Origin of the sequence: Klebsiella sp. 7-CIP_Kleb. (assembly GCF_050378655.1) — a bacterium.
In the GTDB taxonomy this organism is placed as follows: domain Bacteria; phylum Pseudomonadota; class Gammaproteobacteria; order Enterobacterales; family Enterobacteriaceae; genus Klebsiella; species Klebsiella quasipneumoniae.
This window is the reverse complement of record NZ_JBNRLJ010000010.1, coordinates 1-57,671: the sequence shown is the minus strand read 5'-3', so window position 1 is coordinate 57,671 and position 57,671 is coordinate 1. Positions and strand designations below refer to the sequence as shown.

52 protein-coding genes (1 of these 52 running past the window's edge) are annotated in these 57,671 nt (G+C 55.9%); 19 read left to right on the top strand and 33 right to left on the bottom strand.

All coding sequences use genetic code 11. The features are described from left to right. The 6 genes from ACQUTI_RS23490 to dnaA form a co-directional block, all read right to left on the bottom strand. Positions 1-659 carry the 5' portion of a hypothetical protein gene (locus ACQUTI_RS23490; protein WP_122543548.1) on the bottom strand. It extends 424 nt beyond the left edge of the window, so 659 of the gene's 1,083 nt are visible here — the first part of the coding sequence; it begins with the start codon at positions 657-659; the stop codon falls past the left edge of the window. A 150-nt stretch (positions 660-809) separates the two neighbouring features. Further along, positions 810-1,622, bottom strand: coding sequence for a sugar-phosphatase (gene yidA, locus ACQUTI_RS23485; protein WP_004202280.1), 813 nt, complete (start codon positions 1,620-1,622; stop codon positions 810-812). Positions 1,623-1,820: 198 nt separating this feature from the next. Next, the gene (gyrB, locus tag ACQUTI_RS23480; RefSeq protein WP_004202281.1) at positions 1,821-4,235 is read right to left on the bottom strand and encodes a DNA topoisomerase (ATP-hydrolyzing) subunit B; all 2,415 of its coding nucleotides are present in this window, start codon (positions 4,233-4,235) and stop codon (positions 1,821-1,823) included. A 28-nt stretch (positions 4,236-4,263) separates the two neighbouring features. Beyond that, entirely contained in the window at positions 4,264-5,337 is a 1,074-nt protein-coding gene (recF, locus tag ACQUTI_RS23475) for a DNA replication/repair protein RecF (RefSeq protein ID WP_004202283.1), read from the bottom strand. A gap of 148 nt (positions 5,338-5,485) precedes the next feature. Then, on the bottom strand, positions 5,486-6,586 hold the full coding sequence (gene dnaN, locus ACQUTI_RS23470; RefSeq protein ID WP_004145090.1) for a DNA polymerase III subunit beta: 1,101 nt from the start codon (positions 6,584-6,586) through the stop codon (positions 5,486-5,488). A gap of 4 nt (positions 6,587-6,590) precedes the next feature. After that, entirely contained in the window at positions 6,591-7,994 is a 1,404-nt protein-coding gene (gene dnaA, locus ACQUTI_RS23465; RefSeq protein ID WP_017899658.1) for a chromosomal replication initiator protein DnaA, read from the bottom strand. 621 nt (positions 7,995-8,615) lie between these two features. Between dnaA and rpmH the strand changes: the two genes are divergently transcribed. The 10 genes from rpmH to ACQUTI_RS23415 all read left to right on the top strand — a co-directional run bounded on the left by rpmH (position 8,616) and on the right by ACQUTI_RS23415 (position 16,727). Further along, positions 8,616-8,756 (top strand): 50S ribosomal protein L34, encoded by a 141-nt coding sequence (gene rpmH / locus ACQUTI_RS23460; RefSeq protein WP_000831330.1) that lies wholly within the window; start codon positions 8,616-8,618, stop codon positions 8,754-8,756. Between the two features lie 15 nt (positions 8,757-8,771). Beyond that, positions 8,772-9,131 (top strand): ribonuclease P protein component, encoded by a 360-nt coding sequence (gene rnpA / locus ACQUTI_RS23455; protein WP_004151535.1) that lies wholly within the window; start codon positions 8,772-8,774, stop codon positions 9,129-9,131. Further along, positions 9,095-9,352 carry a membrane protein insertion efficiency factor YidD gene (gene yidD / locus ACQUTI_RS23450; RefSeq protein ID WP_004151536.1) on the top strand — a complete coding sequence of 86 codons (258 nt, stop codon included), beginning with the start codon at positions 9,095-9,097 and terminating at the stop codon, positions 9,350-9,352. Before rnpA ends, yidD begins: the two co-directional genes overlap by 37 nt. Before the next feature lie 2 nt (positions 9,353-9,354). Beyond that, entirely contained in the window at positions 9,355-11,001 is a 1,647-nt protein-coding gene (gene yidC / locus ACQUTI_RS23445; protein ID WP_017899657.1) for a membrane protein insertase YidC, read from the top strand. 122 nt (positions 11,002-11,123) lie between these two features. Continuing rightward, positions 11,124-12,488, top strand: coding sequence for a tRNA uridine-5-carboxymethylaminomethyl(34) synthesis GTPase MnmE (mnmE, locus tag ACQUTI_RS23440; protein ID WP_428923381.1), 1,365 nt, complete (start codon positions 11,124-11,126; stop codon positions 12,486-12,488). A gap of 118 nt (positions 12,489-12,606) precedes the next feature. Continuing rightward, the gene (locus ACQUTI_RS23435) at positions 12,607-13,026 is read left to right on the top strand and encodes a GNAT family N-acetyltransferase (RefSeq protein ID WP_064794348.1); all 420 of its coding nucleotides are present in this window, start codon (positions 12,607-12,609) and stop codon (positions 13,024-13,026) included. A 99-nt stretch (positions 13,027-13,125) separates the two neighbouring features. Continuing rightward, a complete protein-coding gene (locus ACQUTI_RS23430) occupies positions 13,126-14,310 on the top strand; it encodes an MFS transporter (protein ID WP_080838386.1) in 1,185 nt (394 codons plus the stop codon). Further along, positions 14,279-15,238 carry an HTH-type transcriptional regulator YidZ gene (yidZ, locus tag ACQUTI_RS23425; RefSeq protein WP_004202291.1) on the top strand — a complete coding sequence of 320 codons (960 nt, stop codon included), beginning with the start codon at positions 14,279-14,281 and terminating at the stop codon, positions 15,236-15,238. The genes ACQUTI_RS23430 and yidZ overlap by 32 nt, the downstream gene beginning before the upstream one ends. Positions 15,239-15,548: 310 nt before the next feature. Then, positions 15,549-16,124, top strand: a complete 576-nt coding sequence (locus ACQUTI_RS23420; protein ID WP_171992550.1) for a 4'-phosphopantetheinyl transferase family protein — start codon at positions 15,549-15,551, stop codon at positions 16,122-16,124. Positions 16,125-16,160: 36 nt separating this feature from the next. Next, on the top strand, positions 16,161-16,727 hold the full coding sequence (locus ACQUTI_RS23415) for an NADPH-dependent FMN reductase (protein ID WP_004202293.1): 567 nt from the start codon (positions 16,161-16,163) through the stop codon (positions 16,725-16,727). Positions 16,728-16,772: 45 nt separating this feature from the next. Here ACQUTI_RS23415 and ACQUTI_RS23410 read toward each other — a convergent pair whose 3' ends face one another. Beyond that, positions 16,773-18,110, bottom strand: a complete 1,338-nt coding sequence (locus ACQUTI_RS23410) for an NCS2 family permease (protein ID WP_004202294.1) — start codon at positions 18,108-18,110, stop codon at positions 16,773-16,775. A 169-nt stretch (positions 18,111-18,279) separates the two neighbouring features. Here ACQUTI_RS23410 and yieH point away from each other — a divergent pair, with 169 nt between their 5' ends. Beyond that, a complete protein-coding gene (gene yieH / locus ACQUTI_RS23405; protein WP_004202295.1) occupies positions 18,280-18,945 on the top strand; it encodes a 6-phosphogluconate phosphatase in 666 nt (221 codons plus the stop codon). Between the two features lie 174 nt (positions 18,946-19,119). On the opposite strand, the gene ACQUTI_RS23400 is transcribed toward yieH, so the two are convergent. From ACQUTI_RS23400 to asnC, 22 genes are all read right to left on the bottom strand, one after another. After that, positions 19,120-20,286, bottom strand: a complete 1,167-nt coding sequence (locus ACQUTI_RS23400; protein WP_254465717.1) for an esterase — start codon at positions 20,284-20,286, stop codon at positions 19,120-19,122. Between the two features lie 38 nt (positions 20,287-20,324). After that, a complete protein-coding gene (locus ACQUTI_RS23395; protein WP_017899655.1) occupies positions 20,325-21,956 on the bottom strand; it encodes a carbohydrate porin in 1,632 nt (543 codons plus the stop codon). Between the two features lie 473 nt (positions 21,957-22,429). Next, positions 22,430-23,155, bottom strand: a complete 726-nt coding sequence (gene phoU / locus ACQUTI_RS23390) for a phosphate signaling complex protein PhoU (RefSeq protein ID WP_004107251.1) — start codon at positions 23,153-23,155, stop codon at positions 22,430-22,432. 50 nt (positions 23,156-23,205) lie between these two features. Then, complete coding sequence (pstB, locus tag ACQUTI_RS23385; protein ID WP_004145006.1) at positions 23,206-23,979, bottom strand: phosphate ABC transporter ATP-binding protein PstB; 774 nt, start codon at positions 23,977-23,979, stop codon at positions 23,206-23,208. A 47-nt stretch (positions 23,980-24,026) separates the two neighbouring features. Continuing rightward, positions 24,027-24,917, bottom strand: a complete 891-nt coding sequence (pstA, locus tag ACQUTI_RS23380) for a phosphate ABC transporter permease PstA (RefSeq protein ID WP_004202301.1) — start codon at positions 24,915-24,917, stop codon at positions 24,027-24,029. Further along, a complete protein-coding gene (gene pstC / locus ACQUTI_RS23375; protein WP_004202302.1) occupies positions 24,917-25,876 on the bottom strand; it encodes a phosphate ABC transporter permease PstC in 960 nt (319 codons plus the stop codon). The genes pstA and pstC overlap by 1 nt, the downstream gene beginning before the upstream one ends. 128 nt (positions 25,877-26,004) lie before the next feature. Beyond that, positions 26,005-27,045, bottom strand: a complete 1,041-nt coding sequence (pstS, locus tag ACQUTI_RS23370; protein ID WP_004150308.1) for a phosphate ABC transporter substrate-binding protein PstS — start codon at positions 27,043-27,045, stop codon at positions 26,005-26,007. Positions 27,046-27,384: 339 nt separating this feature from the next. Next, positions 27,385-29,214: a glutamine--fructose-6-phosphate transaminase (isomerizing) gene (gene glmS / locus ACQUTI_RS23365; protein ID WP_004202303.1), complete on the bottom strand. Its 1,830-nt coding sequence runs from the start codon at positions 29,212-29,214 to the stop codon at positions 27,385-27,387. A 186-nt stretch (positions 29,215-29,400) separates the two neighbouring features. Then, positions 29,401-30,771: a bifunctional UDP-N-acetylglucosamine diphosphorylase/glucosamine-1-phosphate N-acetyltransferase GlmU gene (gene glmU / locus ACQUTI_RS23360; protein WP_080838398.1), complete on the bottom strand. Its 1,371-nt coding sequence runs from the start codon at positions 30,769-30,771 to the stop codon at positions 29,401-29,403. Positions 30,772-31,465: 694 nt separating this feature from the next. Continuing rightward, positions 31,466-31,885: a F0F1 ATP synthase subunit epsilon gene (locus tag ACQUTI_RS23355; RefSeq protein ID WP_001251971.1), complete on the bottom strand. Its 420-nt coding sequence runs from the start codon at positions 31,883-31,885 to the stop codon at positions 31,466-31,468. A 20-nt stretch (positions 31,886-31,905) separates the two neighbouring features. Further along, on the bottom strand, positions 31,906-33,288 hold the full coding sequence (gene atpD / locus ACQUTI_RS23350) for a F0F1 ATP synthase subunit beta (protein WP_004144997.1): 1,383 nt from the start codon (positions 33,286-33,288) through the stop codon (positions 31,906-31,908). A gap of 26 nt (positions 33,289-33,314) precedes the next feature. Then, a complete protein-coding gene (atpG, locus tag ACQUTI_RS23345) occupies positions 33,315-34,178 on the bottom strand; it encodes a F0F1 ATP synthase subunit gamma (protein ID WP_004144996.1) in 864 nt (287 codons plus the stop codon). Positions 34,179-34,228: 50 nt separating this feature from the next. Then, on the bottom strand, positions 34,229-35,770 hold the full coding sequence (atpA, locus tag ACQUTI_RS23340) for a F0F1 ATP synthase subunit alpha (RefSeq protein WP_004144995.1): 1,542 nt from the start codon (positions 35,768-35,770) through the stop codon (positions 34,229-34,231). A 12-nt stretch (positions 35,771-35,782) separates the two neighbouring features. After that, complete coding sequence (gene atpH / locus ACQUTI_RS23335) at positions 35,783-36,316, bottom strand: F0F1 ATP synthase subunit delta (RefSeq protein WP_004202307.1); 534 nt, start codon at positions 36,314-36,316, stop codon at positions 35,783-35,785. Between the two features lie 14 nt (positions 36,317-36,330). After that, positions 36,331-36,801 (bottom strand): F0F1 ATP synthase subunit B, encoded by a 471-nt coding sequence (gene atpF / locus ACQUTI_RS23330; RefSeq protein WP_004107293.1) that lies wholly within the window; start codon positions 36,799-36,801, stop codon positions 36,331-36,333. Positions 36,802-36,851: 50 nt separating this feature from the next. Further along, a complete protein-coding gene (gene atpE / locus ACQUTI_RS23325; RefSeq protein WP_000429386.1) occupies positions 36,852-37,091 on the bottom strand; it encodes a F0F1 ATP synthase subunit C in 240 nt (79 codons plus the stop codon). Positions 37,092-37,139: 48 nt separating this feature from the next. Beyond that, positions 37,140-37,955 carry a F0F1 ATP synthase subunit A gene (atpB, locus tag ACQUTI_RS23320; protein ID WP_004202309.1) on the bottom strand — a complete coding sequence of 272 codons (816 nt, stop codon included), beginning with the start codon at positions 37,953-37,955 and terminating at the stop codon, positions 37,140-37,142. Positions 37,956-37,963: 8 nt separating this feature from the next. Next, entirely contained in the window at positions 37,964-38,344 is a 381-nt protein-coding gene (gene atpI / locus ACQUTI_RS23315) for a F0F1 ATP synthase subunit I (RefSeq protein ID WP_004202310.1), read from the bottom strand. Positions 38,345-38,960: 616 nt separating this feature from the next. After that, positions 38,961-39,584 carry a 16S rRNA (guanine(527)-N(7))-methyltransferase RsmG gene (rsmG, locus tag ACQUTI_RS23310; RefSeq protein ID WP_004202311.1) on the bottom strand — a complete coding sequence of 208 codons (624 nt, stop codon included), beginning with the start codon at positions 39,582-39,584 and terminating at the stop codon, positions 38,961-38,963. Positions 39,585-39,699: 115 nt separating this feature from the next. After that, on the bottom strand, positions 39,700-41,589 hold the full coding sequence (gene mnmG / locus ACQUTI_RS23305) for a tRNA uridine-5-carboxymethylaminomethyl(34) synthesis enzyme MnmG (protein WP_004202313.1): 1,890 nt from the start codon (positions 41,587-41,589) through the stop codon (positions 39,700-39,702). A gap of 381 nt (positions 41,590-41,970) precedes the next feature. Further along, entirely contained in the window at positions 41,971-42,411 is a 441-nt protein-coding gene (gene mioC / locus ACQUTI_RS23300; protein ID WP_017899651.1) for an FMN-binding protein MioC, read from the bottom strand. A gap of 99 nt (positions 42,412-42,510) precedes the next feature. Then, positions 42,511-42,969, bottom strand: coding sequence for a transcriptional regulator AsnC (gene asnC, locus ACQUTI_RS23295; RefSeq protein ID WP_002882510.1), 459 nt, complete (start codon positions 42,967-42,969; stop codon positions 42,511-42,513). Between the two features lie 151 nt (positions 42,970-43,120). On the opposite strand from asnC, the gene asnA reads away from it, so the two are divergent. Further along, entirely contained in the window at positions 43,121-44,113 is a 993-nt protein-coding gene (asnA, locus tag ACQUTI_RS23290) for an aspartate--ammonia ligase (protein WP_004202316.1), read from the top strand. Positions 44,114-44,116: 3 nt separating this feature from the next. On the opposite strand, the gene viaA is transcribed toward asnA, so the two are convergent. Continuing rightward, entirely contained in the window at positions 44,117-45,565 is a 1,449-nt protein-coding gene (gene viaA, locus ACQUTI_RS23285; RefSeq protein ID WP_428923380.1) for an ATPase RavA stimulator ViaA, read from the bottom strand. After that, positions 45,562-47,061: an ATPase RavA gene (gene ravA, locus ACQUTI_RS23280; RefSeq protein WP_004202318.1), complete on the bottom strand. Its 1,500-nt coding sequence runs from the start codon at positions 47,059-47,061 to the stop codon at positions 45,562-45,564. Before ravA ends, viaA begins: the two co-directional genes overlap by 4 nt. Positions 47,062-47,278: 217 nt before the next feature. On the opposite strand from ravA, the gene kup reads away from it, so the two are divergent. The 7 genes from kup to rbsR all read left to right on the top strand — a co-directional run bounded on the left by kup (position 47,279) and on the right by rbsR (position 55,185). After that, on the top strand, positions 47,279-49,147 hold the full coding sequence (kup, locus tag ACQUTI_RS23275) for a low affinity potassium transporter Kup (RefSeq protein ID WP_004202319.1): 1,869 nt from the start codon (positions 47,279-47,281) through the stop codon (positions 49,145-49,147). Positions 49,148-49,332: 185 nt separating this feature from the next. Further along, on the top strand, positions 49,333-49,752 hold the full coding sequence (rbsD, locus tag ACQUTI_RS23270) for a D-ribose pyranase (RefSeq protein ID WP_004202320.1): 420 nt from the start codon (positions 49,333-49,335) through the stop codon (positions 49,750-49,752). A 10-nt stretch (positions 49,753-49,762) separates the two neighbouring features. Beyond that, positions 49,763-51,268, top strand: coding sequence for a ribose ABC transporter ATP-binding protein RbsA (rbsA, locus tag ACQUTI_RS23265; RefSeq protein ID WP_004202321.1), 1,506 nt, complete (start codon positions 49,763-49,765; stop codon positions 51,266-51,268). Positions 51,269-51,273: 5 nt separating this feature from the next. Beyond that, the gene (rbsC, locus tag ACQUTI_RS23260) at positions 51,274-52,239 is read left to right on the top strand and encodes a ribose ABC transporter permease (RefSeq protein ID WP_004202322.1); all 966 of its coding nucleotides are present in this window, start codon (positions 51,274-51,276) and stop codon (positions 52,237-52,239) included. A 27-nt stretch (positions 52,240-52,266) separates the two neighbouring features. Continuing rightward, on the top strand, positions 52,267-53,157 hold the full coding sequence (gene rbsB / locus ACQUTI_RS23255) for a ribose ABC transporter substrate-binding protein RbsB (RefSeq protein WP_004202323.1): 891 nt from the start codon (positions 52,267-52,269) through the stop codon (positions 53,155-53,157). Between the two features lie 102 nt (positions 53,158-53,259). Continuing rightward, complete coding sequence (gene rbsK, locus ACQUTI_RS23250) at positions 53,260-54,189, top strand: ribokinase (RefSeq protein ID WP_004202324.1); 930 nt, start codon at positions 53,260-53,262, stop codon at positions 54,187-54,189. A gap of 3 nt (positions 54,190-54,192) precedes the next feature. Further along, on the top strand, positions 54,193-55,185 hold the full coding sequence (gene rbsR / locus ACQUTI_RS23245) for a ribose operon transcriptional repressor RbsR (RefSeq protein ID WP_004202326.1): 993 nt from the start codon (positions 54,193-54,195) through the stop codon (positions 55,183-55,185). Here the strand turns inward: rbsR and mdtD are convergent. Next, complete coding sequence (gene mdtD, locus ACQUTI_RS23240; RefSeq protein WP_065878514.1) at positions 55,182-56,579, bottom strand: multidrug transporter subunit MdtD; 1,398 nt, start codon at positions 56,577-56,579, stop codon at positions 55,182-55,184. The two genes, rbsR and mdtD, sit on opposite strands and share 4 nt — an antisense overlap. A 12-nt stretch (positions 56,580-56,591) precedes the next feature. After that, the gene (locus ACQUTI_RS23235; protein WP_004202329.1) at positions 56,592-57,293 is read right to left on the bottom strand and encodes a FadR/GntR family transcriptional regulator; all 702 of its coding nucleotides are present in this window, start codon (positions 57,291-57,293) and stop codon (positions 56,592-56,594) included. Between the last annotated feature and the right edge of the window lie 378 nt (positions 57,294-57,671).

Genomic DNA, 57,671 nt, shown 5'->3' with positions numbered 1-57,671 from the left:
CCGACGCCGCCCACCAGCGTGGTGCCCATCCCATAGGTGGTACCTTTAAAATCGAGGCGAAAGTCGAGGTCCTGCATTCCGGGCATGGGCACCACTTTGCCGTTCGGTCCCTTCAGGGCGACGGCAATCTGCGAAATGGAGTGTCCCTCGGTGTGTCCGACGAGACCATAAACATTCATAAACGGCAGCAGCCAGGCATCCAGCTTGAGCGTCTCGGTTTTGCTGCTTTCCCGCGTATGACCGACGCCAATCTGGAAGGCGTTGTCCAGCGAGACCGGCCCATTAGCGAAAATGTTCTTCACGGCGTGTTTGCAAACAGGATCCTTACCGCAATCGATATTGCGGCCGTCCAGCGACAGGCCGGTGAAGCTAATGCTGTCGACATTAATATTCTGCCGCATATCCATATAGTTAATGCTGACGCCAAACGGCTGCGGCAGGACGTAGCCACGTTTTCTGGCCTCATCGCCTAGAAATGGCAATATCGGCGCCGATTCCGCTGTCTCAGTCTCGGTGTCGACCGGCGCCGGCAGATCCGCAGGCTCGGCGCCGTGATAGGCGTACGCCGGCTCAAGCGGCGTCGTTGGTTCCGCGGCCGCGCAAATCTGAACAGAGGCGAATGGCAGCGTAACCAACATCAAATAATGGCGTTTATTCATGAAAAATCTGATGTTAGTTCTGAATTGCAAAAAAAGAGGGCGGGTAGCTTATAGAATCCCCTGTGCGGAATAAGGGATTTAAATGCGGATTAACATCTGTTCATGAAAAAAGAGAAGGCAGGCCCGAAGAACGCCGGGCCTGAAGGAAGCTTACGCTAAAACGTATTTTTCAATAGCGAAGGCGACGCCATCATCGAGGTTCGATTTGGTAATGAAGTTCGCCGCCTCTTTGACCGCCGGAATGGCGTTATCCATCGCCACGCCGACGCCGGCAAATTCAATCATCGCGATATCATTTTCCTGATCGCCAATCGCCATAATCTCTTCTGGTTTGATACCCAGCGCATCGGCCAGCGACTTCACGCCGGTGCCTTTATTGACGCGTTTATCCAGTATTTCGAGGAAGTAAGGCGCGCTTTTCAGCACGGTGTACTTCTCTTTCACTTCCGCCGGGATACGGGCGATGGCCTGGTCGAGGATCGCCGGCTCATCGATCATCATGACTTTCAGCAACTGGATTTCAGGGTCCATCTTTTCCGCTTCGCAGAACACCAGCGGGATGGTTGCCACATAGGATTCATGCACGGTGTAGTAACTGATATCGCGGTTTGCGGTATACAGCGTATTGCGATCGAGCGCGTGGAAGTGGGAGCCGACTTCGCGGGAGAGCTGTTCGAGGAAGCGATAGTCGTCATAGCTCAGCGCGGTTTGCGCCACGGTGCTGCCGTCCCCGGCTTTTTGCACCAGCGCGCCATTGTAGGTAATGCAGTAATCACCCGGCTGCTCCATATGTAGCTCTTTCAGATAGCTGTGAACGCCGGCGTAAGGGCGGCCGGTGGTCAGCACCACGTTGACGCCGCGCTCACGCGCCGCGGCAATGGCGGCTTTCACCGCAGGAGAGATGGTATGGTCTGGCAGCAGCAGCGTGCCGTCCATATCGATTGCAATCAGTTTAATAGCCATAGGATCCCCGGGTAAGATGAGTCTTCCCTCATGCTAACGCGATTCCGCTCAAAAAACAGTAAAAGTGTCGGCCAGAAAGGGGGATGGAACCGCAGCAGAAGATTCCTCTTTTACTGGCAAAGAAAAGCCCGGTCGCGCCATGCGACCGGGCTCAGACATTCCGTTACCCCGGGCAAACTCGCTCCGGGGGAACACGGCTTAGATATCGATATTCGCCGCTTTCAGGGCATTTTCTTCGATAAAGGCGCGACGTGGTTCAACCGCATCACCCATCAGGGTGGTGAACAGCTGATCGGCAGCAATGGCATCCTTGACGGTGACGCGCAGCATGCGGCGGCTGTCCGGATCCATGGTGGTCTCCCACAGCTGATCCGGGTTCATCTCGCCCAGACCTTTATAGCGCTGGATAGAGAGGCCGCGACGGGACTCTTTCACCAGCCAGTCCAGAGCCTGCTCGAAGCTGGCCACCGGCTGACGACGTTCGCCGCGCTCGATGTAAGCATCTTCTTCCATCAGGCCGCGCAGTTTCTCGCCCAGGGTACAGATACGGCGATATTCCGGCCCCATAATGAACTCATTATCCAGCGGATAGTCGGTGTCCACGCCGTGGGTACGAACGCGGATAACCGGTTCAAAATGCTGCAGCTCTTTGTTCTCGTGGAGATCAAATTTCCACTGGCTGCCGTGCTGCTCTTTCTCATTCAGCTCGGATACCAGCGTGTTCACCCAGCGGGTCACCTTCTGTTCGTCAGCCAGATCGGCCTCGGTCAGGGTCGGCTGATAGATAAGCTCTTTCAGCAGCGCTTTCGGGAAGCGGCGCTCCATGCGGCCAATCATTTTCTGGGTGGCGTTAAACTCGGCAACCAGTTTTTCCAGCGGTTCGCCCGCCAGCGCCGGCGCATTGGCGTTAGTATGCAGGGTCGCACCGTCAAGAGCGATAGCGATCTGATACTGATCCATCGCTTCGTCGTCTTTAATGTACTGTTCCTGTTTGCCTTTCTTCACTTTGTACAGCGGCGGCTGGGCAATATAGACGTGGCCGCGCTCGACGATCTCCGGCATCTGACGATAGAAGAAGGTCAACAGCAGGGTACGAATGTGCGAGCCGTCGACGTCCGCATCGGTCATGATGATGATGCTGTGATAGCGCAGTTTGTCCGGGTTGTACTCATCGCGCCCGATGCCGCAGCCCAGAGCGGTGATCAGCGTGGCCACTTCCTGGGAAGAGAGCATTTTATCGAAGCGGGCTTTCTCAACGTTGAGGATTTTACCCTTCAGCGGCAGGATCGCCTGATTCTTGCGGTTACGCCCCTGCTTCGCAGAGCCGCCCGCGGAGTCCCCTTCCACCAGGTACAGTTCGGAGAGCGCCGGGTCGCGTTCCTGGCAGTCCGCCAGTTTGCCCGGCAGGCCAGCCAGATCCAGCGCGCCTTTACGGCGGGTCATCTCACGGGCACGACGCGCGGCTTCGCGCGCACGCGCGGCGTCAATAATTTTGCCGACCACGATTTTCGCATCGGACGGGTTTTCCAGCAGGTATTCGCTCAGCAGTTCGTTCATCTGCTGCTCAACCGCCGATTTCACCTCGGAGGAGACCAGCTTGTCTTTGGTCTGCGAGGAGAATTTCGGATCCGGCACTTTCACCGATACCACGGCGATCAGGCCTTCACGGGCGTCGTCGCCGGTGGCGCTGACTTTCGCTTTTTTACTGTAGCCCTCTTTGTCCATGTAGGCGTTGAGGGTACGGGTCATCGCCGCGCGGAAGCCGGCAAGGTGAGTACCACCGTCACGCTGCGGAATGTTGTTGGTAAAGCAGTAAATGTTTTCCTGGAAGCCATCGTTCCACTGCAGGGCCACTTCCACACCGATACCGTCTTTTTCCGTAGAGAAATAGAAGATATTCGGATGGATCGGCGTTTTGTTCTTGTTGAGATACTCAACGAACGCCTTGATGCCGCCTTCGTAGTGGAAATGATCTTCTTTGCCGTCGCGCTTATCGCGCAGGCGGATAGAGACCCCGGAGTTCAGGAACGACAGTTCGCGCAGGCGTTTCGCCAGGATATCGTATTCAAACTCGGTGACGTTGGTGAAGGTTTCCAGGCTCGGCCAGAAACGCACCATGGTGCCGGTTTTATCGGTCTCGCCGGTCACGGCCAGCGGCGCCTGCGGCACACCGTGCTCATACATTTGTTTGTGCACTTTGTTATCGCGCTGGATAACCAGCTCCAGCTTCTGCGACAGGGCGTTAACCACCGAGACGCCCACGCCGTGCAGGCCGCCGGAGACTTTATAGGAGTTATCGTCAAATTTACCGCCAGCGTGCAGGACGGTCATGATAACTTCCGCTGCGGAGACGCCCTCTTCCGGGTGAATGCCGGTCGGGATGCCGCGGCCGTCATCCTGGACGGAGACGGAGTTATCGCTGTGGATGGTCACCACGATATCTTTGCAGTAACCCGCGAGCGCTTCGTCGATAGCGTTATCCACAACCTCGAATACCATGTGGTGCAGACCGGTGCCGTCATCCGTGTCGCCGATATACATACCCGGGCGCTTACGCACCGCATCCAGCCCTTTCAGGACTTTGATACTGGAGGAGTCATAAGAATTCGACATCAACGTTTCTCGCTCATTTAATCTTGGGTTAATCCGTTATTTTACCTTTTTCCACGCGGAACATCTTCGAATTTTTGTCCGACATGTCCATAACGTGCTCAGCGCTGATCGCGCTGACGAAAACCTGCGACTGCGTCGCTTTCAGGCGACTGGATAACAGACCGCGGCGGGCATCATCGAGTTCCGAGGCAAAATCATCTATCAGGTACAGGCAGCGCCGCCCGCTGACGCGGGTGAGGAACTCGCCCTGCGCCAGACGCAGGGCGCACATCAGCAGCTTAAGCTGCCCGCGCGACAAGGTATCTTCCACCGGCGCCCCGTCGGCACGAATACGGAAATCCGCTTTATGCGGGCCGTGGGCGGTATAGGTTAACATTCTGTCGCGCTCGAAATTCCGCTCCAGCACTTCAGCGTAGTCGGTCTCTTTTTCCCAGCCGCGCTGGAAGGAGAAAGAGAGCGAGAATTCCGGTAAAAATTGCTGACAGGTATCCGCCATGTCTTCGACGATAGCGGCGCTGTATTCGGCACGCCAGCGGCTGATCTGCTCCGCCAGCGGGATTAATTCCAGATCCCATGGCCGCAGCTGGGCATAGCGGCTGACCTGACGCAGCGCGGCGTTGCGCTGCTTGACCAGGCGCTTCAGGTTGCTCCAGGCGGTGAAGAATCCGGCTTCGTTATGAAAGCATCCCCAGTCAAGGAATGCTCTTCTGTATTTGGGGCCGCCGTTGAGTAAAGTAAACCCCTCCGGCGTAATCAGCTGCATCGGCATCAGGTGCGCCAGCTCCGCCACTTTGTGGCCGTCGGTGCCGTCGATACGCACCTTGCTGTCGCCCTGTTTGTCTTTGGTCAGGCCGATGGCGGTTTCCCGCTCTTCGCCCTGTAAACGCCCGTGCAGAACAAACGCATCCTGCTCGTGGCGGATCACCCGGCCAATTTGCAAACTACGAAACGCCCGGCCATGACCGAGCGTATAGATAGCTTCCAGCACGCTGGTTTTGCCGCTGCCGTTGGCGCCAACCAGGAAGTTAAAGCCGGGAGATAAAGCGAGATCCGCATGTTCAATATTGCGGAAGTCTTTGATCAGGAGTCGGGATAGCGACATATCAGCTCGTCATCATTCAAGGGGCGTGGGTGTCGCAGCCAGTTCGTCTACCGCCAGCGCGCAGAAAGCGGAGCGTACACGAAGTACGTGAGCATTTCGAGCACTGCCGGAAGGCGAAATGGCAAGTAAACCAGCCCCTTTGCAGATTCTACAATCGCATTGGCATGACAACGTAGGCGGCGGATTGCGAAGCCGCATCCTCAATCTGCACGCTCGACACCGAATCCGTCAGCAGAATCCGTACATTCTCGCACTTCAGCGCGTTCAGCACATCCAGCACGTAGCTAACGTTGAAGCCAATCTCCATCTCCGTTCCGGCGTAGGTCACGTCCAGAATCTCTTCCGCTTCTTCCTGCTCCGGGTTATTGGCGGTGATTTTCAGCTGATTTTCGCTCACGTACAGCCGCACGCCGCGGAATTTCTCATTGGAGAGAATCGCCGCGCGGGCAAAAGCCTGCTTCAGAATATCGCAGCCCGCTTCGAGGTGTTTATCCGGATTTTTCGGCAATACGCGGCGATAATCCGGGAAACGGCCATCAACCAGCTTCGAAGTGAAGATAAAATCGCCGACGTGGGCGCGGATGTTATTGCTGCCAATCTGCACGCGCAGCGGCGTATCACCGCCGTCGAGCATCCGCATCAGCTCAATCACTCCTTTACGCGGCACGATCACCGAATGGTTCGGCAGCGACGCTTCCAGCGGCATCGAACAGACCGCCAGACGGTGGCCGTCGGTAGCAACGGTGCGCAGTTCGCTGCCTTCGGTTTCGAACAGCATACCGTTTAAGTAGTAACGAACATCCTGGTGCGCCATCGAGAACTGGGTCGCTTCGATCAGACGCTTCATGGTCGCCTGCGGCAGGGTAAATTCCACCTCGCTCTGCCAGTCGTCAAGATTCGGGAAATCGGCAGCGGGCAGGGTCGACAGCGAGAAGCGGCTGCGGCCGGAACGCACCAGCATGCGATCGCCTTCCAGCTGCACCGCGATCTCCGCGCCTTCCGGCAGGCCGCGGCAGATATCAAAGAATTTACGCGCCGGAACGGTGGTGGCGCCCGCTTCGTGCGGCTGAACCAGCGCCACGCGCGCCACCATCTCCATTTCAAGATCGGTACCGGTCAGCGACAGCGCGCCGTCCGCGACCTGAAGCAGCAGGTTACCGAGAATGGGCAGCGTCGGACGACCACCTAACGGACCGCTCACCTGTTGCAGCGGTTTTAATAAATGTTCACGTTCTACGGTAAATTTCATAGCGTCACGAGGATAATGTTCTGATTAAATTGGAAAAATCTTCTTTAATGTCGTGGCTTTCTTCACGCAGCTGCTCAATCTTGCGGCAGGCGTGCAGCACGGTGGTATGGTCGCGGCCGCCAAACGCATCGCCGATTTCCGGCAGGCTGTGGTTGGTCAGCTCTTTGGCCAGCGCCATCGCCATCTGACGAGGACGCGCCACCGAACGGGAGCGGCGTTTGGACAGCAGATCCGCTACCTTAATCTTGTAGTACTCCGCCACCGTCTTTTGAATATTGTCGATGGTGACCAGTTTTTCCTGCAGCGCCAGCAAATCGCGCAGCGCTTCGCGCACGAAATCGATGGTGATCGCCCGGCCGGTGAAGTTGGCGTTGGCGATAACGCGGTTCAGCGCCCCCTCCAGCTCACGCACGTTTGAGCGCAGACGCTTGGCAATAAAGAACGCTACTTCACCCGGCAGGCGGATGTCGTTCTCATCGGCTTTTTTCATCAGGATCGCGACGCGGGTTTCCAGCTCCGGTGGCTCGATCGCCACCGTCAGCCCCCAGCCGAAGCGGGATTTCAGACGATCTTCAACGCCGTTGATCTCTTTGGGATAACGATCCGAGGTCAAAATGATCTGCTGATTACCTTCCAGCAGGGCATTGAAGGTATGGAAAAACTCTTCCTGGGATCGCTCTTTATTGGCGAAGAACTGAATGTCATCGATCAGCAGGGCGTCAACGGATCGGTAGTAGCGCTTAAACTCTTCGATGGCGTTGTTCTGCAGCGCTTTAACCATGTCCTGAACGAAACGCTCCGAGTGCATATAGACCACTTTGGCGTTCGGTTTACGCGCCACGATACCGTTCCCCACCGCGTGCAGCAGGTGGGTTTTGCCCAGACCCGTCCCGCCATAAAGGAACAGGGGGTTGTAGGCGCCGCCCGGGTTATCCGCCACCTGACGCGCCGCCGCGCGGGCCAGCTGGTTAGATTTACCTTCGACGAAGTTATCAAACGTGTGTTTCACGTTAACGTTAGAACGGTAGGTCGGCTCCGCTGGCGCCGGGACATTATCCCAGCCAGGGCGCACGATCGTCGGCGCCACGCGCGCGGTCTGCACCTGCGCCGCCGGGATAGTCGCTGCGGCCGGGCTTACCGCCCCTTTCTGCAGCGAGCTGGCGGGCTTAGCGCCCACCTCAAAACGCAGCTGCGGGGCGTCCGCACCGCAAAAATCATTGAGGAGTCCATTGATATTATTGAGGTATTTGTCCCTTACCCAGTCGAGCACAAAACGGTTTGGCGCATACAGTGCCAGCGTGTTATCGCTCAGTTCCGCCTGCAATGGGCGGATCCACATGCTGAATTCTGTGGCTGGTAACTCATCCTGCAATCGGGCAAGACACTGCTGCCAAAGCGAAAGTGACACGGCGGACTCCACTCGAACATAAAATCGATATCAAAGAAAAACTGAAACAATCGTGATTGTTGGCACACGTCGACAAGACCCTGCATTAGCCGAAAAGCCCCTGCACAAAAGGGGTGACGTGCGAACCGCTATCTGCGGTTATTTCCCGCTGCGGATCCGGGGATCGCGATCGGGACCGGGGATCATAGCCTAAACTGAGAAAGAGATCTTGTGTTTCTCAACAGATTCTTCCCGATTTATCCACAGGAAGGATCGAAACCGGGTAAGTGTAATCGATCCTGGAAGGAGTGAAGCACGATTTCCGCCGCATATTGGAAAAATTAATGAGCTATGCCGCTTTTGGGCGCAAACGATCTAACAAAGATCCTTCAGGATCCTTGCGCTTTACTGGCCAGGCCGTATAATCCCCCACCCGGCGCGTAATGCCCGTTTTCGTCACACGTCTCAGCTTATTTTTTGTGCGACGAGGTGCGAGAAATAAGGAAAGAGAATTGACTCCGGAGTGTACAATTATTACAATCCGGCCTCTTTAATCACCCACGCTGAGGCGTAAGTCGTTCGAAGTTCGTTCGGGTCTACGCAAAAGTCAGTGAATTTATTCAAGTTTAGGTAGAAATCGCCATGAAACGCACTTTTCAACCGTCTGTACTGAAGCGCAACCGTTCTCACGGCTTCCGTGCTCGTATGGCTACTAAAAATGGTCGTCAGGTTCTGGCACGTCGTCGTGCTAAAGGCCGCGCTCGTCTGACCGTTTCCAAGTAATAAAGCTAACCCTGCGTGGTTAAGCTCGCATTTCCCAGGGAGTTACGCTTGTTAACTCCCAGTCATTTCACTTTCGTCTTCCAGCAGCCACAACGGGCTGGCACGCCGCAAATCACCATCCTCGGCCGCCTGAATTCGCTGGGGCATCCCCGCATCGGTCTCACCGTCGCCAAGAAAAACGTGAAACGCGCACATGAACGCAATCGGATTAAACGTCTGACGCGTGAAAGTTTTCGTTTGCGTCAACATGAACTCCCACCTATGGATTTCGTGGTGGTGGCGAAAAGAGGGGTTGCCGACCTCGATAACCGTGCTCTCTCGGAAGCGTTGGAAAAATTATGGCGCCGCCATTGTCGCCTGGCTCGCGGGTCCTGATCGGCCTGATTCGAGTTTATCAGCGCCTGATTAGTCCGCTACTCGGGCCGCATTGTCGTTTCACCCCAACCTGTTCTCAATACGGAATTGAGGCCTTACGCAGGTTTGGAGTGATAAAAGGCAGTTGGTTGACGATGAAACGCGTATTAAAATGCCACCCTTTACACCCTGGTGGTGACGATCCCGTCCCGCCTGGACCATTTGATACCAGAGAACACTAACGATGGATTCGCAACGCAATCTTCTTATCATCGCTTTGTTGTTCGTGTCTTTCATGATCTGGCAAGCCTGGGAGCAGGACAAAAATCCGCAACCCCAGCAGCAGACCACGCAGACTACGACCACAGCAGCGGGTAGCGCCGCCGACCAGGGCGTACCGGCCAGTGGCCAGGGGAAACTGATTACGGTTAAAACCGACGTGCTTGAGCTGACTATCAACACCAACGGTGGCGATATTGAGCAGGCGCTGCTTCTGGCGTATCCAAAAACGCTGAAATCGACCGAACCGTTCCAGTTACTGGAAACCACCCCGCAGTTTGTCTACCAGGCGCAGAGCGGCTTAACCGGCCGTGACGGTCCGGATAACCCGGCAAACGGCCCGCGTCCGCTGTACAGCGTCGATAAAGAGGCGTTTGTGCTGGCCGATGGCCAGGATGAGCTCGTCATCCCGCTGACCTACACCGACAAAGCCGGCAACGTCTTCACCAAAACCTTCACCCTGAAACGCGGTGGCTATGCGGTGAACGTCGGTTATAGCGTGCAGAATGCCAGCGAGAAACCGCTGGAAGTCTCGACCTTCGGTCAGCTGAAGCAGACCGCTGCGCTGCCGTCCAGTCGCGATACGCAGACCGGCGGCCTGTCCACGATGCATACTTTCCGTGGCGCAGCGTTCTCCACCGCGGATTCGAAATACGAAAAATACAAATTCGATACCATTCTGGATAACGAAAACCTGAACGTTAGCACCAAAAACGGTTGGGTTGCCATGCTGCAGCAGTACTTCACCACCGCGTGGGTGCCGCAGAATAACGGGACGAATAACTTCTATACCGCCAACCTCGGCAACGGCATTGTTGCTATCGGCTATAAATCCCAGCCGGTACTGGTACAGCCTGGCCAAACCGACAAACTGCAGAGCACGCTGTGGGTCGGCCCGGCGATTCAGGACAAAATGGCTGCCGTCGCGCCGCACCTGGATCTGACCGTCGACTACGGCTGGCTGTGGTTCATCTCCCAACCGCTGTTCAAGCTGCTGAAGTTCATCCACAGCTTCCTCGGCAACTGGGGCTTCTCGATCATCGTCATCACCTTTATCGTTCGTGGCATCATGTACCCGCTGACCAAAGCGCAGTACACCTCCATGGCGAAGATGCGTATGCTGCAGCCGAAGATTCAGGCCATGCGCGAGCGTCTGGGCGACGATAAACAACGTCAAAGCCAGGAGATGATGGCGCTGTATAAAGCGGAGAAAGTGAACCCGCTGGGCGGCTGCTTCCCGCTGATTATTCAGATGCCGATCTTCCTTGCGCTGTACTACATGCTGAGCGCCTCGGTTGAACTGCGTCATGCGCCGTTTATCCTGTGGATCCACGACCTGTCTGCTCAGGACCCGTACTACATCCTGCCGATCATCATGGGCGCGACGATGTTCTTCATCCAGAAGATGTCGCCGACCACCGTGACTGACCCGATGCAGCAGAAGATCATGACCTTTATGCCGGTCATCTTCACGGTGTTCTTCCTGTGGTTCCCGTCTGGCCTGGTGGTGTACTACATCGTCAGCAACCTGGTGACCATTATTCAGCAGCAGCTGATTTACCGTGGTCTGGAGAAGCGTGGCCTGCATAGCCGCGAGAAGAAGAAATCCTGATACTCTTCATTCTTCAAGGCAACGCATCTGCGACTTGAATGATTTAGAGTAGTTACGGTAACGTTAATGCCAGAGAAGGCGGTCAATGGACCGCCTTTTTTACATCTACATAGAGAGTCACCATGAGCCATAACGACACTATCGTCGCCCAGGCAACCCCACCGGGACGCGGGGGTGTGGGCATCCTGCGCATCTCCGGCCTCAAAGCGCGCGACGTCGCGCAGGCGGTACTCGGCAAGCTGCCGAAACCGCGCTATGCCGACTACCTGCCGTTCAACGACGTTGACGGTACGCCGCTGGATCAGGGGATTGCGCTGTGGTTCCCCGGACCGAACTCCTTTACCGGGGAAGATGTGCTTGAGCTGCAGGGCCACGGCGGCCCGGTCATTCTCGACCTGCTGCTTAAACGTATTCTGACCCTGCCGGGCCTGCGCATCGCCAGGCCGGGCGAATTCTCCGAGCGCGCGTTCCTTAACGACAAGCTCGACCTGGCGCAGGCAGAGGCCATCGCCGACCTTATCGACGCCAGCTCAGAACAGGCGGCGCGCTCGGCGCTGAACTCACTGCAGGGGGCCTTCTCCGCGCGGGTTAACCACCTTGTGGAAGCGCTCACTCACCTGCGCATCTACGTGGAAGCGGCGATTGATTTCCCGGATGAAGAAATTGATTTCCTCTCCGACGGCAAAATTGAAGCCCAGCTGAACGAGGTGATGGCCGACCTCGACGCCGTCCGCGCCGAAGCCCGTCAGGGCAGTCTGCTGCGCGAAGGGATGAAGGTGGTGATCGCCGGGCGGCCAAATGCCGGTAAATCGAGCCTGCTAAACGCCCTGGCGGGCCGCGAAGCAGCGATCGTCACCGACATCGCCGGCACCACCCGCGACGTGCTGCGCGAACATATCCATATCGACGGCATGCCGCTGCATATCATTGATACCGCAGGCCTGCGCGACGCCAATGACGAAGTGGAACGTATCGGCATCGAGCGCGCCTGGCAGGAGATTGCCCAGGCCGATCGGGTGCTGTTTATGGTCGATGGCACCACCACCAGCGCCGTTGATCCGGCGGAGATCTGGCCAGATTTTATCGAGCGCCTGCCCGCTAAACTGCCGATTACCGTGGTGCGTAATAAAGCCGATGTCACCGGCGAAGCGCTGGGTATCAGCGAAGTAAATGGCCACTCACTGATCCGCCTGTCGGCACGCACTGGCGAAGGCGTCGAGGTGCTGCGTAACCACCTCAAGCAGAGCATGGGCTTCGATACCAATATGGAAGGCAGCTTCCTCGCCCGCCGTCGCCATCTGCAGGCGCTGGAAGAGGCGGCGGACCATCTGCAGCAGGGCAAAGCCCAGCTGCTGGGCGCCTGGGCCGGCGAGCTGCTGGCGGAAGAGCTGCGTCTCGCGCAGCAGGCGCTGAGCGAGATCACCGGGGAGTTCACCTCCGATGACCTGCTGGGCCGCATCTTCTCCAGCTTCTGTATCGGCAAATAACGTTTAGTCCGTAAATGTTCACTCACCCGCATTAACGCCGCGTTAATGCGGGTTTTTTCTTGCCCTTTGCGGCGCAACGTTCTCTACTTTTATCTCCCCTTAACCACGAGACTAAAGCATGACCGTTGAATATACCGTGATCGAGAAGGTGCCCTCCGCCGAAGCGTTTTGCCACCTGCGAGAGGTAGCGGGTATGTCGCCGCGCCCCCTGGAAGGCGCCAGAGCCGGGCTGCCGCGCAGCTGTTATGGCGTACATATCCTCTGGCAGGAGACGCCGATCGCCATGGGCCGCATCGTTGGCGACGGCGCGATTAATTTTGACATTGTCGACGTCGCCGTCGATCCAGCTCACCAGGGAAAGGGCCTTGGCCGGCTGGTGATGGAGAAGCTGGTCGCCTGGCTGGACGCTAACGCCTTTGACGGCGCCTACGTTACGCTGGTAGCAGATGTTCCGGAGCTGTACGCGAAGTTTGGCTTCGAAAGCGTTCGGCCGGAAAGCGAAGGGATGGCCCGCGTCTGGCGACGCCGGGACCGCTAGCTCGCGTTTCCTGCCAGGAAAATAGCGTTGTCCAAATGGCAACTCGTCTTGCGGGGCGTTCCTCACTATGCTGAACGCCATTCACTTCGCGAGGATCTCATGACACGCTTTCTTCTCTGCAGCTTTGCCCTGGTTCTGCTCTATCCCTCCGGCATCGATATGTATCTCGTCGGCCTGCCGCGTATAGCGCAGGATCTGGGAGCCAGCGAGGCGCAATTACATATCGCCTTCTCGGTCTATCTGGCCGGAATGGCCTCGGCGATGCTGTTTGCTGGCCGTATCGCCGACCGCTCGGGGCGTAAACCTGTCGCCATGGTGGGGGCGGCGATCTTTGTTATCGCCTCCCTGCTCTGCGCGCAGGCGCACACCAGCAGCCACTTCCTTACCGGACGCTTTATCCAGGGGATCGGCGCCGGCTGCTGCTACGTGGTGGCTTTCGCTATTCTGCGCGATACGCTGGACGACCGTCGGCGGGCCAAAGTGCTGTCGTTGCTCAACGGCATTACCTGCATCATCCCCGTGCTGGCGCCGGTGCTCGGCCACCTGATCATGCTGAAATACCCGTGGCAGAGTCTGTTCTACACCATGATCGGCATGGGGGTAACGGTGGGTTTGCTGGCGGTATTTATCCTGCGCGAGACGCGTCCGACGGCGCCTGCGCAGACGGCTATGCCGCAGCATGGCGCGGGCGAATCGCTGTTGAACCGCTTTTTCCTCAGCCGCATTCTCATCACCACCCTCAGCGTAACGGCGATCCTCACCTACGTGAACGTCTCGCCGGTACTGATGATGGAGGAGATGGGGTTCGATCGCGGTACCTATTCCATGACGATGGCGCTGATGGCGATGGTCAGCATGGCGGTCTCCTTCTCGACGCCGTTCGCCCTGTCGCTGTTTAAACCGCGCACCCTGATGGTAACCTCGCAGCTGCTGTTCCTGGCGGCAGGCGTGGCGCTGAGCCTCGCCACCCGCCAGGCCGTCACCCTGGTCGGGCTGGGCATGATATGCGCCGGCTTCTCCGTCGGCTTCGGCGTCGCGATGAGTCAGGCCCTGGGGCCATTCACGCTGCGCGCCGGTGTCGCCAGCTCGGTCCTCGGTATCGCGCAGGTGTGCGGTTCGTCGCTGTGGATTTGGCTCGCCGCTATCATCGGACTCAGCGCAATGAATATGCTGATCGGGATACTCATTGCCTGTAGCATAGTGAGTCTTGTTCTGCTACTGGTCGCCACCCCGCCGCGGGTTGCGCAACACGATGAAGAAGCCGCTTTCGAGTCTCGACCTTAATTTACTGCTCTGCCTGCAGCTCCTGACCCAGGAGCTCAGCGTCACCCGTACGGCGAAGCGGATGAACGTTTCGCCCTCGGCGGTGAGCAAGTCGCTGGCCAAGCTGCGCGCCTGGTTTGACGATCCGCTGTTTGTCAAAACGCCGCTGGGCCTGGCGCCTACGCCGCTGGTCAGCAGCATGGAGCAGGATCTGGCGGACTGGATGCAGATGGGCAACCAGATCCTCGATAAACCGCACCACACCATGCCGAGCGGCCTCAAGTTCGAGCTGGCGGCGGAAACGCCGTTGCTGATGATCCTGTTTAACACTCTCTCCCAGCGCATCTATCAGCGCTATCCGCAGGCATTGATTCGTTTGCGCAACTGGGACTACGACTCCCTGGACGCCATCATTCGCGGCGAGGTGGATATCGGCTTCTGCGGACGCGAAAGCCATCCTCAGTCGCGGGAGCTGCTGAGCCTGCTGCCGTGGTATATCGATTTTGATGTGCTGTTCACCGACCTGCCGCAGGTCTGGCTGCGCGCCGATCATCCGGCGCTCAGGGAGGAGTGGGATCTGGCGGCATTCTTACGCTATCCGCATATCACCATCTGCTGGGAACAACGTGATACCTGGGCGCTGGACGACGTGCTGCAGGAGCTGGGGCATAAGCGTAATGTGGCGCTGACCGTGCCGGGGTTTGAGCAATCCCTCTTTATGGCCGCCCAGCCGCAGCACACCATGCTGGCCACCGCGCCGCGCTACTGCCAGCACTATAATCAGCAGCACCAGCTACCGCTGGTTTCCCGGCCGCTGCCGCTGGAGCCGCAGCATCTGGAAAAGCTTCGCGTCCCCTTCACCTTGCTATGGCATAAACGCAACAGCTACAACCCGAAGCTTGTCTGGCTTAGGGATACGCTGAAAGCGCTCTATTCCGGTACGCTGTAAGCTTTGTTTCGTGTCCATAGAACCTGATTTGCGCAAGAATTTGTAAAATTCAACCAAATTCCCTTTTCAAGGGGGGATTTCGGCATTAAAACCTGTTAATACCAGGCGATAATAGCGCCCGCCGTTTTTATTCAGACCATTACTCACGGAGCGACGTATGGCAACGCATTTTGCACGAGGGATACTCAGTACCGGGGAGCCGCTATCGACACGTTTGTCAGCGGCCTGTCATCAATCCGCACGTCGGCTCCCTGAATACCGGCAAGCCCGCTTTCGCGCTTCGCGGTCGCTGCTCGCCGAACTGCTGTTTATGCTTTACGGCATCAGCGAGCTGCCTGAAATCGTTAACGAAGCCAATGGCAGACCGGTTTTTAGCGATCGTCACCTTCCCCGCTTCTCTATCTCTTATACTGGCAATATCGTTGGCGTGGCGCTGACCACCGAGGGGGATTGTGGCCTCGACATGGAGCTGCAGCGCACCGTTCGCAGCCACGACGCCGACCGGCAAAATTTCAGTAACAATGAGAATCTGTGGATTAACATTCAGCATGACCCGGACGAAGCGCGCAGCCAGCTGGTGGCGCTGCGCCGCAGCGTGCTGAAGCTGACCGGTGAAACATCAACGCAGCTGCAGCTGCTGCCTGGCTCCGGCCGCCTGCGTACCGCCGGCAGCCTGCCGATTGAAGCCGTCTGTGACGCCGAATCGCTGCTGGTGTGGTCGATTGCCGCTACCCCGAATATCGGCCCGCTGAAGGTCTGGGAGTATGACGCTAAGGGTGGCGACTGGCACACTCTGGCGGACGCTCAGCGGCGCGCACGCGAACCGTCAGCCCGCCTGATGCGCTTTACCAGCCTGCCCACGGAAAAAACCTTATCCCTCAATTGACCGGTTTTGCCGGCATCATGATCCAAAGGAGCAATCATGTCAGATACCTTGAAAGTGGTTACGTTACTCGGCAGCCTGCGTAAAGGGTCGTTTAACGGAATGGTCGCGCGTACCCTGCCCGGCATCGCGCCGGCGGGCATGGACATCTCCGCACTGCCGTCGATCGGCGATATTCCGCTGTACGATGCTGATATTCAGGAGGAAGAGGGATTCCCGCAGCGCGTGCAGGAGATTGCGCAACAGATCCGCGAGGCGGATGGCGTGGTGATTGTCACCCCCGAGTATAACTATTCCGTGCCTGGCGGCCTGAAAAACGCCATCGACTGGCTTTCACGCCTGCCAGAGCAGCCGCTGTCCGGCAAGCCGGTGCTGATTCAAACCAGCTCAATGGGCGCCATCGGCGGCGCGCGCTGCCAGTATCATCTGCGGCAGATTCTGGTGTTCCTCGATGCGATGGTAATGAATAAACCGGAATTTATGGGCGGCGTGATCCAGAACAAAGTGGATCCGCAGTCAGGTGAAGTGGTCGATCAGAGCACCCTCGACCATCTGCGCGGCCAGCTGACCGCCTTTGGCGATTATATTAAGCGGGTAAAAGCATAAAAAAAGCCCGGCAGCGATGCCGGGCTTTTTCATCATGCGTGCGGATTAATGTGCATCAATAAAGACAATCTTCAGCACGAACAGCAGCGAGACGATAATTACGCAAGGGCTGAGGTCGCGCAGACGGCCGGTGCCGATCTTCATCACGCAGTAGGAGATAAAGCCCAGGGCGATACCTTCAGTGATCGAGAAGCTAAACGGCATCATCACCGCGGTGATAAACGCCGGTACCGCTTCCGTCAGGTCATCCCACTTCACGCGCGCCAGGCTGGAGGTCATCAGCACGCCGACGTAAATCAGCGCGCCGGCGGCCGCATAGGCCGGAACCATCCCCGCCAGCGGAGAGAGGAAGATAACCAGCAGGAACAGGATACCGACGACAACGGCGGTCAGGCCGGTGCGCCCGCCTACGGAAACGCCGGAGGAGGATTCGATATACGCTGTTACCGATGAGGTGCCGATGAAGGAACCTGCCACCGACGAGACGCTATCGACAAACAGCGCCTGCTTCATGCGCGGGAATTTACCGTTGGCGTCCGCCAGACCCGCTTTATCCGTCACGCCGATCAGCGTCCCGGAGGAGTCAAACAGGTTGACCAGCATAAAGGAGAAGATTACCCCGGCCAGGCCCAGATTCAGGGAGCCCGCCAGATCGACATGACCGATCACCGAAGTCACGCTCGGCGGCGCTGAGACGATACCGGTGTAGTGCACATCCCCCAGCATCCAGCCCAGCAGGGTGGTCACAACGATAGAGACCAGTACCGCGGCGTGAATGTTGCGCGACGCCAGAATCGCGATGATAAAGAAGCCCAGCACGCCCAGCAGCACGCTGTGGGAGGTAAGATGACCAATGCTGACCAGCGTTTCCGGGTTGGCGACGATAACCCCGGCGTTCTTCAGGCCCATCATACCGATAAACAGGCCGATCCCGCTGGTGATGCCCACGCGCAGGCTCAGCGGAATATTGGCGATCATCCAGTAGCGTACGCGGAAGATCGTCAGCAGCAGCAGGCCGACGGCGCCCCAGAAAATCGCGCCCATGCCGACCTGCCATGGCAGGCCCATCGCCTGCACCACCACAAAGGCGAAAAAGGCGTTCAGGCCCATTGCCGGCGCCAGAGCAACCGGCAGGTTCGCGAACAGCCCCATCATGATACTGCCGAAAGCGGCAATCAGACAGGTGGTCACAAACACGGCGCTGGTATCCATGCCCGCTACGCCAAGAATTTGTGGGTTAACAAAAACGATATACACCATCGTCAGGAACGTGGTGAAACCGGCGATGGCTTCCGTGCGCACCGTGGTGCCGTGCTCGCGCAGTTTAAATACGCGCTCCAGCAGACCCTGGCCAGAAGACTGGCTGGTTTGTTGTTGACTCATTATCGGTTTCCGAACGTAAGGAGGGAAAATTCGACGCTATCCTATACCAAATTACAGCGCCAGGCGCGGTTGTATGGTAATTTTTTTCATTTATTTTGCTTATACGGCAACGATTGCGTCGCGGCATTGGACATGACGAAAACGTTAAACTTGTTAATATGGAATGGCTATGACTCAACCAGAAGCAGTATTTTTTGACTGTGACGGCACGCTGGTCGACAGCGAGGTAATTTGCTCCCGCGCCTACGTGCACATGTTCCAGGAATTTGGCATTACGCTGGAGCTTGCAGAGATTTTTAAGCGCTTCAAAGGCGTAAAGCTGTACGAAATAATCGACACCATCAACGCCGAGCATGGCGTTAACCTGCAAAAGGCCACCCTGGAGCCGATTTACCGTGCGGAAGTCGCCCGCCTGTTCGATAGTGAACTGGAGGTGATTGCTGGAGCCCAGGCGCTGCTGGATGCGGTAAGCGTCCCGATGTGCGTGGTCTCCAATGGCCCGGTCAGTAAGATGCAACACTCTCTTGGCCGCACCGGCCTGCTGCACCATTTCGCTGACCGGTTGTACAGCGGCTACGATATTCAGCGCTGGAAACCCGATCCGGCGCTGATGTTCCATGCCGCAAAGGCGATGAACGTTAACGTTGAGAACTGCATTCTGGTTGATGATTCCAGTGCAGGTGCACAATCGGGAATAGCCGCCGGCATGGAGGTGTTCTACTTCTGCGCCGATCCGCACAACCCGCCAATCGATCATCCCAAAGTGACAACCTTTACCGATCTGGCTGCGCTGCCGGCATTGTGGAAAGCGCGCGGTTGGGATATCACTCGCTAGCCCCCGGCGTCGCCTGGCCGGGCGACGGTTGGCAGCAAGGGTAGCCCGGTAGCGCTGTGATCTCGCCCAGAACAGGATGGCTGGCGACCGGCTTAACTCATTATCTTCGGACACAAGCACTTTCATCTTGTCTTTCTTCACTCGCGGAAAACGGGGGCTAAACGCCCCCTCCGGCTATTTAAACAGTTTTTGCACAAACTCCGCGTAGGCAGGGCGCCAGACGTCCATTTCATGGTTCAGGCCGGGATAGGCGTGATAGTCAAAGTTGATCTTCTGTTTTTCCAGCTCGCTTTTCAGACCCGCGATGTCTTTGCCGGTCACGGAATCTTTTTCCCCGACGACCACGGTAAAGTTACGCAGCTGTTTATTGATCGCCTCAGGATGCTTCAGCTGTGCTTCCACACCAGCATTCGGCACCGTGGTGGTTGTGACGCCGCTAAACGTGGCGAGCCAGCCAAAGCTCTCCAGATGATTCATTCCGGAGACCAGCGCCTGATAGCCGCCCTGCGACAGCCCGGCGAGCGCCCGGCCATCCGCGTCTTTACGCACATTAAAACGCGCATCAATCAGCGGAATGATATCGTTCATCAGCTCGTTATCAGCCGCTTTCGCATTTAGCGGATAGAAGGTTTTGCGTCGCTCCTGCGGCGGGAAGTTTTCCGCGATGGCTTCCGGGATATCGGTTTCGGTATCCGGGACCACCACCAGCATTGGCTTGATCTTGCCCTCCGCCAGCAGGTTATCCATGATTTGCGGGATCCGCCCCTGATCGATGGCCGACAGGCCGCTGTCGCCGAAGCCATGATAGAAATAGAGCACCGGCAGCGGCTCGCCGGTTCCGCTATAACCCGGCGGCGTCCAGACATAGAGCCGCCGTTCAGCGTTCAGCGCCTTCGAGTGATAGGTAAGGGTGCGCAGATCGCCGTGCGCGACCGCCCGATCGTCAAGAATACTGCCCGGCACCAGAATCAGACTGGTGTTCACCTGACGCTGCGGCTTCTGATAGCGGCCGCCGGTATCCACCGAGCGGAAGCCGTCCACATCAAAATAGTATTCATAGAGATTGGGCTTCATCGGCTCGCTTTTCCATTTCCAGACCCCGTGGTCCGTTTTGGTCATGTCGTGCGAGACAAAAGTGTCCGGCGTGGCACCGGTGACTACCGAAACCCGCCGGGCATCAGGGGCAAACAGGCGGTAAGTGATACTTTTATCCGCGTTAACTTGGGTGATAAAGTGGCTCACCGGCAGTGAGGGGTCCGGCACCGCGGGCAACGGTGCAGCCTGAATGGTGAACGCCGCGCCCGCCAGCGCCAGGGCGAAATAAATTGCATGTCGTTTCATCGTTATTCCTCTTATGTTGTGTCCGTTCTGTTATCGTCTCACCACCAGATTTCCGCCTGCGCCCCTACGGCAAACTGATCGTTTTTACCGTCTTCAAAAATGCTGGTGGTGTTATTCGCGGCCTTATCCAGGTCGATATCCTTCGCTTTAATATAGGTGGCATAGAAGCGAATTTCCGGGCGCGAGGTCAGCATACTGGTATTAACTTTGAAGGTATGGAACAGCGTGGTCTTATAGCCGGACTCGTTATATTTTTTGCCGGTAACATCTTTGTTTTGCTGCTTGAAGTACCCCAGTTCGACGCCGGTCTGGTTATATTTATTCCAGATATAAGCCGGTCGCAGGACCGTACGGATGGATTCAAAATCGGAGTGGGCCCCGGTCTCGTAGCTGTAAACGTCGTTACCAAAAGAGTAAACGATGGCATTCGCCATAATAATGTCATCACGTAAATAGGTTTCCCCTTGCGAGGTTAAGCGCACGGCGGTGCCATTGGTATGGTCGCCATAATAGCGGCCGTTAAAGGTGGTATAGGGGCTGGATCCGGCATAGCGCGAGAAGCTGCTGGCAATGGAGTTATTCGCCAGTAAGAAAGAGAATTCGTTAAAGCCGCCGTTAGCAAATTTTTGCGTTAACGAGGTGCCGGCCATCCAGGTATCTTTCCATGGATAATAGCCTTCATTGCCCTCTTTATATTTCTCAGAAGAACTTTGGTTGGCAGCGACATAGCGTCCGCTGACCATCAGGCTGGCTTTATCCCACAGCGGGATCTCTTTGTAACGGATATCAAGGGTATTGGTGTTTATTTGCTGCTTATTGCTCAAGGAACGATCGTAGTCATCAACATCTTCCCGCACCAGCGCGATATCGAATTTCCCGACGCCAACCTGCCAGTTTTCCAGCCCCACGCCAGCCGCCGCATCGGTTCTCTGCGTTTTCCAGTCCAGCATCTGGATCTCGATTTTTGGCGCACCGTGTTTGCCGACCCAGAAATCGGCCTCCGGGGCAAACGGCAGGAATCCTTTGGTGTTAACGTACATATCCGAGAATTGGATGTAGTTTTCGCCGCCGGCATTGTCGCCAAACCAGCCAGTGGAATACTGCTGGCCAACGTTCCCGTCGAGCATCACGATGGCGTCGACGCGTTTATCGCCTTCCTGAAACACCCGCTGCTTCAGCTGCAGATCGAACCAGCCGGAATATTCATTGCCCAGACGGCCAAGCGAGCCGATGGCCCACGATTTTGGCGAGCCATGCGAGGCGGTTCCCCAGCCCGAGCGGAAGTAGCCGTTATAGCTAAAGCCAATTTCATCTTTGACGAACCTGCTAAAATCTTTCAGCGTCATCGCGCTGTAGGCTGGTGCACTGTCTGTAGCAGGTTGTTGATTTTTGACCAGTACCGCATCCGGTTTCACCGCTGCTTTCGGTCCGGCTGCCGCCGCGACGTTGCGCTTCTGGCTCTCTGCAGGCGGAGACCATGAGGCCCAAATCTGGTCTCTTTTTCTCTCCTGGTCTTGATATTTTTTGAGCTCTTTTTGCGTATCGCTGAGCGCTTTTTCCAGCAACTCAAGCCGTTGCTCTACCGTCAGCTGGCTCGCGATCAGGGAGGTTGAATAACAAAGCGGCGCCAGCAAGGCTATCGCCGAAGCGATCCTGGTTTTTCTCATCATAATATTCCCTTATATAAGTATTGGCATTAATAAAAACGACAGCGACAAGCATCGCGCGGGTTCAAATAGCTTTATCCATACCGCTTAAGGGCGCGGGGACTGTTATTTTTGAGTCTGGAAAAAAGCAAAAAAACCCGAAGAAGACGATCTGCCTTAACAGATAATCCTCTTCAGGTTTTGCCCGCGCATCGCGGTAGCAACCCTTATTAAGTCATTCTTCGCACGCATAAAAAAACCTGATATCGCCGCCGTGGGGGCAATATCAGGTTTTGCCTGCTGTCGCAGTAACAATCCGTTTAAAACATTCTGAGCTTGCGCACTCAGTCAGTGGATGCTGATTGTTACGCGATAAAATGAAGAACTCAAACGGGCAGCCTGTTAATTGTGACGATAATCTCAGCAATATCGCTGCCGGTGGAGGAATCATATCTAATTCTGATAAATCCATTCATCAGAATTAGACAAAATGATTATTACTCTTTCGGATCTTTACCAGCGAGCAATTTATCCAGTTCATCGCCGCCCACATGACGGAAATCCTGGCCTTTGACGAAGTAGAAAATATATTCGCAGATATTCTGGCAGCGGTCGCCGATACGCTCGATGGAGCGCGCGCAGAACAGCGCCGTCAGGACGCTGGGGATAGTGCGCGAGTCTTCCATCATGTAGGTCATCAGCTGACGTACGATGCCTTCATATTCCTGGTCGACTTTCTTGTCTTCGCGATAGATACGTACCGCCTCGTCGAGATCCATACGCGCGAAGGCATCCAGCACGTCATGCAGCATCTGCACCGTATGGCGGCCCAGCGATTCAAGGCTCACCAGCAGCGGCTGATGCTGCTGGGAAAACTTCTCCAGCGCGGTACGGCAGATTTTATCCGCCACATCGCCAATGCGTTCCAGCTCAGCGATAGTCTTGATGATCGCCATCACCAGGCGCAGGTCGCTGGCGGTCGGCTGGCGCTTGGCGATGATGCGCACGCAGGCTTCATCGATCGCCACTTCCATCATGTTGACCTGTTTGTCGCCGTCAATCACGCGTTTCGCCAGTTCGCTGTCCTGGTTATGCATGGCGGTGATCGCATCAGAAAGCTGTTGCTCCACCAGCCCCCCCATGGTCATCACCTGGGTGCGGATATACTCCAGTTCAGCGTTGAACTGGCCGGAAATATGTTTGTTAAGATTTAGGTTGTCCATGGTGTCTCCTGATTGCCCAACTGGTGAGAGCCTGAAAGCACAAGGGCAAATCAACCGTAGCGGCCAGTAATATAATCTTCAGTTTGTTTCTTCGCGGGCTTGGTGAACAGGTCATCCGTATTGCTGAACTCAATCAGCTCGCCAAGATACATAAATGCCGTATGGTCGGAGCAACGCGCAGCCTGCTGCATGTTGTGAGTCACGATAACGACGGTGTAGTCCTGTTTCAGCTCGGTGATCAGCTCTTCGATACGCCCGGTGGAGATCGGGTCCAGCGCGGAGCACGGCTCATCAAGCAGCAGCACTTCCGGGCGGATCGCGATACCGCGGGCAATACACAGACGCTGCTGCTGACCACCGGAGAGAGAATACCCGCTCTGGTGCAGTTTATCTTTGGTTTCGTTCCATAATGCGGCTTTGGTCAGCGCCCACTGCACGCGCTCGTCCATATCGGCACGGGACAGTTTTTCAAACAGGCGCACGCCGAAAGCGATGTTGTCGTAAATGGACATCGGGAACGGCGTTGGCTTCTGGAACACCATGCCAACCTTAGCGCGCAGCAGGGCGATATCCTGGGTGTTAGTCAGAATATTGTCGCCATCCAGTAGGATCTCGCCTTCCGCACGCTGCTCCGGATACAGTTCAAACATTTTGTTGAACGTGCGCAGCAGGGTGGATTTACCACAGCCTGACGGACCGATAAACGCCGTTACCTGGTTTTTGGTGATATCCAGGTTGATGTTCTTCAGGGCATGGAATTTGCCGTAGTAGAAGTTCAGGTTACGAACTGAAATCTTACCCGGAGCTGTATTCACCATACTCATCTCAATCTCTTCCTCATTCAGCGCAGCCGTGGCTGCGCCGCAAAAAATTAACCGTGTTTCTTCTTGGCGAAGATAACGCGCGCCAGGATGTTCAGCAGCAAGACGCACAGGGTGATAATCAATACCCCGGCCCATGCCAGTTGCTGCCACTCCGCAAACGGACTCATGGCAAATTTGAAAATGGTCACCGGCAGGTTGGCAATCGGCTGCATCATGTCGGTGCTCCAGAACTGGTTAGATAACGCGGTGAACAGCAAGGGCGCCGTTTCCCCAGCGATACGGGCGATAGCCAGCAGGATCCCGGTCATAATCCCTGAGACGGAGGCTTTCAGGGTGATCGCCGAGATCATCTTCCACTTCGGCGTCCCCAGCGCATAGGCCGCTTCACGCAGGCTATCCGGCACCAGTTTCAGCATGTTTTCGGTGGTACGAATAACGATAGGCACCTGCAGCAGCGCCAGGGCGATAACGCCCGCCCAGCCCGAGAAGTGCTGCATCTGCGCCACCACGATGGTGTAGACGAACAGGCCGACCACGATAGACGGCGCGGAAAGCAGAATATCGTTGATAAAGCGGATAATTTCAGCCAGTACCGACTTGCGGCCATACTCCGCCAAATAAATTCCGGCGAGAATACCCAGCGGCGTACCAAAGACGGTTGCCCACAGGATCAGCAGGCCGCTGCCGGCGAGGGCGTTGGCCAGACCACCGCCCGCGGTATTCGGCGGCGGCGTCATTTCGGTAAACAGCGCCAGACTCATGCCGTCGAAGCCGCGGGTTATCGTCGCCATCAGGATCCAGATAAGCCAGAACAAACCAAACGCCATGGTGGCCATCGACAACGCCAGAGCGATACGGTTCTTCATGCGGCGTTTGGCCTGCATCTTGCGGCGGGACTCCGCCAGCTCGGCGGTGCTTTGCATTTCAATGGTCGCCATTAGCGTGCCCCCTCATTCTTCGCGAGGCGCATAATCATAAACTTCGACGCCGCCAGAACGATAAAGGTGATAACGAACAGGATCAGGCCCAGCTCCATTAGCGCCGCCACGTGCAGGCCGGTTTCCGCTTCGGCGAATTCGTTGGCCAGCGCGGAGGTAATGCTGTTCCCCGGCATATACAGCGATATGCTGTCGAGCTGGTAGGTGTTACCGATGATAAAGGTGACCGCCATGGTTTCACCCAGCGCACGGCCCAGACCGAGCATCACGCCGCCGATCACCCCGTTTTTGGTGAACGGTAAAACGATGCGCCAGATCACTTCCCAGGTGGTGCAGCCGATGCCATAGGCCGACTCTTTCATCATCACCGGCGTCTGTTCGAAAACATCGCGCATGACCGCGGCGATATAAGGGATGATCATGATGGCCAGAATGACGCCAGCGGCGAGAATGCCAATCCCAAACGCCGGACCGGCAAACAGCGCGCCGACGAACGGGATGGTCGACAGGACGTTCCCCACCGGCTCCTGAAAGTAAGTCGCAAACAGCGGGGCGAAAATAAACAGGCCCCACATGCCGTACACGATACTTGGGATTGCCGCCAGCAGCTCAATCGCAATGCCCAATGGGCGCTTGAGCCAGGCGGGGGACAGTTCAGTCAGAAACAGCGCGATGCCGAAGCTCACCGGGACGGCGATCAGCAGCGCGATAAAGGAGGTCACCAGAGTTCCGTAGATCGGCACCAGCGCGCCGAAGATTTCGTTGGGCGCATCCCACTCTTTGGTCCACAAAAAGGCAAAGCCAAACTTTTGAATGCTCGGCCAGGAAGAGATGATCAGGGAAACGATGATGCCGCCCAGCATCAATAGCACAATCAGCGCAGCCAGTTTTACCAGCGCACTGAAAATTATGTCACCCTTTTTCCCCGGAGGGGTAAATGCAGGCTTGGTTGCAGCCATAGATTACTCTTTACGTATTAAAACTTGTTCGAATAAATGCCCGGTGGCGTTGGCTCCCGGGCCTACAGTCTGAACCGTAGGGCGGGCAGCGCCTGAACGCCCCCGCCATCTTCGTCAAAAATCTACTGTTAGTACAGCGCTTTACCGCTGCTGTCTTTGACGTTGGTTTTCCATGCCGCACGAACCTGCTCTACCACGCTTTCCGGCAGCGTCGCGTAATCCAGCGCATTGGCTTCTTTCCCGCCGTTTTTATACGCCCAGTCAAAAAACTTCAGCACTTCGGCGGTCTGCTCAGGCTTGTTCGTCGCCTTATGCACCAGGATGAAGGTGGTTGAGGTGATCGGCCATGCGTTTTCACCTTTCTGGTTAGTCAGGTCCTGAGCGAAAGACTTGCTCCAGTCAACGCCTTTTGCGGCGTTAGCGAAGTTGTCTTCAGTCGGGCTAACCGGCTTGCCGTCGGCAGAGACCAGTTTGGTGTACGCCAGGTTGTTTTGCTTGGCGTAAGCGTATTCGACGTAACCAATCGAGCCCGGCAGACGCTGAACAAAAGCGGCGATACCGTCGTTGCCTTTACCGCCCAGACCGGTTGGCCAGTTAACGGTAGAGCCTGCGCCGATTTTCGATTTCCACTCTTCATTCACTTTGGACAGGTAGCTGGTAAAGACGAAGGAGGTACCGGAACCATCGGCGCGGCGAACCACGGCGATATTCTGCGACGGCAGCTTCAGACCCGGGTTGAGCTTAGCGATCGCTTCGTCATCCCATTTTTTAATTTTACCCAGGTAGATATCGCCGAGGGTTTTGCCATCCAGCACCAGCTCGCCGGATTTCACGCCAGGCAGGTTAACCGCCAGCACCACGCCGCCAATCACGGTCGGGAACTGGAACAGGCCTTCCTGGGTCAGTTTGTCATCAGCCAGCGGAGCATCAGAAGCACCGAAATCCACGGTGTTGGCAATAATCTGTTTAACGCCACCAGAGGAACCAATACCCTGGTAGTTCACTTTATTGCCAGTTTCTTTCTGATAGGTGTCAGCCCATTTGGCATACACCGGCGCAGGAAAAGTTGCACCTGCGCCAGTCAGGCTTGCTGCTGCGAAAGCAGAGAAAGCGCTCATCGATAAGGTCGCGGCGACAACTGTTGCGACGGTGGTACGCATAACGTTCATAATGTCTCCTGCTGGGATTCGTAAATCATTGTTTCGAGGCTATGGTGAGCAAAATAGGTCAAAGAGGTGACAGTAAAATGTACGAATTATGACAGTTTTATGACACGCCGGGAGGGGGGATTTTACGTCAAATAATACGCTTATAACTCAAATAGTTATCTACTAGCATGACCACACAATGACAGAATAATTTTCTTTTTATGACAGCGAAATCGCAGAGCAAAACGATCGTTTGTCATCTATCGCCTCCCCAGATATTGCGCACAAGATCGGCGAAAAACAGCAGGTAAAAATAAAAAAGGGCCGCCGCCGGCAGCCCTTTGCAAAAGAGATAATACGTTACTCAACCGTGACCGATTTCGCCAGGTTACGCGGCTGATCAACGTCAGTGCCTTTGATCAGCGCAACGTGATAAGCCAGCAGCTGCAGCGGTACGGTGTAGAAGATAGGCGCGATGCTCTCTTCGACATGCGGCATCTCAATGATGTGCATGTTGTCGCTGCCGTTGAAGCCGGCGTCACCGTCGGCGAAAACGTACAGCTCACCGCCGCGGGCGCGAACCTCTTCGATGTTGGATTTCAGTTTTTCCAGCAGCTCATTGTTCGGCGCCACTACGATCACCGGCATTTCCGCATCAATCAGCGCCAGCGGGCCGTGCTTAAGCTCGCCTGCCGCGTAGGCTTCCGCGTGAATATAGGAGATCTCTTTCAGCTTCAGCGCCCCTTCCATAGCGATCGGGTACTGATCGCCGCGGCCAAGGAACAGCGCATGATGCTTATCAGAGAAACGCTCTGCCAGCTGCTCAATACGCTTGTCCTGGGAGAGCATCTGCTCGATACGGTTCGGCAGCGCCTGCAGGCCGTGGACGATATCATGCTCAATGGACGCATCCTGGCCTTTCAATCGCGCCAGTTTCGCCACCAGCATCAGCAGCACCGTCAGCTGAGTGGTAAAGGCCTTGGTCGAGGCCACGCCAATTTCCGTTCCGGCTTTGGTCATCAGCGCCAGATCGGATTCACGCACCAGCGACGAGCCCGGCACGTTGCAGATGGCCAGCGAGCCGAGATAGCCCAGCTCTTTCGACAAACGCAGCGCCGCCAGGGTATCGGCGGTTTCACCAGACTGGGAAAGGGTGATCATCAGGCTGTTACGACGCACCGCAGACTTCCGATAGCGGAATTCGGAGGCGATTTCCACATCGCACGGCACGCCGGCTAACGCCTCGAACCAGTAGCGGGAAACCATTCCGGAGTTATAGGAGGTCCCGCAGGCAACAATCTGAATATGTTCAACCTGAGCCAGCATTTCATTGGCGTTCGGCCCCAGCTCGCTGAGATCGATTTCGCCGTGGCTGATACGCCCGGTCAGGGTGTTCTTAATCGCATTTGGCTGTTCGAAAATCTCTTTCTGCATATAGTGGCGATAGATACCTTTATCGCCGGCATCATATTGCAGATTGGATTCGATCTCCTGGCGCTTCACTTGCGCAGCGGATTTATCGAAAATCACTACCGAGCGACGAGTCACTTCCGCAATGTCGCCTTCTTCAAGGAAGATGAAGCGGCGGGTAACCGGCAGCAGCGCCAGCTGGTCGGAGGCGATAAAGTTTTCCCCCATGCCCAGACCGATAACCAGCGGGCTACCGGAGCGGGCCGCCAGCAGGGTACCCGGGTCGCGGGTATCCATGATCACGGTGCCGTAGGCGCCGCGCAGCTGCGGGATGGCGCGCAGCACGGCTTCACGCAAGGTTCCACCTTGTTCCAGCTCCCAGTGCACCAGATGGGCGATAACTTCGGTATCGGTCTCAGTGACGAAGACATAGCCGCGAGACTGCAGCAATGCGCGCAGCGGCTCGTGGTTTTCGATGATCCCGTTATGGACCACCACAATGTGTTCAGAAACATGCGGATGCGCATTGCTCTCAGACGGTTCGCCGTGCGTCGCCCAGCGAGTATGGGCGATCCCGGTACCACCGTGTAACGGTTGCTCTTCGACCGCCTGAGCCAGCATCTGTACCTTACCCAGGCGACGCACGCGGGTCATATGACCTTCGCTGTCGACTACCGCCAGACCGGCAGAGTCATAGCCACGGTATTCCAGACGACGTAAACCTTCGAGAAGGATTTCAGCAATATCACGCTGCGCGACTGCGCCAACAATTCCACACATAGTTAAATTTCCTGATAATGGCGATATGCCATGCGTTGTCGCTGACCTGTATTTGCCCGTTTCCCGGGCGCCCCGAGCCTTGTAGAGAGTGGGGTTATTGTTATGGTACTGCCTGCGGACGGGGATCTATGTTGACCCTCTCATCCTGGTTCGCCGGGCGTTGTACACCCCCGGCGACAATTCTGTTCATTTTTTCTTCACCGGACGCTGCCAGCCCTGCTTATGGACCTGCGGCACGCGGCTCAACACCAGTTCGTTATCGGCGATATTGCGTGTGACGGTGGTGCCGGCGGCGATAGTGACGCCGTTGCCTACCGTAACCGGGGCCACCAGCTGGGTATCCGAGCCGACAAAGACATCGTCGCCAATAATCGTTTTGTGTTTGTTCGCGCCATCGTAGTTGCAGGTGATGGTGCCCGCGCCGATATTGACGTTATCACCGATCTCCGCATCGCCCAGATAGGTCAGATGACCCGCCTTGGAGCCTTTGCCGAGACGCGCCTTTTTCATTTCCACGAAGTTGCCAACGTGGGCGCCTTCCAGCAGTTCGGCGCCCGGGCGCAGACGGGCAAATGGGCCGATGGTGCAGGCCGCCTGCAGCTGGGCATCTTCCACCACGCTGTAGGGGCTGATTTCGCAATCATCGCCGATGGTGCTGTTTTTGATCACGCAGCCGGCGCCGATTTTCACACGATCGCCCAACACCACGTTGCCTTCCAGAATAACGTTAGTATCGATCTCCACATCGCGCCCGTGCTGCAGCGTACCGCGCAGATCGAAACGCGCCGGATCGCGCAGCATCACTCCCGCCAGCAGCAGCTTTTCCGCTTGCTCAGCCTGGTAGACGCGCTCCAGGCGCGCAAGCTGCAGGCGGTTGTTGACGCCTTCGACTTCGCTCAGGCGCTGGGGATGCACGGCAACGATCTCGCGACCTTCCTGATGCGCCATGGCGATGATATCGGTGATGTAGTATTCGCCCTGGGCGTTGTTATTGGTGAGATTCGCCAGCCAGCGCTTGAGGTCCGCTCCGCCGGCGATCAGGATCCCAGTGTTAATTTCCTGAATCTGGCGCTGCGCCTCGCTGGCATCTTTGTGCTCAACGATACCCGTCACCTGGCCATTCTCACGGGTAATGCGGCCGTAGCCGGTTGGATCATCCAGCTTCACGGTCAGCAGACCAATCCCGCCCTGCGGCTTCGCGGCGCGCAGGCGCTGTAGCGTCTCGACGGAGATCAGCGGCACATCGCCGTAGAGCATCAGGATGTCTTCATCATCATTGAAGAACGGCGCCGTCTGCTGCATGGCGTGCCCGGTTCCGAGCTGCTCGGCCTGCAGCACCCAGTTCAGGTTGTCTTCATGCAGCGTCTGACGCAGCAGATCGCCACCGTGGCCATACACCAGGTGTACCGCACATGCGCCTAAATCGTTAGCGGCATCAATGACATGCTGCACCATTGGCTTCCCGGCCAGGGTATGCAGCACCTTAGGAAGATCGGAATACATGCGGGTCCCTTTGCCTGCGGCAAGGATAACCACGCTCATCGCACTATTTGACATACTCATCCTGACGGTAGTTAGAACGAAAAGTAAAAGCCTTTCACGTTGAAATTTCTACATATTTTTCATCATAAAACGAGACGTGGAGAAAACGTCCAGGCTCACTGCTATACACCATTTTATGACGCTATTTTTAACCACTGCAAATCAGTTTAACGCTGAAAAAGGAGGGCGGGGAGGATAATCATTGACTATCTCACTGCTTTTGCTGTTTTTTCGCCACCTGAATAAAGCCGCTGCGGAAAGCGATTTTCAGTACCCACAGCGGGAAGAACCAGGATAATCGTCGCCAGTCGCTGGCGGGGGAGGGCGGCAAAGTGATTGATGTAGCGATAAAAAACGAAAGGCCACCGTCAGGTGACCTTCTTTGCCCGGTTTCACATCGCCAGTGTTGTCGTTTTGATGGGCGATACGTCGTGTCAGCGGGGGGATAGCGCGGAGCTTAGAAGCTCAGGACGCTAAATTTAGCGATGATTTTATGGAACAGTTTCATGATGATTTCCTGACGCAGGTGCAGTTTGATAACGCTATTTTATGTGATATGCATCACATAAAATAGAGTCTACGCTTCATCATTTAACTAATCAATAACAATTAAGGGTGAATTCTGTTTTCACTTCATCCGCTCGTCAGCAGCTGGGCATAAAAAAAGCCAGCCTGGAAACCAGACTGGCTTTTTACGTTCAAGCCGGTGTTACATCGCTTTTTTGGTCAACTCGATAACGCGCAGTTTAGCGATCGCTTTGGCCAGTTCCGCAGACGCCTGAGCGTAATCCACATCGCCGTGAGAGCTCTTAATGTGCTCTTCCGCTTTGCGTTTCGCTTCCAGCGCTCGCGCTTCGTCGAGGTCCTGACCACGAATTGCGGTATCCGCCAGGACGGTCACGCTGCCAGGCTGCACTTCAAGAATGCCGCCGGACAGATAGATAAACTCTTCATGACCGTGCTGTTTAACGATGCGAATCATACCAGGCTTAATGGCGGTGAGCAGCGGTGCGTGTCCCGGGTAAATACCCAGTTCACCTTCGCTACCCGTTACCTGGATTTTTTCGACCAGACCAGAGAACATTTGTTGCTCTGCGCTGACGACGTCCAGGTGGTAAGTCATTGCCATATCACCCTCCGATTAAGGCGTTAAAGTTTTTTGGCTTTTTCCACGGCTTCGTCGATGGAACCGACCATGTAGAACGCCTGCTCTGGCAGGTGATCGTATTCGCCTTCCATGATGCCTTTAAAGCCACGGATGGTGTCTTTCAGCGCCACGTATTTGCCCGGAGAACCGGTAAAGACTTCAGCCACGAAGAACGGCTGGGACAGGAAGCGCTGGATCTTACGTGCGCGAGCTACCACCAGTTTGTCTTCTTCAGACAGTTCGTCCATACCGAGGATGGCGATGATGTCTTTCAGTTCCTGATAACGCTGCAGGATGGACTGCACGCCACGCGCGGTGTCGTAGTGTTCCTGACCAACAACCAGCGGATCCAGCTGACGGCTGGTGGAGTCCAGCGGGTCAACAGCCGGGTAGATACCCAGGGAAGCGATCTGACGGCTCAGTACTACGGTTGCATCTAAGTGAGCAAAGGTAGTGGCTGGGGATGGGTCAGTTAAGTCATCCGCCGGTACGTATACCGCCTGTACGGAGGTGATAGAACCGGTTTTGGTGGAGGTGATACGTTCCTGCAGAACGCCCATCTCTTCCGCCAGGGTCGGCTGATAACCTACCGCTGAAGGCATACGACCCAGCAGTGCGGATACTTCCGTACCGGCCAGGGTGTAACGATAGATGTTATCGACGAACAGCAGTACGTCACGACCTTCGTCACGGAATTTCTCAGCCATGGTCAGGCCGGTCAGCGCAACGCGCAGACGGTTTCCCGGCGGCTCGTTCATCTGGCCGTACACCAGGGATACTTTATCGATAACGTTGGAGTCGGTCATTTCGTGGTAGAAGTCGTTACCCTCACGAGTACGCTCACCTACGCCCGCAAACACGGAGTAACCGGAGTGCTCGATCGCGATGTTACGGATCAGCTCCATCATGTTTACGGTTTTACCGACACCCGCACCACCGAACAGACCGACTTTACCGCCCTTCGCGAACGGACACATCAGGTCGATAACTTTGATGCCGGTTTCCAGCAGTTCCTGAGAGCTGGACAGCTCTTCATAGGACGGCGCTGCGCGGTGGATAGCCCAACGCTCTTCTTCGCCGATGTCGCCTTTCATGTCGACCGGTTGACCCAGTACGTTCATGATACGACCCAGCGTAGCTTTACCAACCGGGACTTCGATCGGGTGCTCGAGGTCTTTTACATCCAGACCGCGGCGCAGACCATCGGAAGAACCCATGGCGATGGTACGCACGATACCGCCGCCCAGCTGCTGCTGAACTTCCAGCACCAGAACTTCATTACCATTCTGTACCTCAAGGGCTTCGTACACGCGTGGTACGGCATCCTGAGGGAACTCGACGTCGACCACGGCGCCGATTACCTGGACAATCTTTCCAGTAGCCATCTTAAATCCTCTACGAAATAACCTGGTTAAACCGCGGCGGCCCCCGAGACGATCTCGGTGAGTTCCTGAGTAATGCTGGCCTGACGAGCTTTGTTGTATACCAACTGCAGCTCTTTAATCAGGCTGCCGCCATTATCGGTCGCGGCTTTCATCGCCACCATACGGGCGGCCTGCTCGCTGGCCAGGTTTTCAACCACGCCCTGATAAACCTGAGACTCGACGTAGCGGCGCAGGAGGGTATCCAGCAGCGCTTTCGGATCGGGCTCATACAGGTAATCCCAGGATTTACGTTTCAGATCAGCGTCTTCTGATGCCGGTAACGGCAGCAGCTGAGTGATCGTCGGAACCTGAGACATGGTGTTAATAAATTTGTTGCTGACAACGTACAGCTTGTCCAGACGGCCTTCATCATAGGCCTGCAACATCACTTTTACCGGGCCGATCAGTTCGGACAGGGATGGGTTATCCCCCATACCGGTCACCTGTGCAACAACGTTGCCGCCAACGGAGTTAAAGAAAGAGACGCCCTTAGAGCCGATCATTGCGAGGTCGCACTGAACGCCTTTATCGGACCATGCTTTCATTTCCGCCAGCAGTTTCTTGAACAGGTTAATGTTCAAGCCGCCGCACAAACCACGGTCGGTCGACACCACCAGGTAGCCCACGCGCTTAACGTCGCGTTCTTCCAGGTAAGGGTGCTTATATTCCAGATTACCGTTCGCAAGGTGACCAATCACTTTGCGCATAGTATCTGCGTAAGGACGGCTGGCCGCCATGCGCTCCTGCGATTTACGCATTTTGGAAGCGGCGACCATCTCCATCGCTTTAGTGATCTTTTGCGTGTTCTGGACGCTTGCGATCTTACTACGTATCTCTTTTGCGCCGGCCATGAGCTTCTCCTCAATGCCTTGCGGCCTGCCCTAAGACAGACCGCCAGACGTTACCAGGACTGGGTTGCTTTGAAGGAATCGAGGATGCCTTTCAGCTTGCCTTCGATTTCGTCGTTATAGCCACCGGACTGGTTAATCTCTTGCATCAGCGGAGCGTGATCACGGTCGACGTAAGCCAGCAGTGCGGCTTCGAAGCTACCGATTTTCGCCAGTTCTACATCAGCCAGATAACCACGTTCTGCTGCGAACAGAACCAGAGACTGCTGCGCGACGGACATCGGCGCATACTGTTTCTGTTTCAGCAGTTCGGTCACTTTCTGACCGTGGTCCAGCTGTTTGCGGGTTGCATCGTCAAGGTCGGATGCAAACTGGGAGAACGCCGCCAGTTCACGATACTGCGCCAGCGCGGTACGGATACCACCGGACAGTTTCTTCATGATCTTGGTCTGCGCTGCACCACCCACACGGGATACCGAGATACCCGGGTTAACCGCAGGACGAATACCGGCGTTGAACAGGTTGGTTTCCAGGAAGATCTGACCATCGGTAATGGAGATTACGTTGGTCGGAACGAACGCGGAAACGTCACCCGCCTGGGTTTCGATAATCGGCAGCGCGGTCAGAGAACCGGTTTTCCCTTTCACTTCACCTTTGGTGAAGGCTTCAACGTATTCGGCGTTAACACGCGCAGCACGCTCCAGCAGACGAGAGTGGAGGTAGAATACGTCACCCGGGAACGCTTCACGTCCTGGCGGACGACGGAGCAGCAGGGAGATCTGACGATAAGCAACAGCCTGTTTAGACAGGTCATCGTAAACGATCAGCGCATCTTCACCGCGGTCGCGGAAGTATTCGCCCATTGCGCAACCGGCGTATGGCGCCAGGTATTGCAGTGCAGCAGATTCGGATGCAGTCGCTACCACCACGATGGTGTTAGCCAGCGCGCCGTGCTCTTCCAGTTTACGCACCACGTTAGAGATGGTGGACGCTTTCTGGCCGATAGCAACATAGACGCACTTGATGCCGGAATCACGCTGGTTGATGATGGCATCGATAGCCAGCGCAGTTTTACCGGTCTGACGGTCGCCGATGATCAGTTCACGCTGACCACGACCGATTGGGATCATGGCGTCAACGGATTTATAACCGGTCTGTACCGGCTGATCGACGGACTGACGTTCGATTACGCCCGGCGCGATCGCTTCAACGGCGGAGAAACCGTCGTTTTCCAGCGGACCTTTACCATCAATTGGCGCGCCCAGGGTGTTAACCACGCGGCCCAGCAGGCCACGACCAACCGGAACTTCCAGGATACGGCCAGTACATTTCACCTTCATGCCTTCGGCGAGGTCAGCGTACGGACCCATCACCACCGCACCGACGGAGTCGCGCTCCAGGTTCAGTGCGATAGCGTAACGGTTACCCGGCAGGGAGATCATCTCACCCTGCATACATTCGGCAAGGCCGTGGATGCGGATAACACCGTCACTTACAGAAACAATAGTACCTTCGTTATGAGCTTCGCTCACAACATTGAACTGAGCAATGCGCTGCTTGATCAGTTCGCTGATTTCGGTGGAATTCAGTTGCATGCTCCAGTCCCCTTAAGACTGCAAGACGTCTGCAAGGCGATCAAGACGGCCGCGTACGCTGCCATCAATGACCATATCACCCGCACGGATGATAATACCTGCCATAACAGACTTATCGATTTTGCAATTCAGCTTAACTTTGCGTGACAGACGTTTTTCCATCGCGCTGACGATCCTGGCAAGCTGTTCATCACTCAGTTGGTTGGCAGATATGACTTCTACCTCTGCGATGGCCTCACTGGCCGCGCGCAGGTGAATGAATTGCTCAAGAACGTCCGGGAGCACCTTCAGACGATTATTTTCCGCCATCACCTTAATCAGGTTCTGGCCGTTTTCGTCAAGTTGCTCGCCGCAGATAGCGATAAACGCTTCTGAGAGCGTTTCCGGCGCCAAAGCACCGGAGAGAAGCTCTGCCATTTGATCGTTTTTGGTCACTTCGGCGGCAAACGCCAGCATATCCTGCCAGCGTTCAACACTGTTGTGTTCGACGGCAAAGTCAAAAGCTGCTTTGGCGTAGGGGCGAGCTACCGTTACAAATTCAGACATCAGCCCCTCCCTCCTTACAGTTCAGCGACAAGTTTATCCACGATGTCGCTGTTAGCAGCTTCATCCACGGAACGTTCGATGATCTTCTCGGCGCCAGCAACAGCCAGGATAGCGACCTGCTTACGCAGCTCCTCGCGTGCACGTTTACGCTCAGCATCAATTTCAGCCTGCGCTTGTGCAACGATTTTGGTGCGTTCCTGTTCTGCTTCAGCTTTAGCTTCGTCCAGAATCTGAGAGCGGCGCTTGTTCGCCTGCTCAATGATTACCTGGGCTTCCGCTTTCGCTTTTTTCAGCTGGTCGGTCGCGTTGGCCTGTGCAAGGTCCAAATCTTTCTTAGCGCGTTCTGCAGAAGCTAAACCGTCAGAAATCTCTTTCTGGCGTTTTTCGATGGCAGCCATTAAAGGCGGCCATACGTACTTCATGCAGAACCATACGAAGATAACAAACGCGATGGCCTGGCCGAGGATTGTTGCGTTCATGTTCACAGCACAATACCTCTTTAATTAACTCTGTGGCTTAGGTTTCTAACAACTTACTACGCGACGGCGAACATCACGTACAGACCCAGACCTACAGCGATCATCGGGATAGCATCCACCAGACCCATAACGATAAAGAACTGAGTACGCAGCAGAGGGATCAGATCCGGCTGACGCGCTGCGCCTTCCAGGAATTTACCTCCGAGGATGCCGATACCGATCGCAGCACCGATTGCCGCCAGACCCATCATCACAGCGGCAGCCATGTACAGCAGATCCATATTCAGGTTTTCCATGACAGTCTCCAGTTTGTTTCAGTTAAAACGTAGTAGTGTTGGTAAAAATCAATGCTCTTCAGACGCCATCGACAGATAGACAATCGTCAGAACCATGAAGATGAAGGCTTGCAGCGTAATAATCAGGATGTGGAAAATGGCCCAAGGCACATTCAGAACCCACTGTGACCACCACGGCAACAGACCAGCAATCAGAATGAAAATCAGCTCACCGGCATACATGTTGCCGAACAGTCGCAGACCGAGAGAGACCGGTTTGGACAGCAGGCTTACCCCTTCAAGGATTAAGTTGACAGGAATGAACGCCCAGTGATTGAACGGCTGCATGGTCAGTTCTTTAACGAACCCACCCACGCCTTTCATTTTGATGCTGTAGAAAAGAATCAGGATGAACACGCCAAGCGCCATCGACAGGGTGATGTTCACGTCAGCAGACGGAACCACGCGCAGTGCAGGCAGGCCGAAAATGTGTTCGCCGATATAAGGAAGCAGGTCGATTGGCAGCAGGTCCATCAGGTTCATCAGGAAGACCCAGACGAACACGGTCAGCGCCAGCGGCGCGATAACCTTGCTCTTGCCATGGTACATGTCTTTGACGCTACCATGGACGAAGCCGATGATCATTTCGATGAAGGTCTGGAATTTCCCTGGTACGCCGCTGGTCGCTTTCTTAGCAACGCTACGGAACATGGCCAGGAACAGCAGACCGAGAACCACCGAGAAGAACATGGAGTCAATGTTGAGCGTCCAGAAGGTGGCCGGGGGGTTGTGCGGATCCACCAGCGAGAAAGTACGCAGGTCAATCTGAAGGTTGTTCAGATGGTGACCTATGTATTCCTGCGGCGTCATATTTTCTGAAGCCATGATGCCTTTTACCCTTTGTTGTTGATTACAGCTGGCGCCAGAACTTGTACCACCAGCACCAAAACCCACGTCACGATCAGTGGCAAAAATACCACTTTTAAAACGGCCAGCGCCACCGCCAGGAGGGCGAAGGTCAGCAACACCTTGAAGGCTTCACCGAAGGCGAAGGTCCAGGCCACACGGCCTTTTGCTGGTGTATGCGCCTGATGACGCCAGGCAAAAATCATAAACATCAGATTTGGCAAAACCACTGCCAAACCGCCGCATACCGCGGAAATGCCCCAGAAGGGGTCTTTGAGGCTGAACAGCAGTCCACTTGCCATTACTGCCAGTAACTGAATAAACAGAAGCTTGCGAGCAACGTTTCGACTCAAGAGCGACACTGACATCACGTTTTTACTCCTGCTCCCTTTGAGGTATGTCGCGTGTCGTATAAAACGTCCTTTAAGACGAAGAGTCAAGCATCAAAAAGCGGACAAATTATACGGTGACGCCCCGTGATTTCAAACAATAAGTAGCAAAATAGTGAATAAATGTTTAATTATTTTCCAACGGACAACTTTCCGCGCATTTCAGCGTTCTGTGAGCGGTCATACAAAACTGCAAATAACGTGGAAACACGGCAATTAAAGCGTGCATTAGATCACATAATAAACATTTCAAGCGCCCTTTAATGAATCAAGGACATAAAACACTATTTTTCATGCTTTTGATATTCAAGATAAAAAGTGAGGACATTATCTAAAACAACCCCACATACAATAAAAACCTTTTATTGACATTTATAATAAAAATTTAACATCGCTATGCTGTTTATCGTTGTCGATTTTTAGCACCCTGATATTTTCAAAGTTGACTATTTTGTCAGTGAATCAGTTACGCTAAGTTAACCGCAAGAAAAACCATAGTAAAAACATGGTTAAATGCAGCCCGATTAGAACGGGAGGTGTCCTTTATTTTTGTAACATTCACGGGCCACATTTTTTCCACATTTTTTGATAAAAATTAACTCGATTTTGGCGTAATCACCACCAGGTGCCGCTCCCCTTCCAGCTGAGGAACATGTAGCTCAATGACCTCGGCTATGGCATACCCTTCCGGCAGGTTTTCCATTTCGTCTTTTTGCGCTAACCCTTTGAGCGCATAGAAGTGACCGTTCGCGGCCGGCAAATGATGGCACCAGCTCACCATATCATTAAGCGATGCGAAGGCGCGGCTTATCACGCCATCAAACGGCGGCTCAGCCGGGAAAGCTTCCACGCGGCTCTGCACCGGGGTAACGTTATCCAGCTTCAGCTCATGCTGCACCTGACGCAGGAAGCGCACGCGTTTGCCAAGGCTGTCCAGCAGGGTGAAATGCGACTCCGGGCGCACGATAGCCAACGGGATCCCAGGCAGCCCCGGTCCCGTACCGACATCGATAAAGCGCGAGCCCTGCAGATAAGGCGCGACGACGATGCTGTCCAGGATATGACGCACCAGCATCTCATTTGGATCGCGAACGGAGGTCAGGTTATAGGCTTTGTTCCACTTATCGAGCAGCCCGACGTAAGCCACCAGCTGATTTTTCTGGTGATCGGTGAGCAAAATACCCGCTTCATCCAGCAGACGAGAAAGTTTGTTGAGCACGGTAAGTACCTTCAAAAAATAATGAGCCCGGAGGCGCTAACGCTTACCGGGCCAGGAATGATAAAGGCGAACGCTGATTATGCAACTGGGAAATCAGCGCGGCAGGCTGCCGCAATCAGGCGCTGCGACGCAGCATCCCCTGCTTTTTCAACCAAACCAGCAAAATAGAGATCGCCGCCGGGGTGATCCCGGAAATACGTGACGCCTGCCCTATCGACGACGGTTTATGGTCGTTTAGTTTAGCGATCACTTCATTAGACAGTCCGGTGACCTGACGGTAGTCGAGTGTCGCCGGTAACAAGGTATTCTCGTTGCGCTGCTGTTTCTCGATCTCATCCTGCTGGCGCGCGATATAGCCTTCATACTTCACCTGGATCTCAACCTGCTCAGCCGCCTGCCGATCTTCCAGCCCCGGCGCGAACGGCGAGAGCTGAACCAGCTGCTCGTAGGTCATTTCCGGACGACGCAGCAGATCTTCACCGCTGGCTTCGCGCGACAGCGGCGCGGTCAGGTGAGCGTTCACTTCGTTAGCGCTCTCAGCCTGAGGGTTCACCCAGGTCGATTTCAGGCGCTGGCGTTCACGCTCAATGCTTTCCAGCTTCTCGTTGTAACGCGCCCAGCGTTCATCATCCACCAGACCCAGTTCACGCCCCTGCTCAGTCAGACGCAGGTCGGCGTTGTCTTCGCGCAGCATCAGACGATATTCAGCACGAGAGGTAAACATGCGGTACGGTTCTTTGGTACCCAGAGTACACAGGTCATCCACCAGCACGCCGAGGTAGGCCTGATCGCGACGCGGTGCCCAGCCCTCTTTTTCCGCCGAGAAACGAGCTGCGTTAAGACCGGCCAGCAGACCCTGAGCCGCAGCTTCTTCATAACCGGTGGTGCCGTTGATCTGACCGGCGAAGAACAGACCCTGAATGAATTTGCTCTCGAGCGTCGGCTTCAGATCGCGCGGGTCGAAGAAATCGTACTCAATAGCGTAGCCAGGACGGACGATCCGCGCATTCTCCATCCCCTGCATCGAGCGGACGATTTGCATTTGCACATCGAACGGCAGGCTGGTGGAGATGCCGTTCGGATAAATTTCGTTTGAGGTCAGGCCTTCCGGTTCGAGGAAGATCTGATGTTGGTTGCGATCGGCAAAACGCATGACTTTGTCTTCGATCGACGGGCAGTAGCGTGGACCGATCCCTTCGATCACCCCGGCGTACATGGGGCTGCGATCGAGGTTATTGCGGATCACGTCATGGGTTTTCTCGTTAGTGTGGGTGATATAGCACGGCACCTGACGCGGATGCTGATCGGCAGATCCCATAAACGAGAAGACCGGCATTGGGTTATCGCCATGCTGTTGCGCCAGCACGCTGAAATCGATGGTGCGCGCGTCAATGCGCGGCGGGGTTCCGGTTTTCAGCCGGCTGACGCGCAGCGGCAGTTCACGCAGGCGACGAGACAGCGGGATCGACGGCGGATCGCCGGCGCGTCCGCCGCTGTAGTTATCCAGACCAATATGGATTTTGCCGTCAAGGAAGGTCCCGACGGTCAGTACCACCGCTTTGGCTCGGAATTTGAGGCCCATCTGGGTGACCGCACCTACGACACGATCGTTTTCGACAATCAGATCTTCCACTGCCTGCTGGAAGATCATCAGGTTCGGCTGGTTCTCCAGCGCAGTGCGTACCGCCTGACGGTACAGCACGCGGTCAGCCTGGGCGCGAGTGGCGCGCACCGCGGGGCCTTTGCTGGCGTTTAGTATCCTAAACTGAATGCCTGCCTGATCGATCGCTTTGGCCATCAGACCGCCGAGCGCGTCCACTTCTTTTACCAGGTGTCCTTTCCCAATGCCGCCAATCGCCGGGTTGCAGCTCATCTGCCCCAGCGTGTCGATATTGTGTGTCAAAAGCAGGGTCTGTTGACCCATACGCGCTGCGGCCATTGCGGCCTCAGTGCCTGCGTGACCCCCGCCAATGATAATGACGTCAAAAGGATCCTGATAAAACATGGTGGTCTGCCTCGCATAACGCGGTTTGAAAATGGATTGAAGCCCGGGCCGTGGATTCTACTCGGCTTTGGTCTTTTGAGAAAGACTCCGGGATCCTGAGTATTAAAAAGAAGATCTTTATATAGAGATCTGTTCTATTGTGATCTCTTATTAGGATCGACTCTCTTTGTGGATAAGTCGGATCCACGAAGTAAGATCAAAAGCTTAAGAAGGATCACTATCTGTGAATGATCGGTGATCCTGGTCCGTATAAGCTGGGATCAGAATGAAGGGTTATGCACAGCTCAAAAACCATACTCCGGTTATTCTTTGGATAACTACCGGTTGATCCAAGCTTTTAAGCATGGTTATCCACAGAAGAACGGACGATCTTTACAATTCTCAGAGCAAATTTTTCCAGGATCCCAGCCAGATTTCCGCCGGATCCTCCGGAATTTCATGTTCCAGCACGTTGATCTTCAGGGTCTCGCCGATCTGTTTTGCCCCGCAGGCCTTCAGCGCCGCTTCTAATTTATCGATCGCGCCGCAAAAAGTGTCGTATTCACGGCTGCCGATCCCGATGGCGCCAAAGCGCACGGCGGAAAGATCGGCCTGCTGCGCCAGCAGTGCGTCATAGAAGGGAACCAGGTTGTCGGGAATGTCGCCGGCGCCATGGGTGGAAGAGATAACTAACCAGATCCCTTGCGCCTGCAGATCGTCCACCAGCGGGCCGTGCTGGATTTCAGTGCTGTAGCCTGCTTCTTCCAGCTTTTCTGCCAGATGCTCCGCTACGTATTCCGCACTGCCCAGGGTGCTGCCGCTGATAAGTGTAATGTCTGCCATAGATCGCCGATCGCCCGCTCAACTGTTCAGAGTGGCGTATTGTACGCTGTGAGCGAGCTGGGATCTACCTGTGGAAAAATGTGGGATTAAAAAAAACGATCAGGGCTTAATGGTGCGCATGATCGGGTTCTGCAGCACGATCAGGGTTTCAGTGGACTGAATTTCATCAATTGTTTGGATCTTGTTGATAAGTACCTGCTGCAGGGCATCGATGGATTTACACATCACCTTAATAAAGATGCTGTAGTGACCGGTGGTGTAGTAAGCCTCGGTCACCTCCTCCAGGCTTTCCAGGCGGGCGAGGGCGGAGGGATAGTCTTTGGCGCTCTTGAGAATAATGCCGATGAAGCAGCCGACGTCATAGCCCAGCTGTTTGGGGCTGACGTCAATGCGCGCGCCAGTAATGATGCCCGCCTGTTTCATCTTTTCGACGCGCACATGAATAGTGCCCGGGCTGACGCTGAATTGTTTGGCCAGTTCGGCATAGGCGGTACGGGCGTTGGCCATGAGCGCATCGAGAATGCCGCGGTCCAGATTGTCGATCTGATAATTTTCCATATCTTTTTCTTATGAAGTTTGACGGTTCTTACTATTTTAGCTCTATATTTTGTTGAATTAAAAGTTGACGAGCCTTTTTATTGATTGATTATTGTATTGGCGGCCTGTTTTGTTGCTTAATCAATGGCAACAGGACGCAGGAGTCATAAAAATGAAAACCGCTTATATCGCAAAACAACGCCAGATCAGTTTCGTTAAATCCCATTTTTCCCGTCAGCTGGAAGAGAAGCTTGGCCTGATTGAAGTCCAGGCGCCAATCTTAAGCCGCGTGGGCGATGGGACGCAGGATAACTTGTCCGGCTGCGAGAAAGCGGTTCAGGTGAAAGTGAAAACACTGCCCGACGCCCAGTTCGAAGTGGTTCATTCGCTGGCGAAATGGAAGCGTCAAACCCTGGGACAACACGACTTCAGCGCGGGCGAAGGGCTGTACACGCACATGAAGGCCCTTCGCCCCGATGAAGACCGTCTTACGCCGATCCACTCCGTCTATGTCGACCAGTGGGACTGGGAGCGGGTGATGGGGGATGAAGAGCGCCACGTCGGCACGCTGAAGGCGACCGTCGAAGCGATCTACGCCGGGATCAAAGCCACCGAGCTGGCGGTCAGCCAGGAATTTGGCCTGACACCGTTCCTGCCGGAACAGATCCACTTTGTTCACAGCCAGGCGCTGCTGAGTCGCTATCCGGATCTTGATGCCAAAGGCCGCGAGCGAGCGATTGCCAAAGAGCTGGGCGCCGTCTTCTTAATCGGCATCGGCGGCAAACTCTCTGATGGCAAGCGCCATGATGTACGTGCCCCGGATTATGATGACTGGAGCACTGAGGTTTCTGAAGGCTTTGCCGGACTGAACGGCGATATCCTGGTGTGGAACCCGGTGCTGGAAGATGCGTTCGAGATCTCATCAATGGGGATCCGCGTTGATGCCGCGGCGCTAAAACGCCAGCTGGCGCTGACTGGCGACGAAGATCGCCTGCAACTGGAGTGGCACCAGGCGCTGCTGCGCGGCGAGATGCCGCAGACTATCGGCGGCGGCATTGGCCAGTCTCGCCTGACGATGCTGCTGCTGCAGCTCGACCATATCGGCCAGGTGCAGTGCGGCGTATGGCCGGCACAGGTTCGCGAAAGCGTTCCCGCGCTGCTGTAACGATTAGCGCCGCCAGCGTCGCAGCAGGCGGCTACGCAACCCGGTATCAAAGCGCCAGATATGATCGAAGATGCGCATGATGCCGGGTTTGCCGTGTACCGACATCGCCACCGCGTGAAAACGGTGCTGATGTTTTCGCTGTAGCTCCCCCACCTGCGCAATCACCTCATCCGGCAACCGCTGGGCAATAAAGTCGGAGATCACCACGGCATCCGCATCCACCCACTGCGGGTTTTGCAGACGTTCAATAATGGCGCGAAAACAGCTGGCCAGATCGGTGCCGCCGCGAAAGCGCTGGCTCAGAAAGCGGATCGCCTGCTCCAGGCCGCCCTCGCAGGTCAGTTCGTAGTGCACCACTTCGCTGGAGAACAGCATAATAAAGCAGCGGCGGTTATCCGCCAGCGCGACGCGCATCAGGGCCAGACAAAAGGCTTTGGCGCACTGCTCGTTAAAACCGCCCATCGATCCTGAGGTATCGACGCAGACAATAAAGGGCCCGCGAGGCTGTTCATCAAAATCCTGCCGCGTCACCGGGCGTTCGGTGATTTTTTCGCGCCAGGCGTCACCGTGCAGCCGGTAAGTCAGGAGCTGTTTCTCCACCAGCTTGCGATAAAATTCAAACTCCAGCTCCGTGATGCCGAGCGTCGCCAGCTCCGGCGGCAGCAGGCGCAGAATGTCATCGCTCTGCTGGAGGCCGTCGACCTGTTCCGGCACCGTCGCTGGCTCGCGCACCAGACTACGGAAGGTCTCCATCGGCGCGTCTTTCTTCGGCACGGATTTCGCTTCCCGTGAACGCCCCAGCTGTTCCGCCAGCTGCAGCAGCTCCGGCTGCTGGTTAAGAAAATCGCCATAGCGCACAATCAGCTGATAGTCGCCACGTTTCAGTTCGCCGGCACTCATATCCCACAGGCGTCCGGCGGCGGTGTCATTCTCCGCCAGCACCGGATCGAGCTGACCGCTGAGTGTCATTCGTTCCTGGACCTCACTGAGCAACTGATCGCGCTCCTCATCCAGCAACTGCTGATTAAGGCTGGTGGCTTGCACCACCAGGCTCAGGCGCCAGCGCTGTAAAAACAGCGTATGCAGCGCCGGGGTAAAGGTAGCATTGTCGTCCACCAGCTTCTGCGCCTGGGCGGCAAAAGGGGACTGGAGCTGGTGCAGCTTGCCGAGGATCTGCGGTAGCTGGACGATAAACTGTGAGGTAGAGAGCAGTTGAGCCTGCTGATAGGTTTGTACTTCGGCGTCCAGACCCGGCGGGATGTTAACCTCTTTTAAGCGGGCGCGAACGGCTTCCCGCCAGCGCGGAATATCCGCCGCGATGATGTTTTTCAGGCGGGGAAATTTCTCAAAGAAAACCGCCAGCTGCGGAGAGGCCAGCAGCGCCAGCAGCATCTCCTCGATCATTCCCTCTTCGCTGACTGCCAGCATGACATTCAGCATATCCAGCGTCATGGCTGCTTCGCCTGTTTAATCTGCGCGCCGACGTCCTGCAGGCTGGCTTCGATTCTTCCCAGCCACTCGACCGGGATAAACAGGCACTTCTGCTGCTCGCTGAAGCGGTTATGTTGCTGGTGCCACTCATCGTCCAGCGCCTCCAGCTGCTGGCGAATTTCCGCCGGCATGTTCTCCTGCGACGCGCTGCCGGGCAGCGCGAGGCGTGAGCCCTGCAGGCTGACGTCGCGAACGACCAGATGCTGGCTGGTGTCGACATCCATATTGAGCAGTTGGGCAAAGCCGATCCCGTTGAGCTTGCCGCGGATCTCGCCGCCTTTTTCCAGCCAGCTGGCTAACGCTTCGCGCTCAAAAGTAATGTGGATCACTTCCATATCGTGAAGTTTGAGCGGCTGCTGCAGCAGCAGGGTCAGGGTGGATCCCTGGATCTCCGCCGGCAGCTCATAGTGCGGCTTGCGGCTAAACATGCCGCCAAGGCGGGTGACCTTTAGCGCCGTTTTGTCACTTTGCTGCTGTTGGATTTGAATGCGTCGCTGCACAATCGCCCCGAGCCGCGTCAGCATTGCCTGCTGCTGCCAGGCGTGGCAGGTCATCAGCGTTTCCAGCTGCTGCGACATCAGGTGCATGCTCTCGACGTTGTGCCACAGACAATCTTTCAGCAGGATAAGATCTATCGGCGCGATGCTGTCGCGGCCGCTGAAGAAGGCGCTGGCCTGCAGCAGGCGAATGGCCTTTTTCCAGCGGCGATCTGAAACGTACGGCGCGTTTGGCAGGGCATCCAGCTGCTGGCGCAGCTGGAATATCAGCTCAAACACCGCGTCCGGTAGTTTGATATTGCCGATCTGCTGCTGCCATTGCGTAAACTCCTCGTCGCTTACCTGCAGCGCGCTGGGCACCGGATTGCTGTTTTCATCCTGCTGGCTGACCAGCATCGAACGGAAATTTCCTTTATCCTGCACTTTATCAAGCCACAGACGGATCAGCATTCGGTCATACAGCGCTTCCAGGCTGCTGTCGGCTTCGGGGAGTTCGTTCGAGGCGGCCACCAGCAGGCGCATTGGGATTTTCTCTTCGTGAGCGCCATTGCGGAAGTGACGTTCGTTAATCGCCGTCAGCAGGGTGTTGAGGATAGCCGGACCCGCTTTCCATATTTCATCGAGGAACACGATTTCTGCTTCCGGCAGGTAGCCGGCGGTTAAACGCTCGTAGCGCCCTTCATCTTTCAGCGCCTGAATGGACAGTGGGCCAAAAACCTCTTCCGGGGTGGAAAAGCGGGTCATCAGGTATTCAAAAGCGCGCGCCTGCTGGAAGGCGAACTTGAGGCGGCGGGCAATCAGGCTTTTGGCGATCCCCGGCGGACCGAGCAAAAATACGCTCTCGCCGCTGAGCGCCGCCAGCAGGCACAGGCGTATCGCGTGGCTGCGTTCAAAGAGTCCTTTTTCGAGTGCCGCGCTGAGTCGGGAAATTCTTTCAGCCAGTAAATGTGTTTGAGCCATAATTGAGTTGCGTGCTTTGTCATGTATCGTTATTGGGACGAGTATAGATGTTAGAGCAGGGGCGGTAATAGCCTGAAGAATCGATTTATTTTTTTTGAGCCAGGTTAATATGGTGTCTGTTAGGGGTACGATTTCACAAATAATCGTGCATACTGTGCGCTTTTTGTGGGCCAAGGGACTAGGCACACATTTGTTTTATAAACGAAAAGACTAGTCTATGAGCACTGATAATAAACAATCGTTGCCGGCGTTAACGCTGGCGGCCATCGGCGTGGTGTACGGTGATATCGGTACCAGTCCACTGTATACCCTGCGTGAATGCCTGTCAGGTCAGTTTGGCTTTGGCGTTGAGCGCGATGCCGTTTTTGGCTTTTTGTCGCTGATTTTCTGGCTGTTAATCTTTACCGTATCGATTAAATACATCACCTTCGTGATGCGGGCGGATAACGCCGGGGAAGGCGGGATCTTAACGCTGATGTCACTGGCCGGACGCAATACCTCGGCGCGGATGACCTCTGTGCTGGTGATCCTCGGCCTGATCGGCGGCAGTTTCTTCTATGGCGAAGTGGTGATAACCCCGGCGATTTCGGTCATGTCGGCGATAGAGGGGTTAGAAATTATCGCCCCGCAGCTCGATAGCTGGATTGTGCCGATCTCCATTATCGTGCTTACCCTGCTGTTTATGATCCAGAAGCACGGGACCGGGATGGTCGGCAAGCTGTTTGCGCCGATTATGCTGATCTGGTTCCTGTTGCTGGCGGTGCTTGGCGCGCGAAGCATTTACGCTAACCCGGAAGTTCTGCAGGCGCTGAACCCCTACTGGGCGGTGCACTTCTTCCTGCAGTACAAGACCGTTTCCTTTATTGCGCTTGGCGCGGTGGTGCTGTCGATTACCGGGGTGGAAGCGCTGTACGCCGATATGGGGCACTTCGGCAAACTGCCGATCCGCGTCGCCTGGTTCTCCGTCGTACTGCCTTCGCTGGTGCTGAACTATTTTGGCCAGGGGGCATTGCTGCTTAAGCATCCGGAAGCGATTAAAAACCCGTTCTTCCTGCTGGCGCCGGAGTGGGCGCTGATCCCGATGCTGATTATCGCCACGCTGGCGACGGTTATCGCCTCGCAGGCGGTGATCTCCGGGGTCTTCTCCTTAACCCGTCAGGCGGTGCGTCTGGGCTATCTGTCGCCGATGCGCATCATCCACACCTCGGAAATGGAGTCCGGGCAGATCTATATCCCGTTTATTAACTGGCTGCTGTATGTCTCGGTAGTGATCGTCATCGTCAGCTTCGAGCACTCCTCTAACCTGGCGGCGGCGTACGGTATCGCGGTAACGGGCACCATGGTGCTGACCTCCATCCTGTCGGCAACGGTGGCGCGCAAAAACTGGCACTGGAATAAGCTGTTCGTTGGGCTGATGCTGGTGGCCTTCTTGTGCATTGATGTTCCGCTGTTCTCGGCAAACCTCGATAAGATTGTCTCCGGCGGCTGGCTGCCGTTGTCCCTGGGTCTGGTGATGTTTACGGTGATGACCACCTGGAAGAGCGAGCGCTTCCGCCTGCTGCGTCGGATGCACGAGCACGGCAACTCGCTGGAAGCGATGATCTCTTCACTGGAGAAATCGCCGCCGGTGCGCGTCCCGGGCACCGCGGTGTATATGTCCCGGGCCCTGAACGTGATCCCGTTTGCCCTGCTGCATAACCTGAAGCACAACAAGGTGCTGCATGAGCGAGTGATCCTCCTGACCCTGCGCACCGAGGACGCGCCTTACGTGCATAACGTTCGCCGGGTGCAGATTGAGCAGCTGTCGCCCTCGTTCTGGCGGGTGGTGGCCAGCTACGGCTGGCGGGAAACGCCAAATGTCGAAGAGGTGTTCCATCGCTGTGGCCTGGAAGGACTCAGCTGCCGGATGATGGAGACCTCGTTCTTTATGTCCCATGAGTCGTTGATTATCGGCAAACGGCCGTGGTATCTGCGTCTGCGCGGCAAGCTTTATCTGCTGTTGCAGCGTAACGCCCTGCGCGCGCCGGATCAGTTTGAAATCCCGCCAAACCGGGTTATCGAGCTCGGTACTCAGGTCGAAATCTGATGTCAAAAAAGCCCTTCCGTTGCGAAGGGCTTTTTGTTTCTCACTCCGTTTGTCATGTCCTGTCGCTGTCTCGCGAAACGTTTCGATGGCGATCACATTTCTCTCTTCTGGTGATGGTTTTCTGCTCACACATTGATAATAATTATTGTAGCGAAACGTTTCGCTAGTGGAGCAAAAGAGAAAAAATGAAAAAAGGCACCGTACTTAACGCTGATATTTCCGCGGTCATCTCCCGCCTGGGTCACACCGATACGCTGGTGGTCTGCGATGCCGGATTGCCGGTTCCCCGCAGCAGCGCGCGCATCGATATGGCGTTAACCCAGGGCGTACCTTCATTTATGCAGGTTCTGGAAGTGGTGACGACGGAAATGCAGGTTGAAGCGGCTGTCATCGCGGAGGAAATTAAGACGCATAATCCGCAGCTCCACGCGACGTTGCTCAACCATCTTGAGCAGCTGCAGCAGCACCAGGGAAATACCATTGAAATTCGTTACACCAGTCATGAGCAGTTCAAAAAACAAACCGCAGACAGTCAGGCGGTAATTCGCAGCGGGGAGTGTTCCCCGTTCGCGAATATCATTCTCTGTGCCGGCGTGACGTTCTGAGGTCGCCGTCATGGAAGCCTTATTGCAACTGAAAGGGATCGATAAAGCGTTCCCTGGCGTCAAGGCGCTCTCCGGCGCCTCGCTGAATGTCTATCCTGGCCGGGTGATGGCGCTGGTGGGTGAGAACGGCGCCGGTAAATCCACCATGATGAAAGTGCTGACCGGGATCTACACCCGTGACGCCGGCGCTTTATTATGGCTCGGTAAAGAGACCACCTTTAACGGCCCAAAATCTTCCCAGGAAGCCGGGATCGGCATTATCCATCAGGAACTGAACCTGATCCCGCAGTTGACGATCGCCGAGAACATCTTCCTTGGCCGCGAGTTCGTTAACCGCTTTGGCAAAATCGACTGGAAGCGGATGTATGCCGAAGCCGACAAGCTGCTGGCGAAGCTGAATCTCCGTTTTACCAGCCAGAAGCTGGTGGGCGATCTGTCGATTGGCGATCAGCAAATGGTGGAGATCGCCAAAGTGCTGAGCTTCGAGTCGAAGGTCATCATTATGGATGAACCGACCGACGCGCTGACCGATACCGAAACCGAATCGCTGTTCCGCGTGATCCGCGAACTAAAATCGCAGGGGCGCGGCATCGTCTACATCTCCCACCGCATGAAAGAGATCTTCGAGATTTGCGACGACGTGACCGTGTTCCGCGACGGGCAGTTTATCGCCGAACGCGAGGTCTCTTCGCTGGATGAAGACCGTCTGATCGAAATGATGGTTGGCCGGAAGCTGGAAGATCAGTATCCGCATCTGGCTAAGGCGCCGGGCGCGGTGCGTCTGAAAGTCGATAATCTCTGCGGCCCGGGCGTGGAAAACGTGACCTTTACCCTGCGCCAGGGGGAAATCCTCGGCGTCGCCGGGCTGATGGGCGCCGGGCGGACCGAGCTGATGAAAGTGTTGTATGGCGCACTGCCGCGCAGCAGCGGCTCTGTGACGCTCGACGGTCACGAAGTGGTGACCCGTTCGCCGCAGGATGGTCTGGCGAACGGCATTGTCTATATCTCCGAAGACCGTAAGCGCGACGGCTTAGTGCTCGGGATGTCGGTAAAAGAAAATATGTCCCTGACCGCCTTGCGCTACTTTAGCCGGACGGGAGGGAGCCTCAAGCATAAAGATGAACAGCAGGCGGTCAGTGATTTCATCCGGCTGTTTAACGTGAAAACGCCGTCCATGGAGCAGGCGATCGGCCTGCTCTCCGGCGGCAACCAGCAAAAGGTCGCCATCGCCCGCGGGCTGATGACCCGGCCGAAGGTCCTGATCCTCGATGAGCCGACCCGTGGCGTCGACGTCGGGGCGAAGAAAGAGATCTACCAGCTCATCAATCAGTTCAAAGCCGATGGCCTGAGCATCATTCTGGTCTCCTCCGAGATGCCGGAAGTGTTGGGCATGAGCGATCGCATCATAGTGATGCATGAAGGGCATCTCGGCGGTGAATTCACACGCGAGCAGGCCACCCAGGAAGTATTGATGGCTGCCGCTGTGGGCAAGCTTAACCGTGTGAATCAGGAGTAAGAAAGATGACAACCCAGGCTGTTTCTGGTCGCCGTTATTTCACGAAAGCGTGGCTGATGGAGCAAAAATCGCTGATTGCCCTGCTGGTGCTGATCGCGGTGGTATCGACCATGAGCCCCAACTTTTTTACCGTCAATAACCTGTTCAATATTCTGCAGCAGACCTCCGTTAACGCCATTATGGCGGTAGGGATGACGTTGGTCATACTGACCTCGGGGATCGACCTGTCCGTCGGTTCCCTGCTGGCGCTCACCGGCGCGGTGGCGGCGTCGATCGTTGGCATTGAGGTGAATGCGCTGGTGGCGGTCGCTGCTGCCCTCGCATTAGGTGCGGCGATCGGCGCAGTCACCGGGGTGATTGTGGCGAAAGGCCGCGTGCAGGCTTTCATCGCCACCCTGGTGATGATGCTGCTGCTGCGCGGCGTGACCATGGTGTACACCAACGGCAGCCCGATCAATACCGGCTTTAGCGATAATGCCGATCTGTTCGGCTGGTTTGGTATCGGGCGTCCGCTGGGGATCCCGACGCCGGTATGGATCATGGCGATTGTCTTCCTGGCGGCCTGGTACATGCTGCACCATACTCGCCTGGGCCGTTATATCTATGCCCTTGGCGGTAATGAGGCAGCGACGCGTCTGTCCGGGATTAGCGTCAATAAAGTCAAAATTATCGTTTACGCGTTGTGCGGGATGCTGGCGTCGCTGGCCGGGATTATCGAAGTGGCGCGCCTCTCCTCCGCACAGCCAACGGCCGGGACAGGCTATGAGCTGGACGCCATTGCGGCAGTCGTGCTCGGCGGCACTAGCCTGGCGGGCGGCAAAGGACGCATTGTCGGCACGCTGATTGGCGCGCTGATCCTTGGCTTCCTGAATAATGGTTTGAACCTTTTAGGCGTTTCTTCCTATTACCAGATGATCGTTAAAGCGGTGGTGATTTTGCTGGCGGTACTGGTAGATAACAAAAAGCAGTAACTGAGAACTCTACAGGACATCTTAACTATGAATATGAAAAAACTGGCGACCCTGGTCTCTGCTGTTGCGCTAAGTGCGACCGTTAGCGCGAACGCGATGGCCAAAGACACCATCGCTCTGGTTATCTCTACTCTCAACAACCCGTTTTTCGTGTCTCTGAAAGACGGCGCGCAAAAAGAAGCTGACAAACTGGGCTACAACCTGGTGGTGCTCGATTCCCAGAACAACCCGGCGAAAGAGTTGGCTAACGTTCAGGATTTAACGGTGCGCGGCGCGAAGCTGTTGCTGATCAACCCCACCGACTCTGATGCCGTCGGCAATGCTGTGAAGATGGCGAACCAGGCAAAAATCCCGGTCATCACCCTTGACCGTCAGGCGACAAAAGGCGATGTCGTGAGCCACATCGCCTCTGACAACGTGCAGGGCGGAAAAATGGCGGGCGATTACATCGCGAAAAAGCTGGGTGAAAGTGCGAAAGTTATTGAGCTGCAGGGCATTGCCGGGACTTCCGCGGCGCGCGAGCGTGGCGAAGGCTTCAAACAGGCTGTGGCGGCGCACAAGTTCAATGTTCTGGCCAGCCAGCCGGCCGATTTCGACCGTACCAAAGGGCTGAACGTGATGCAGAACCTGCTGACCGCCCATCCTGACGTCCAGGCGGTGTTCGCGCAGAATGATGAAATGGCGCTCGGCGCCCTGCGCGCGCTGCAGACCGCAGGCAAGTCCGATGTGATGGTGGTTGGATTTGACGGCACTCCGGATGGCGAAAAAGCAGTAAACAGTGGCAAACTGGCGGCGACCGTCGCACAGTTGCCGGAGCAGATCGGCGCGAAAGGCGTTGAGACTGCTGATAAGGTACTGAAGGGCGAAAAAGTGGAGGCTAACTACCCGGTTGAGCTGAAGCTGGTCGTTAAGCAGTAATATGCGATTCGGACTGGCAACGGTCCGAGGGACAATATAAAAAAGAAAAGCAGGGCATGCGCCACCGGATCCCGGTGGCGCGCTTTCCCGGGAACAGAAACGATGAAAACTGCAGGTAAACTTGTCGTCCTTGGCAGCATCAATGCCGATCACATTCTCAACCTTGACGCTTTCCCGACACCGGGTGAAACCGTCACCGGCAACCACTACCAGCTGGCGTTCGGGGGGAAAGGGGCCAACCAGGCGGTGGCCGCCGGGCGCAGCGGGGCGGATATCGCGTTTATCGCCTGCACCGGCGATGACGACATCGGTGAACGCATCCGCCGCCAGCTGGCAAGCGATAAAATCGATGTGGCGCCTGTGCGCGCGGTCGCCGGGGAAGCAACCGGCGTGGCGTTAATCTTCGTTAACGCCGAAGGTGAGAATGTCATCGGTATTCATGCCGGCGCCAATGCGGCATTATCCGTCGCTCAGGTAGAGGCGGAAAAAGCGCGGATCGCCAGCGCGCAGGCGTTGTTGATGCAGCTCGAGTCACCGCTGGAGAGCGTGCTGGCGGCGGCGAAAATCGCCCATCACCATCAGACCACCGTGGTGCTTAATCCCGCGCCAGCGCGTGAACTGTCCGATGAACTGCTGGCGCTGGTGGATATCATTACCCCCAACGAAACCGAAGCGGAAAAGCTGACGGGTATTCGCGTTGAGAGTGACGAGGATGCGGCAAAAGCCGCCGACGTGCTGCATGCCAAAGGCATTGGTACCGTGATGATCACCCTCGGCAGCCGCGGCGTCTGGCTCAGTGCCGAAGGCGAAAGCCGCCGGATCCCAGGGTTTCGTGTGCAGGCTATTGATACTATCGCCGCCGGCGACACCTTCAACGGCGCGCTGGTAACCGCGCTGCTGGAAGGGACCGACCTGCCGGAGGCGATCCGCTTTGCGCATGCCGCGGCGGCGATTGCCGTAACCCGCAAAGGCGCGCAGCCTTCCGTGCCGTGGCGCACAGAGATCGATGAATTTTTAGCGCAACAGGGGTAATGCTTGGCTACGATGAAAGATGTGGCCCGCGTAGCGGGCGTTTCCACATCGACGGTGTCACACGTCATCAATAAGGACCGCTTTGTCAGCGAGGCGATCACCGCCAAAGTCGACGCCGCGATCAAAAGCCTTAACTACGCCCCCTCTGCGCTGGCGCGTAGCCTCAAGCTTAATCAAACCCGCACCATCGGCATGCTGATCACCGCCAGTACCAATCCGTTTTATTCGGAGCTGGTGCGGGGCGTGGAGCGCAGCTGCTTTGAGCGGGGTTATAGTCTCGTACTCTGTAATACGGAAGGTGATGAGCAGCGAATGAATCGTAATCTGGAGACGTTAATGCAAAAACGCGTCGATGGATTACTGCTGCTGTGCACTGAGACCCACCAACCCTCTCCGGAAATTATGCAGCGCTATCCGTCGGTTCCGACGGTCATGATGGACTGGGCGCCGTTTGATGGCGATAGCGATCTGATTCAGGATAACTCGCTGCTCGGTGGTGATATGGCGACCCAGTACCTGATCGATCAAGGGTATTCACACATCGCCTGCATTGCCGGCCCGCTGGATAAAACCCCGGCGCGTCTGCGCCTTGAAGGTTACCATGCCGCGATGGCGCGCTGCGGTCTGCCCGTAGCCGAGGGATACGTGGTGACCAGCGATTTTGAGTTTGGCGGCGGGTTTAGCGCGATGCAGCGGCTGCTGGCGTTGCCGCAGCGGCCGCAGGCGGTGTTTGTCGGTAACGATGCCATGGCGGTTGGCGCTTATCAGGCGTTATACCAGGCCGGGCTGCAGATCCCGCAGGATATGGCGCTGGTGGGTTACGATGATATTGAACTGGCTCGCTATATGACGCCGCCGTTGACCACCATTCATCAACCGAAAGATGAGCTGGGGGAACTGGCCATCGACGTGCTGATCCATCGCATGGCCGACCCGCAGCAAAAACAGCAGCGCGTACAGTTAACCCCGGAGCTGGTGGTCCGCGGTTCCGCTTAGCGTTTGTGCCGCTCGCTAATCAGGTTGCGGCCATCCTTCGCTCTTAACAGCATAAACATCAGCGCCGACACGATGGTTATCACGCCCATGGTAATAAAGGTGTAGTGAAACTGCTCTACGGTGCTGGCGCTGTCAAAACCTTCATAGAAGCGCAGCACCGCAGCGCTGATGGCCACCCCGAGACTGATGGAAAGCTGCTGGGTGACGGCCAGCAGGCTGTTGCCGCTGCTGGCATTGTCATCCGTCAGATCGGCCAGGGTAATGGTATTCATGGCGGTAAACTGCGTGGACATCGCCATCCCCAGCACGAACAGCGGCAGAAGAAGCATCCACAGCGGCATTTCTGGCGACTGCAGCGAGAACTGGGCAATCATAAGGCCAATAAACACGGTGATCCCCACCAGGGTCTTACGATAGCCAAACCAGCGCAGCACCTGGGTAACGGTAGATTTCGCAATAATCGAGCCGATAGCGGTGGGGGCGATCATACAGCCGGCGATAATAGCCGGATAGCCGAAGCCAACCTGTAGCATGAGCGGCATCAGAAACGGCACGCAACCGGTACCCAACCGCGTGGCAAGGTTGCCGGCAATGCCAACCGAGAACGTATGGGTCTTAAATAAAGAGAGCGAGATAAGCGGCGCAGGATGGCGGCGCGCGTGACGGACATAGGCCAGGAGCAATATCAGACTGACGGCGATCACCGCCAGCGCCAGCCATGTCGCCACAATTTTTTCGCCAAACAGTTCAATACCGCTGGAAAATAACACCAGGCTTAAGCCAAATAACAGAAAACCGGTTATATCGAAGCGTCGGCGCGGCGTTGTGAAATTTGGCATGTATTTACGGGCGTACAGAATGCCGATCACGCCGATGGGTATGTTTATCAGGAAAATCCAATGCCAGCTGGCCCAGGTAACAAATACCCCGCCGAGCACCGGACCCAGAATCGGTCCCACCAGTCCTGGCATGGTGACAAAGTTCAGAACCGGCAGCAGTTCGCTGCGCGGATAGGCGCGCAGGAGGGCCAGCCTCGCCACCGGCATCATCATCGCCCCGCCGATCCCCTGAATGACGCGAAAAATGACCAGTTCCGTTAATGAACTGGAGAGCGCGCAGGCGAGGGAGCCGAGAGTAAACAGGCTAACGGCGATGATAAAGACCCGACGCGTGCCGAAGCGATCGGCCAGCCAGCCGCTGACCGGGATCAGCATCGCCACCGTAAGCGTATAGCTGATGATGGCCGACTGCATTGCTAACGGGGAACGATTCAGGCTGTGGGCGATAGCCGGGAGGGCAGTGTTAAGAATGGTGGCATCCAGCGCCTGCATAAAGAAGGCCATCGCCGCAATCCACGGCAGGCCGGCCATGCTGCGCCCTTTTTTTCCGTTCATGCCAAATCCTTGTTATTGATTTACGTGGTGTGGGGCGTTTAGCAGCGCCTGGCAGGCAAGTAAGGCACCCGGCGCATCACTGTTGAGAATGGCATCGACAATCGCCTGGTGGAGATCGAGCTTCACCACTTCATTTTGCGTAATTGATGTGAAGTAAGTGTGGTAGACCGAATGAAATAAAGAAGCGAATGAGCTGAGGAAAGGATTACCGCTCATTTCATAGATATGTTCATGCCAGGCCATATCGACTGCAATCCAGCGATCGCGCTGAAAATGGCGTTTCAGGGCAATCATCTCTTCCATTAGGGTATTGAGCTGCGCTTTCTGCTCTGCGGTGCCGTGGGCGGCGGCGAGAAAACAGGCCTGTGGCTCCAGGCTGCTGCGCATGACGAGAAAGTGGCTCACCACCTCTTCGAAGTTATCTTCTGTTAGCCACCAGGAGAGGAGCTCTTTATCAAGGAAGTTCCAGCTGCTGCGCGGCATGACCCGGGTGCCAATGCGAGGGCGGGGCAGCAGCATGCCTTTTGCAGTGAGTGTCTTCACCGCTTCGCGGACGGCGGTACGACTCACGCCGAACTGCTCCCCTAACTCCATTTCGCCGGGAAGAATGCTTTCCGGCTGATATTCGCCAGTCAGTATTTTTTGGGCGAGCTTCTCGGCCAGTACCCAGGAGATGTTCTTTTGTGCCGCCAGTTGCTGTGCGCTTAAAGACATAAATGCCGTTCCTTTCTTTTCTCTACTCTAACAGTATGCCACCAGGCGCCCCGTTTCGTTGGTTAAAACAGCAAAACGGCGGTTTTTTGCGACATTCCTCGCCGCATTGTTGAAAAAAGAGACGGTTGAAAAGTTTTTTTGCATTTCCCCTTGTCACCTCGGAATTACTCCCTATAATGCGCCTCCACTGACACGGAACAACGGCAAGCAAGCCGCCGGGTCAGCGGGGTTCCGGTGAGAACCTCGCAGAGAAAAGCAAAAATAAATGCTTGACTCTGAATGAGGAAAACGTATTATACGGGACCTCGCGACAGAGCGCTAAAGCGCGTCGCAACTGCTCTTTAACAATTTATCAGACAATCTGTGTGGGCACTCAAA

What these genes read in the sequence shown, in the direction of transcription:
- atpI (WP_004202310.1), bottom strand. Translation starts at nt 38,344, where the DNA reads ATGTCAGTGTCGCTCTTGAGTCGAAACGTTGCTCGCAAGCTTCTGTTT.
- rbsB (WP_004202323.1), top strand. Translation starts at nt 52,267, where the DNA reads ATGAATATGAAAAAACTGGCGACCCTGGTCTCTGCTGTTGCGCTAAGT.
- recF (WP_004202283.1), bottom strand. Translation starts at nt 5,337, where the DNA reads ATGTCGCTATCCCGACTCCTGATCAAAGACTTCCGCAATATTGAACAT.
- viaA (WP_428923380.1), bottom strand. Translation starts at nt 45,565, where the DNA reads ATGACGCTGGATATGCTGAATGTCATGCTGGCAGTCAGCGAAGAGGGA.
- ACQUTI_RS23235 (WP_004202329.1), bottom strand. Translation starts at nt 57,293, where the DNA reads ATGTCTTTAAGCGCACAGCAACTGGCGGCACAAAAGAACATCTCCTGG.
- ACQUTI_RS23400 (WP_254465717.1), bottom strand. Translation starts at nt 20,286, where the DNA reads ATGAAACGACATGCAATTTATTTCGCCCTGGCGCTGGCGGGCGCGGCG.
- mnmG (WP_004202313.1), bottom strand. Translation starts at nt 41,589, where the DNA reads ATGTTTTATCAGGATCCTTTTGACGTCATTATCATTGGCGGGGGTCAC.
- mioC (WP_017899651.1), bottom strand. Translation starts at nt 42,411, where the DNA reads ATGGCAGACATTACACTTATCAGCGGCAGCACCCTGGGCAGTGCGGAA.
- glmS (WP_004202303.1), bottom strand. Translation starts at nt 29,214, where the DNA reads ATGTGTGGAATTGTTGGCGCAGTCGCGCAGCGTGATATTGCTGAAATC.
- phoU (WP_004107251.1), bottom strand. Translation starts at nt 23,155, where the DNA reads ATGGACAACCTAAATCTTAACAAACATATTTCCGGCCAGTTCAACGCT.
- rpmH (WP_000831330.1), top strand. Translation starts at nt 8,616, where the DNA reads ATGAAACGCACTTTTCAACCGTCTGTACTGAAGCGCAACCGTTCTCAC.
- rbsC (WP_004202322.1), top strand. Translation starts at nt 51,274, where the DNA reads ATGACAACCCAGGCTGTTTCTGGTCGCCGTTATTTCACGAAAGCGTGG.
- rbsD (WP_004202320.1), top strand. Translation starts at nt 49,333, where the DNA reads ATGAAAAAAGGCACCGTACTTAACGCTGATATTTCCGCGGTCATCTCC.
- yieH (WP_004202295.1), top strand. Translation starts at nt 18,280, where the DNA reads ATGACTCAACCAGAAGCAGTATTTTTTGACTGTGACGGCACGCTGGTC.
- pstB (WP_004145006.1), bottom strand. Translation starts at nt 23,979, where the DNA reads ATGAGTATGGTGAATACAGCTCCGGGTAAGATTTCAGTTCGTAACCTG.
- kup (WP_004202319.1), top strand. Translation starts at nt 47,279, where the DNA reads ATGAGCACTGATAATAAACAATCGTTGCCGGCGTTAACGCTGGCGGCC.
- rbsA (WP_004202321.1), top strand. Translation starts at nt 49,763, where the DNA reads ATGGAAGCCTTATTGCAACTGAAAGGGATCGATAAAGCGTTCCCTGGC.
- ACQUTI_RS23420 (WP_171992550.1), top strand. Translation starts at nt 15,549, where the DNA reads ATGCTTTACGGCATCAGCGAGCTGCCTGAAATCGTTAACGAAGCCAAT.
- yidA (WP_004202280.1), bottom strand. Translation starts at nt 1,622, where the DNA reads ATGGCTATTAAACTGATTGCAATCGATATGGACGGCACGCTGCTGCTG.
- ACQUTI_RS23435 (WP_064794348.1), top strand. Translation starts at nt 12,607, where the DNA reads ATGACCGTTGAATATACCGTGATCGAGAAGGTGCCCTCCGCCGAAGCG.
- gyrB (WP_004202281.1), bottom strand. Translation starts at nt 4,235, where the DNA reads ATGTCGAATTCTTATGACTCCTCCAGTATCAAAGTCCTGAAAGGGCTG.
- dnaN (WP_004145090.1), bottom strand. Translation starts at nt 6,586, where the DNA reads ATGAAATTTACCGTAGAACGTGAACATTTATTAAAACCGCTGCAACAG.
- ACQUTI_RS23355 (WP_001251971.1), bottom strand. Translation starts at nt 31,885, where the DNA reads ATGGCAATGACTTACCACCTGGACGTCGTCAGCGCAGAGCAACAAATG.
- atpD (WP_004144997.1), bottom strand. Translation starts at nt 33,288, where the DNA reads ATGGCTACTGGAAAGATTGTCCAGGTAATCGGCGCCGTGGTCGACGTC.
- ACQUTI_RS23430 (WP_080838386.1), top strand. Translation starts at nt 13,126, where the DNA reads ATGACACGCTTTCTTCTCTGCAGCTTTGCCCTGGTTCTGCTCTATCCC.
- atpB (WP_004202309.1), bottom strand. Translation starts at nt 37,955, where the DNA reads ATGGCTTCAGAAAATATGACGCCGCAGGAATACATAGGTCACCATCTG.
- atpE (WP_000429386.1), bottom strand. Translation starts at nt 37,091, where the DNA reads ATGGAAAACCTGAATATGGATCTGCTGTACATGGCTGCCGCTGTGATG.
- ravA (WP_004202318.1), bottom strand. Translation starts at nt 47,061, where the DNA reads ATGGCTCAAACACATTTACTGGCTGAAAGAATTTCCCGACTCAGCGCG.
- atpG (WP_004144996.1), bottom strand. Translation starts at nt 34,178, where the DNA reads ATGGCCGGCGCAAAAGAGATACGTAGTAAGATCGCAAGCGTCCAGAAC.
- mdtD (WP_065878514.1), bottom strand. Translation starts at nt 56,579, where the DNA reads ATGAACGGAAAAAAAGGGCGCAGCATGGCCGGCCTGCCGTGGATTGCG.
- ACQUTI_RS23395 (WP_017899655.1), bottom strand. Translation starts at nt 21,956, where the DNA reads ATGATGAGAAAAACCAGGATCGCTTCGGCGATAGCCTTGCTGGCGCCG.
- mnmE (WP_428923381.1), top strand. Translation starts at nt 11,124, where the DNA reads ATGAGCCATAACGACACTATCGTCGCCCAGGCAACCCCACCGGGACGC.
- ACQUTI_RS23415 (WP_004202293.1), top strand. Translation starts at nt 16,161, where the DNA reads ATGTCAGATACCTTGAAAGTGGTTACGTTACTCGGCAGCCTGCGTAAA.
- atpH (WP_004202307.1), bottom strand. Translation starts at nt 36,316, where the DNA reads ATGTCTGAATTTGTAACGGTAGCTCGCCCCTACGCCAAAGCAGCTTTT.
- asnA (WP_004202316.1), top strand. Translation starts at nt 43,121, where the DNA reads ATGAAAACCGCTTATATCGCAAAACAACGCCAGATCAGTTTCGTTAAA.
- glmU (WP_080838398.1), bottom strand. Translation starts at nt 30,771, where the DNA reads ATGTCAAATAGTGCGATGAGCGTGGTTATCCTTGCCGCAGGCAAAGGG.
- rbsK (WP_004202324.1), top strand. Translation starts at nt 53,260, where the DNA reads ATGAAAACTGCAGGTAAACTTGTCGTCCTTGGCAGCATCAATGCCGAT.
- yidD (WP_004151536.1), top strand. Translation starts at nt 9,095, where the DNA reads ATGGCGCCGCCATTGTCGCCTGGCTCGCGGGTCCTGATCGGCCTGATT.
- yidC (WP_017899657.1), top strand. Translation starts at nt 9,355, where the DNA reads ATGGATTCGCAACGCAATCTTCTTATCATCGCTTTGTTGTTCGTGTCT.
- atpA (WP_004144995.1), bottom strand. Translation starts at nt 35,770, where the DNA reads ATGCAACTGAATTCCACCGAAATCAGCGAACTGATCAAGCAGCGCATT.
- pstC (WP_004202302.1), bottom strand. Translation starts at nt 25,876, where the DNA reads ATGGCTGCAACCAAGCCTGCATTTACCCCTCCGGGGAAAAAGGGTGAC.
- yidZ (WP_004202291.1), top strand. Translation starts at nt 14,279, where the DNA reads ATGAAGAAGCCGCTTTCGAGTCTCGACCTTAATTTACTGCTCTGCCTG.
- asnC (WP_002882510.1), bottom strand. Translation starts at nt 42,969, where the DNA reads ATGGAAAATTATCAGATCGACAATCTGGACCGCGGCATTCTCGATGCG.
- pstA (WP_004202301.1), bottom strand. Translation starts at nt 24,917, where the DNA reads ATGGCGACCATTGAAATGCAAAGCACCGCCGAGCTGGCGGAGTCCCGC.
- ACQUTI_RS23410 (WP_004202294.1), bottom strand. Translation starts at nt 18,110, where the DNA reads ATGAGTCAACAACAAACCAGCCAGTCTTCTGGCCAGGGTCTGCTGGAG.
- pstS (WP_004150308.1), bottom strand. Translation starts at nt 27,045, where the DNA reads ATGAACGTTATGCGTACCACCGTCGCAACAGTTGTCGCCGCGACCTTA.